The organism is Corynebacterium sp. ACRQJ (genome assembly GCF_022346045.1).
Classification (GTDB): Bacteria; Actinomycetota; Actinomycetes; order Mycobacteriales; family Mycobacteriaceae; genus Corynebacterium; species Corynebacterium evansiae.
On record NZ_JAKRMT010000012.1, the window covers coordinates 1 to 56,593 of the forward strand.

General features: G+C 62.9%; 57 protein-coding genes (1 of these 57 cut by a window edge). 40 read left to right on the forward strand and 17 right to left on the reverse strand.

The window, feature by feature from the left end; all coding sequences use genetic code 11:
* On the forward strand, window positions 1-86 hold an 86-nt coding region (locus MHX52_RS07300), incomplete at its 5' end, for an IS3 family transposase (RefSeq protein WP_239317516.1).
* 72 nt (window positions 87-158) lie between these two features.
* Here the strand turns inward: MHX52_RS07300 and MHX52_RS07305 are convergent.
* From MHX52_RS07305 to MHX52_RS07330, 6 genes are all read right to left on the reverse strand, one after another.
* A complete protein-coding gene (locus MHX52_RS07305; protein ID WP_239317427.1) occupies window positions 159-1,295 on the reverse strand; it encodes a glutathione S-transferase family protein in 1,137 nt (378 codons plus the stop codon).
* Between the two features lie 33 nt (window positions 1,296-1,328).
* Window positions 1,329-2,225 carry a succinate--CoA ligase subunit alpha gene (gene sucD / locus MHX52_RS07310; RefSeq protein WP_049050360.1) on the reverse strand — a complete coding sequence of 299 codons (897 nt, stop codon included), beginning with the start codon at window positions 2,223-2,225 and terminating at the stop codon, window positions 1,329-1,331.
* Window positions 2,226-2,261: 36 nt separating this feature from the next.
* Window positions 2,262-3,449: an ADP-forming succinate--CoA ligase subunit beta gene (sucC, locus tag MHX52_RS07315; protein ID WP_049050361.1), complete on the reverse strand. Its 1,188-nt coding sequence runs from the start codon at window positions 3,447-3,449 to the stop codon at window positions 2,262-2,264.
* Window positions 3,450-3,591: 142 nt separating this feature from the next.
* A complete protein-coding gene (locus MHX52_RS07320; RefSeq protein ID WP_049050362.1) occupies window positions 3,592-4,038 on the reverse strand; it encodes a DUF1990 family protein in 447 nt (148 codons plus the stop codon).
* Between the two features lie 13 nt (window positions 4,039-4,051).
* Window positions 4,052-5,173 carry a M48 family metalloprotease gene (locus MHX52_RS07325; protein WP_239317429.1) on the reverse strand — a complete coding sequence of 374 codons (1,122 nt, stop codon included), beginning with the start codon at window positions 5,171-5,173 and terminating at the stop codon, window positions 4,052-4,054.
* Between the two features lie 109 nt (window positions 5,174-5,282).
* The gene (locus tag MHX52_RS07330) at window positions 5,283-5,843 is read right to left on the reverse strand and encodes a LemA family protein (RefSeq protein WP_239317431.1); all 561 of its coding nucleotides are present in this window, start codon (window positions 5,841-5,843) and stop codon (window positions 5,283-5,285) included.
* A gap of 181 nt (window positions 5,844-6,024) precedes the next feature.
* Here MHX52_RS07330 and MHX52_RS07335 point away from each other — a divergent pair, with 181 nt between their 5' ends.
* From MHX52_RS07335 to MHX52_RS07345, 3 genes are all read left to right on the forward strand, one after another.
* On the forward strand, window positions 6,025-6,780 hold the full coding sequence (locus MHX52_RS07335) for an NADPH-dependent oxidoreductase (RefSeq protein ID WP_239317433.1): 756 nt from the start codon (window positions 6,025-6,027) through the stop codon (window positions 6,778-6,780).
* Between the two features lie 192 nt (window positions 6,781-6,972).
* Window positions 6,973-8,232, forward strand: a complete 1,260-nt coding sequence (locus MHX52_RS07340) for a phosphatase PAP2 family protein (RefSeq protein WP_239317435.1) — start codon at window positions 6,973-6,975, stop codon at window positions 8,230-8,232.
* 135 nt (window positions 8,233-8,367) lie between these two features.
* A complete protein-coding gene (locus MHX52_RS07345; RefSeq protein ID WP_239317437.1) occupies window positions 8,368-9,225 on the forward strand; it encodes a S1 family peptidase in 858 nt (285 codons plus the stop codon).
* Between the two features lie 28 nt (window positions 9,226-9,253).
* Here the strand turns inward: MHX52_RS07345 and MHX52_RS07350 are convergent, their stop codons facing one another.
* The gene (locus MHX52_RS07350) at window positions 9,254-9,580 is read right to left on the reverse strand and encodes a chorismate mutase (protein ID WP_034988095.1); all 327 of its coding nucleotides are present in this window, start codon (window positions 9,578-9,580) and stop codon (window positions 9,254-9,256) included.
* Between the two features lie 104 nt (window positions 9,581-9,684).
* Between MHX52_RS07350 and MHX52_RS07355 the strand changes: the two genes are divergently transcribed.
* From MHX52_RS07355 to MHX52_RS07365, 3 genes are all read left to right on the forward strand, one after another.
* Complete coding sequence (locus MHX52_RS07355) at window positions 9,685-12,381, forward strand: ATP-dependent helicase (RefSeq protein WP_239317439.1); 2,697 nt, start codon at window positions 9,685-9,687, stop codon at window positions 12,379-12,381.
* A 160-nt stretch (window positions 12,382-12,541) separates the two neighbouring features.
* Window positions 12,542-14,224, forward strand: coding sequence for an acyl-CoA synthetase (locus MHX52_RS07360; RefSeq protein WP_239317442.1), 1,683 nt, complete (start codon window positions 12,542-12,544; stop codon window positions 14,222-14,224).
* Window positions 14,225-14,284: 60 nt separating this feature from the next.
* A complete protein-coding gene (locus MHX52_RS07365; protein ID WP_239317444.1) occupies window positions 14,285-15,085 on the forward strand; it encodes an SGNH/GDSL hydrolase family protein in 801 nt (266 codons plus the stop codon).
* Window positions 15,086-15,220: 135 nt separating this feature from the next.
* On the opposite strand, the gene MHX52_RS07370 is transcribed toward MHX52_RS07365, so the two are convergent.
* Entirely contained in the window at window positions 15,221-15,979 is a 759-nt protein-coding gene (locus tag MHX52_RS07370; protein ID WP_070487971.1) for a M23 family metallopeptidase, read from the reverse strand.
* Between the two features lie 511 nt (window positions 15,980-16,490).
* Between MHX52_RS07370 and MHX52_RS07375 the strand changes: the two genes are divergently transcribed.
* From MHX52_RS07375 to MHX52_RS10430, 17 genes are all read left to right on the forward strand, one after another.
* The gene (locus MHX52_RS07375) at window positions 16,491-18,221 is read left to right on the forward strand and encodes a DUF6350 family protein (RefSeq protein WP_239317446.1); all 1,731 of its coding nucleotides are present in this window, start codon (window positions 16,491-16,493) and stop codon (window positions 18,219-18,221) included.
* Window positions 18,166-18,732, forward strand: coding sequence for a phosphoribosylglycinamide formyltransferase (gene purN / locus MHX52_RS07380; protein WP_035004515.1), 567 nt, complete (start codon window positions 18,166-18,168; stop codon window positions 18,730-18,732). Before MHX52_RS07375 ends, purN begins: the two co-directional genes overlap by 56 nt.
* 25 nt (window positions 18,733-18,757) lie before the next feature.
* Window positions 18,758-20,380, forward strand: a complete 1,623-nt coding sequence (gene purH / locus MHX52_RS07385) for a bifunctional phosphoribosylaminoimidazolecarboxamide formyltransferase/IMP cyclohydrolase (protein WP_035004514.1) — start codon at window positions 18,758-18,760, stop codon at window positions 20,378-20,380.
* A 117-nt stretch (window positions 20,381-20,497) separates the two neighbouring features.
* On the forward strand, window positions 20,498-21,370 hold the full coding sequence (locus tag MHX52_RS07390) for a hypothetical protein (protein ID WP_239317448.1): 873 nt from the start codon (window positions 20,498-20,500) through the stop codon (window positions 21,368-21,370).
* Window positions 21,348-22,250 carry a hypothetical protein gene (locus MHX52_RS07395; protein ID WP_239317450.1) on the forward strand — a complete coding sequence of 301 codons (903 nt, stop codon included), beginning with the start codon at window positions 21,348-21,350 and terminating at the stop codon, window positions 22,248-22,250. Before MHX52_RS07390 ends, MHX52_RS07395 begins: the two co-directional genes overlap by 23 nt.
* Before the next feature lie 50 nt (window positions 22,251-22,300).
* Complete coding sequence (locus MHX52_RS07400) at window positions 22,301-22,915, forward strand: TetR/AcrR family transcriptional regulator (RefSeq protein ID WP_239317451.1); 615 nt, start codon at window positions 22,301-22,303, stop codon at window positions 22,913-22,915.
* Window positions 22,916-23,110: 195 nt separating this feature from the next.
* Entirely contained in the window at window positions 23,111-24,724 is a 1,614-nt protein-coding gene (locus MHX52_RS07405; RefSeq protein ID WP_370642231.1) for an acyl-CoA carboxylase subunit beta, read from the forward strand.
* 48 nt (window positions 24,725-24,772) lie between these two features.
* On the forward strand, window positions 24,773-26,881 hold the full coding sequence (locus MHX52_RS07410) for an acetyl/propionyl/methylcrotonyl-CoA carboxylase subunit alpha (RefSeq protein WP_239317452.1): 2,109 nt from the start codon (window positions 24,773-24,775) through the stop codon (window positions 26,879-26,881).
* A 75-nt stretch (window positions 26,882-26,956) separates the two neighbouring features.
* Complete coding sequence (locus MHX52_RS07415; protein WP_005293707.1) at window positions 26,957-28,126, forward strand: acyl-CoA dehydrogenase family protein; 1,170 nt, start codon at window positions 26,957-26,959, stop codon at window positions 28,124-28,126.
* An 83-nt stretch (window positions 28,127-28,209) separates the two neighbouring features.
* The gene (locus tag MHX52_RS07420) at window positions 28,210-28,710 is read left to right on the forward strand and encodes a MaoC family dehydratase (protein ID WP_035004506.1); all 501 of its coding nucleotides are present in this window, start codon (window positions 28,210-28,212) and stop codon (window positions 28,708-28,710) included.
* Window positions 28,703-29,599 (forward strand): CoA ester lyase, encoded by an 897-nt coding sequence (locus MHX52_RS07425; protein ID WP_239317454.1) that lies wholly within the window; start codon window positions 28,703-28,705, stop codon window positions 29,597-29,599. Before MHX52_RS07420 ends, MHX52_RS07425 begins: the two co-directional genes overlap by 8 nt.
* Before the next feature lie 100 nt (window positions 29,600-29,699).
* The gene (locus MHX52_RS07430) at window positions 29,700-31,394 is read left to right on the forward strand and encodes an AMP-binding protein (RefSeq protein ID WP_070487959.1); all 1,695 of its coding nucleotides are present in this window, start codon (window positions 29,700-29,702) and stop codon (window positions 31,392-31,394) included.
* Window positions 31,395-31,423: 29 nt separating this feature from the next.
* Window positions 31,424-32,200, forward strand: a complete 777-nt coding sequence (locus MHX52_RS07435) for a CoA transferase subunit A (protein WP_239317455.1) — start codon at window positions 31,424-31,426, stop codon at window positions 32,198-32,200.
* A complete protein-coding gene (locus MHX52_RS07440) occupies window positions 32,197-32,838 on the forward strand; it encodes a CoA transferase subunit B (protein ID WP_034988126.1) in 642 nt (213 codons plus the stop codon). The genes MHX52_RS07435 and MHX52_RS07440 overlap by 4 nt, the downstream gene beginning before the upstream one ends.
* 106 nt (window positions 32,839-32,944) lie before the next feature.
* The gene (locus tag MHX52_RS07445) at window positions 32,945-34,138 is read left to right on the forward strand and encodes an acetyl-CoA C-acetyltransferase (protein WP_239317457.1); all 1,194 of its coding nucleotides are present in this window, start codon (window positions 32,945-32,947) and stop codon (window positions 34,136-34,138) included.
* Window positions 34,129-34,575 carry a DUF2752 domain-containing protein gene (locus tag MHX52_RS07450; protein WP_239317459.1) on the forward strand — a complete coding sequence of 149 codons (447 nt, stop codon included), beginning with the start codon at window positions 34,129-34,131 and terminating at the stop codon, window positions 34,573-34,575. The genes MHX52_RS07445 and MHX52_RS07450 overlap by 10 nt, the downstream gene beginning before the upstream one ends.
* A gap of 94 nt (window positions 34,576-34,669) precedes the next feature.
* Window positions 34,670-35,143: a CD225/dispanin family protein gene (locus tag MHX52_RS10430; protein ID WP_035004498.1), complete on the forward strand. Its 474-nt coding sequence runs from the start codon at window positions 34,670-34,672 to the stop codon at window positions 35,141-35,143.
* On the opposite strand, the gene MHX52_RS07460 is transcribed toward MHX52_RS10430, so the two are convergent.
* From MHX52_RS07460 to rpmB, 6 genes are all read right to left on the reverse strand, one after another.
* Entirely contained in the window at window positions 35,132-36,076 is a 945-nt protein-coding gene (locus MHX52_RS07460; protein WP_035004496.1) for an AEC family transporter, read from the reverse strand. The genes MHX52_RS10430 and MHX52_RS07460 overlap by 12 nt on opposite strands.
* A gap of 53 nt (window positions 36,077-36,129) precedes the next feature.
* Window positions 36,130-36,900: an RDD family protein gene (locus MHX52_RS07465; RefSeq protein ID WP_239317461.1), complete on the reverse strand. Its 771-nt coding sequence runs from the start codon at window positions 36,898-36,900 to the stop codon at window positions 36,130-36,132.
* A 266-nt stretch (window positions 36,901-37,166) separates the two neighbouring features.
* Window positions 37,167-37,415 (reverse strand): 30S ribosomal protein S18, encoded by a 249-nt coding sequence (rpsR, locus tag MHX52_RS07470; RefSeq protein WP_005293672.1) that lies wholly within the window; start codon window positions 37,413-37,415, stop codon window positions 37,167-37,169.
* Between the two features lie 15 nt (window positions 37,416-37,430).
* Complete coding sequence (gene rpsN, locus MHX52_RS07475; RefSeq protein WP_005293669.1) at window positions 37,431-37,736, reverse strand: 30S ribosomal protein S14; 306 nt, start codon at window positions 37,734-37,736, stop codon at window positions 37,431-37,433.
* A 3-nt stretch (window positions 37,737-37,739) separates the two neighbouring features.
* A complete protein-coding gene (gene rpmG / locus MHX52_RS07480; protein WP_005279910.1) occupies window positions 37,740-37,904 on the reverse strand; it encodes a 50S ribosomal protein L33 in 165 nt (54 codons plus the stop codon).
* Between the two features lie 2 nt (window positions 37,905-37,906).
* Window positions 37,907-38,143 (reverse strand): 50S ribosomal protein L28, encoded by a 237-nt coding sequence (rpmB, locus tag MHX52_RS07485; RefSeq protein WP_005293665.1) that lies wholly within the window; start codon window positions 38,141-38,143, stop codon window positions 37,907-37,909.
* Window positions 38,144-38,605: 462 nt separating this feature from the next.
* Between rpmB and MHX52_RS07490 the strand changes: the two genes are divergently transcribed.
* From MHX52_RS07490 to MHX52_RS07520, 7 genes are all read left to right on the forward strand, one after another.
* Window positions 38,606-38,869 carry a type B 50S ribosomal protein L31 gene (locus tag MHX52_RS07490; RefSeq protein WP_005293662.1) on the forward strand — a complete coding sequence of 88 codons (264 nt, stop codon included), beginning with the start codon at window positions 38,606-38,608 and terminating at the stop codon, window positions 38,867-38,869.
* Between the two features lie 75 nt (window positions 38,870-38,944).
* Window positions 38,945-39,112, forward strand: coding sequence for a 50S ribosomal protein L32 (gene rpmF / locus MHX52_RS07495; RefSeq protein ID WP_011273951.1), 168 nt, complete (start codon window positions 38,945-38,947; stop codon window positions 39,110-39,112).
* A gap of 145 nt (window positions 39,113-39,257) precedes the next feature.
* Entirely contained in the window at window positions 39,258-39,953 is a 696-nt protein-coding gene (locus MHX52_RS07500; RefSeq protein ID WP_034988140.1) for a response regulator transcription factor, read from the forward strand.
* A complete protein-coding gene (locus MHX52_RS07505) occupies window positions 39,950-41,503 on the forward strand; it encodes a HAMP domain-containing sensor histidine kinase (protein ID WP_035004494.1) in 1,554 nt (517 codons plus the stop codon). The genes MHX52_RS07500 and MHX52_RS07505 overlap by 4 nt, the downstream gene beginning before the upstream one ends.
* A gap of 113 nt (window positions 41,504-41,616) precedes the next feature.
* The gene (locus MHX52_RS07510) at window positions 41,617-43,134 is read left to right on the forward strand and encodes a S1C family serine protease (protein WP_239317464.1); all 1,518 of its coding nucleotides are present in this window, start codon (window positions 41,617-41,619) and stop codon (window positions 43,132-43,134) included.
* Between the two features lie 85 nt (window positions 43,135-43,219).
* Window positions 43,220-43,873 (forward strand): molybdenum cofactor biosynthesis protein B, encoded by a 654-nt coding sequence (locus tag MHX52_RS07515; protein WP_083293821.1) that lies wholly within the window; start codon window positions 43,220-43,222, stop codon window positions 43,871-43,873.
* Between the two features lies 1 nt (window position 43,874).
* The gene (locus tag MHX52_RS07520) at window positions 43,875-44,111 is read left to right on the forward strand and encodes a hypothetical protein (protein WP_035004488.1); all 237 of its coding nucleotides are present in this window, start codon (window positions 43,875-43,877) and stop codon (window positions 44,109-44,111) included.
* Between the two features lie 13 nt (window positions 44,112-44,124).
* On the opposite strand, the gene mscL is transcribed toward MHX52_RS07520, so the two are convergent.
* Together mscL and MHX52_RS07530 are read right to left on the reverse strand one after the other, a co-directional pair.
* Window positions 44,125-44,559, reverse strand: a complete 435-nt coding sequence (gene mscL, locus MHX52_RS07525) for a large conductance mechanosensitive channel protein MscL (protein WP_035004486.1) — start codon at window positions 44,557-44,559, stop codon at window positions 44,125-44,127.
* A 42-nt stretch (window positions 44,560-44,601) separates the two neighbouring features.
* Entirely contained in the window at window positions 44,602-45,225 is a 624-nt protein-coding gene (locus tag MHX52_RS07530; RefSeq protein ID WP_239317467.1) for a 5-formyltetrahydrofolate cyclo-ligase, read from the reverse strand.
* Between the two features lie 86 nt (window positions 45,226-45,311).
* Here MHX52_RS07530 and MHX52_RS07535 point away from each other — a divergent pair, with 86 nt between their 5' ends.
* From MHX52_RS07535 to MHX52_RS07560, 6 genes are all read left to right on the forward strand, one after another.
* A complete protein-coding gene (locus MHX52_RS07535; protein ID WP_193393334.1) occupies window positions 45,312-46,229 on the forward strand; it encodes a UTP--glucose-1-phosphate uridylyltransferase in 918 nt (305 codons plus the stop codon).
* 11 nt (window positions 46,230-46,240) lie between these two features.
* A complete protein-coding gene (glp, locus tag MHX52_RS07540; RefSeq protein WP_239317469.1) occupies window positions 46,241-47,542 on the forward strand; it encodes a gephyrin-like molybdotransferase Glp in 1,302 nt (433 codons plus the stop codon).
* 7 nt (window positions 47,543-47,549) lie between these two features.
* Window positions 47,550-48,263, forward strand: a complete 714-nt coding sequence (locus MHX52_RS07545) for a GNAT family N-acetyltransferase (RefSeq protein WP_239317471.1) — start codon at window positions 47,550-47,552, stop codon at window positions 48,261-48,263.
* A gap of 109 nt (window positions 48,264-48,372) precedes the next feature.
* Window positions 48,373-49,767, forward strand: a complete 1,395-nt coding sequence (gene glpR / locus MHX52_RS07550) for a gephyrin-like molybdotransferase receptor GlpR (protein ID WP_239317473.1) — start codon at window positions 48,373-48,375, stop codon at window positions 49,765-49,767.
* A gap of 15 nt (window positions 49,768-49,782) precedes the next feature.
* Window positions 49,783-50,205 (forward strand): DoxX family protein, encoded by a 423-nt coding sequence (locus MHX52_RS07555; RefSeq protein ID WP_080722694.1) that lies wholly within the window; start codon window positions 49,783-49,785, stop codon window positions 50,203-50,205.
* Between the two features lie 36 nt (window positions 50,206-50,241).
* Window positions 50,242-51,024: a zf-HC2 domain-containing protein gene (locus tag MHX52_RS07560; protein ID WP_035004479.1), complete on the forward strand. Its 783-nt coding sequence runs from the start codon at window positions 50,242-50,244 to the stop codon at window positions 51,022-51,024.
* Here MHX52_RS07560 and MHX52_RS07565 read toward each other — a convergent pair.
* Window positions 51,021-52,691: a dolichyl-phosphate-mannose--protein mannosyltransferase gene (locus tag MHX52_RS07565; RefSeq protein ID WP_239317474.1), complete on the reverse strand. Its 1,671-nt coding sequence runs from the start codon at window positions 52,689-52,691 to the stop codon at window positions 51,021-51,023. The two genes, MHX52_RS07560 and MHX52_RS07565, sit on opposite strands and share 4 nt — an antisense overlap.
* A 10-nt stretch (window positions 52,692-52,701) precedes the next feature.
* On the opposite strand from MHX52_RS07565, the gene rsmI reads away from it, so the two are divergent.
* The 3 genes from rsmI to metG all read left to right on the forward strand — a co-directional run.
* Entirely contained in the window at window positions 52,702-53,625 is a 924-nt protein-coding gene (gene rsmI / locus MHX52_RS07570; RefSeq protein WP_239317475.1) for a 16S rRNA (cytidine(1402)-2'-O)-methyltransferase, read from the forward strand.
* 172 nt (window positions 53,626-53,797) lie between these two features.
* Window positions 53,798-55,483, forward strand: coding sequence for a BCCT family transporter (locus tag MHX52_RS07575; RefSeq protein WP_239317477.1), 1,686 nt, complete (start codon window positions 53,798-53,800; stop codon window positions 55,481-55,483).
* A gap of 48 nt (window positions 55,484-55,531) precedes the next feature.
* On the forward strand, window positions 55,532-56,593 hold the 5' portion of the coding sequence (gene metG, locus MHX52_RS07580; protein ID WP_239317479.1) for a methionine--tRNA ligase. Its footprint extends 777 nt past the window's final position; the window shows 1,062 of its 1,839 coding nt (coding positions 1-1,062); it begins with the start codon at window positions 55,532-55,534; its stop codon lies beyond the right edge, outside the window.

The following is a 56,593-nucleotide window of genomic DNA, read 5'->3' on the forward strand; positions in this document are numbered from 1 at the left end:
ACAACACCGAACGCATCCAACAACGACTAAAGGGCCTGACCCCGATGCAATATCGGAATCAGACCCTTGAACCCCTCACCGCCTAGAATTAAACCAGTCCAACTTTCGGGGGCTAGTTCAATACCGGCGAGGGGATTTTCTCATTGCTCAGCGAAGTTCTAGTCCAGGCCAAATAGCTCCCGCTGGAATTGCGTGGGGTTCTTCAGCCGCTCGGCGTCCGGCAACTTACCTGGCAGGGTGGTGCCCTCCGCAAACGGCGCACCCGGCAGGTGGTCGCGGCCATGGGGCTGCGCCAAGCCCGAGAGATCCGGTCCGGCCGGGACGATCTGCGTGGGATTTACCTCGCGGTGCACGATGTAATAGTGCTGCTTGATCTCCTTGAAATCGGTGGTATCGCCGAACCCAGGGATCTGGAACAACTCGCGCAGGTAGCCGTAGACGTTCGGCATCTCGCTGATCTTGTTCCGGTTCGTCTTGAAGTGCCCGTGGTAGACAGCATCGAAGCGGATCAGGGTGGCGTATGCCCGGATGTCGGTCTCCGTGATGTGCTCGCCCAAGATGAACCGCTGGTTTGCCAGGCGCTCCTCCAGCCAATCGAGGACCTCGAATACATCCTCATAGGCTTGCTCATAGGCATCTTGTGACGCCGAAAACCCAGCCCGGTACACGCCGTTATTGAACTTTCGGAAGATGAAGTCGTTGATCTCCTCCATCTCTTCCCGCTGCTCTGCCGGTGGAAGCAGGTTGGGAGCGCCAGCTCGCTGGTACTCGGTCCACTCTGTTTGGAAGTCGCGGACGATCGAATTGAAATCGTTGGTCACGACCTTGCCGCTTTCTTCCTCCACCAGCGCCGGCACGGTGATGCCCCGCGGGTAGTCCGGGAAGCGCTTAAAGTACGCATCCTGCAGGCGGGGGATCTGCAGTACGGGGTCGACGCCACCCGGATCCAGATCGAAAGTCCAGGAGCGCTTGTCGTGGGTAGGGCCCGCCAGCCCCAGGGAGATCACATCCTCCAGCCCCAGCAGGCGCCGCACGATGACCGCTCGGTGTGCCCACGGGCAGGCGCGTGCGGCGATGAGGCGGTAGCGGTTCGGCTGCACGGTCCAGTGCAGCGCGTCACCAGTGCTTCCACTGTTGCCATCCCCGCCGGCAGGCTGCGGTTCCTCGCCGGTCACGGAAGCAACGATGCGGTCGCCGATGTAATTGGTATCCCGCTTGAATTCGCCGTCCGTCGAGGCATTTTGGGCATCGCCGGCCCAGTCCTTCTGTGATTCTTTCTGAGCTTCCGTGGCCATGCCCTTCCTCCCTGTTGTTCGCCCTATCTAGCGTTAGGCTTCGCCGATCTCTGCGAGAACTTCCCGCATCAGCTCCGCCGCCTGGGTGGGTGTTTTACCCACTCGCACACCAGCTTCCTCCAGCGCGACCTTCTTTGCCTCGGCCGTGCCCGAGGAACCGCTGACGATGGCTCCGGCATGCCCCATGGTCTTGCCCTCCGGGGCAGTGAAACCTGCGACGTAGCCCACCACGGGCTTGGTGACATTCTTCGCGATGTACTCGGCGGCGCGTTCTTCAGCATCGCCACCAATTTCGCCGATCATGATGATCGCCTTGGTCTCCGGGTCATTTTGGAAGGCCTCGATCGCATCGATGTGGGTCGTGCCGATAATCGGATCGCCGCCGATGCCAATGCAGCTGGTGAATCCCACATCGGAGAGCTCGTGCATCACCTGGTACGTCAGCGTGCCGGACTTGGATACCAGACCGATCTTGCCAGCCTCACCGGCGGAATCAGAGGGGATAATGCCCGCATTGGACTGCCCGGGAGAAATGATGCCAGGGCAGTTCGGCCCGATGATGCGGGTCTTGGAGTTCTTCGCCAGGGCAAAGAAGCTCGCTGTGTCGTTGACCGGCACGCCTTCGGTAATGAGCACAACCAGCGGCATCTCTGCCTTGATTGCCTCTTCTGCCGCAGCCTTGGTGAACTTCGCCGGAACGAAGATCACCGAGACATTCGCGCCGGTCTCCTCCATTGCCTCAGCAACGGAGGCGAAAACGGGAACCTGCTTGCCGCCTTCGAAGGTGACCGTCTGTCCGCCCTTGGAGGGGTTCACTCCGCCGACAATGTTGGAGCCAGAGTCCAGCATGCGCTGGGAATGCTTCATGCCCTCCGAGCCAGTCATTCCCTGGACGATGATCTTGGAATCGCGATCTAGAAAAATAGCCATAATTTTCAGTCCTCTACCTGTTGGAATCCGTGATGCTTATTTGTTCTGATCAGCCTGGGAAGCCAGCTCCGCGGCCTTGCGCGCGGCGCCGTCCATCGTGTCTTCCCGCTGCAGATTCGGCAGGTTGGCATCGTCCAAGATCTTCCGGCCCTCTTCTGCATTGTTGCCGTCCAGTCGGACAACGAGGGGCTTCGGCTCGATTCCTTGGGTGTGCAGGATCTTGTAAGCCTGAATGATTCCGTTGGCAACCTCATCGCATGCGGTGATTCCGCCAAAAACGTTGACCAAGATCGACTGGACTTGCTCATCCGCCAGGATGACCTCCAAGCCATTGGCCATGATCTCGGCATCGGCACCGCCACCGATATCCAGGAAGTTGGCGGGCTTCGGCGAACCGGGGAATTCCTCGCCGGCGTAGGCGACCACATCCAGGGTGGACATCACCAGACCGGCACCGTTGCCGATCACACCGACCGAACCGTCCAGCTTCACGTAGTTCAAGCCCATCATCTGAGCCTTAAGCTCCAGCGGATCGGTGGTGTTGTGATCCACCAGCTCGGAATGCTCCGGGTGGCGGAAGTCTGCGTTGTCGTCCAAGGTCATCTTGCCGTCGATCGCCAGCAGCTCCCCGGAATTGGTCTTGACCAGCGGGTTGACCTCAACCAGCGTGGCATCTTCGCCAACGTAGGTCTCGTAGAGCTTCTGCAGAACGGGTACCAGCTTCTCCACATCGTCTGCGGGGAAGCCGGCATCTTCTGCAATTTCGCGGGCAATGGAGTCCGTCAGCCCCTCCAGCGGGGAGAAATTGCGGCGGACGAGCGCCTCCGGCCGCTCCTTGGCCAGCTTTTCGATGTCCATGCCACCCTCGCGCGACAACATGGCAAGGTACTGGCGCTGCGTGCGGTCCAGCATGATGGAGAAGTAGTACTCCTCGGCAATGTCCGCCCCCTCGGCAACCATGACCTTGCGCACGGTGTGCCCCTTAATATCCAGCCCCAGAATGTCCTTCGCCGCCGCGGCTGCTTCGGCCGGCGAGTGGGCCAGTTTTACACCCCCGGCCTTGCCGCGGCCGCCAACCTTCACCTGGGCCTTTACGATTACGGTGCCGCCTAGCTTCTCAGCAGCCCGTTCGGCTTCCGCAGATGATGTAGCAACGATGCCCTGCAGGACAGGTACGTCGTAGTTTTCGAAAAGATCTCGAGCTTGGTACTCGTATAGATCCACTTGAATTCTCCATACAGTCTGTAGGTGGGAAAGGTCAGAATATGCGACGAGCCCACTTATGACCTACCTCACTTTGGAGGCAACTTTGTGAGCTCTCAGAAACCATCGTAATGAAAAAATGCATACTCGACAGAAAGCGCTGCTAGCTATCGTCCAGGGCGCGCAGGTAGAAGCGGCGGATAAGAGCACGCCGCGGCAGGTCGAGGACTGGGCGCAGCACGGGGAAACGGGCTGGCTGAGACTTGGCGTCAATAAGAAAAAGAACCCTTCCATCCTGCAACCGCTCGAGGGTGAAGGTCTCCTCGCCCCGCTCGGCGTGGCCGGGGAGGGTGCCATAAGTAAAGCCGCAGCGGCCGGGCGTGGAGAAAGTATCGACAACCCTGCAGTGGAACGTCCACGGCCCGAAGCCCAGTGCGACCTCGGCGCCAGTCTCCACGACCTCGTGGGTGGGGTGCACGCGGAACAGGCCGCTGCGCTGCACACTCCAGCGGAAAAGCCTGGCCGCGGCGGCATCAAAGTCCGCATTGATGACCCGCGACATGTGTAGCTCGGGAAAGCCGTCGGTCGAGGTATAGGAGAGGGGAGTCATAGAAAGCCCCAGGCTACTGGATGTGCCCGGCGATCTGCGCGTGCTCCGGCACGTAGGGAACGAAACCCTGCACATAGGCACCCATGGCGATCAGGGCGTTGACTCTTTCCCAGATCGGCGGGTGGGTAGCGGAAAAGTTTCGTTTCTTCGTCATGGCGCGCTTGAAGACGGACCCCTTCTTGCCTGCGTCGGAGTTGTGGAAGCCCTGGATGATGTCCTGCTCCGGCGCGTACAAAGCCAGGGAGCCGGGTGTGCCGTACATGGAGTTCTGCACGGTTGAAGGGTTCGCCTGGTGGAACGCGCGGATAGTGATCAGGGCTTGCGCCAGTGCGGTGGGGTTACGGCACAGGGAGACACCATGGCTATCGGCCTGTTGCTCGCGGTGGCGAGACATGTAGGCCCGGGCGATATTTGCAAGCGCTGGGGCTGCGAGGATAACGCAGAAGGAGATCAGCAAGATCACGATGGCAGCTACGGCATTTCCGCCACCGTTCGAATTGGAGCTGGAGCGGCTCCGGTTGTTGTTGCTGAAACTGCCGTAGATAAACACCGACTGCAAGATGGAAATAACAGATGCGATGGCCACCAGCTGCGTCATCACGCGATTATCATCGGCGGTCAGGTGGCTCATCTCGTGGGCGATGACGGCCTGCATCTGCTCGCGGTTCAGCAGGTACCCAAGCTCTTCGGTAACGACGATGGTGCCGGTGTGGGGCTTGTTGCGCTTGCCTCCCAGGGCGTAGGCGTTGGGCACGCCGGTGCCGATGAGCACATAAACCTTCGGCGGGGAGGGCAGGCCTGCGGCGATCGACATCTCTTCCACGATGTTGTAGACCATGCCCTTTTCCACCTTGCGCTTCTCGCCGCCGATGGCGGAGATCACGGTCTTGGTGGAAAAGAAGTACGAATACAGCAGGATCAGCGCGGCAACTGGGATGGCGACCCCGGCGGAGATCAGGATGACCTTGCCCAGGGTGTTGTAGTCCAGGTCTCCGCCCTGGATGCCGACGTAGGCTGCGCAGGCGCAGGCCACGATGGAAAGCTGCAGCACCAGCACGTTCGCAATCCACGCGACGGCGACGCCTTTGCGTAGCTGCGAAAGCGATTCGTCAAAGGTTCTTGGCTGGTTGGACATTGTCCGTTATCCGTCCTTTCAGCACTTTCAGTGCTCACGAGTCCTGCCCGCTAGGTGCGACGCTTAAGAAGCGGAAGTGGCATTGAGGGGGCGGGGCAGGGCAAGAAAGCTAGAAAGAAACGTCCGGAGCCTGGCGCTTGGACTCTTCCACCTGGAAGAACCCGAAGGGCTGGAAGCCGTGCACGGAAGCGACGATGTTGGTCGGCACGGACTGGATTGCGGTGTTGTAGGCGTTCGTGGAGGAGTTGTAGTACTGGCGGGCGAAGCCCACCTTGTTCTCGGTGGAGGCGAGCTCCTCCTGCAGTTGCTGGAAGTTGCGGGAAGCCTGCAGCTCCGGGTACGCCTCGGCGGTAGCGCGCAGCGTGGCCATGGTGCGGCCGAATACAGCGTCGGCCTGGGAGGCATCCTGCACGCTGCCGGTCGCTTGGGCGCGTTCGGTGGCGGTGCGTAGCTCGGCGATGTCGTGGAACACCTTGGCTTCGTGGCTGGCGTAACCCTTGACGGTGGCCACCAGGTTGGGGATCAGGTCGCCGCGGCGCTGCAGCTGGGTATCGATTTGGGCGTAAGCCTCGTTAACCGTGTTCCGCTTCTTGACGAGGCTGTTGTACATGGCGAACCAGATGATGGCGAGGACTACGAGGATGGCGAGGATGACAACTGCGATGATCATGTAAGCAATACTTCCTTGGGAAACTCTTGAACGTACCTATCTAGAAAAGCTCAGCGCGTGGCGGTTAGGTAGCGAACCGCACAGGCTAACAGTATTGGAATGTATTATCGCCAACGTTTGTTCCCGGCGCAGGCGGGGAAGTCGAAAAATTTTTCTTGCTAAGGCTGGCTAGGGTGGGGGCATGCCTACAAACTCAAACCCGATGGTCGAACGTCAGCTTTCCCACCGCACGATCAGGGAGTTCACGGATCAGCCGGTGGACGACCAGACTCTGGAAACCATCTATGACGTAGCCATGCGCACGGCATCTTCCCGCGGGATGCAGCAGGCCAGCATCATTCGCGTGACGGATACGCAGCTGCGGGAACGCCTGGCGGAGATCGGTAACCAGGAGTACGTCCGCCGCGCGCCGGTGTACCTGTTGTTCCTGGCGGATACGGCGCGGAATGCGCAGATCTTGCGGGAAAACGGGGGCGACCCGCGGGCCGCCGGACGCACGAAGGCTTTCGTGGAGGCCTTCACCGACGCCTGCCTGATGGCGCAGAATGTGGTGAACGCCGCCGAGTCCTTTGGCCTGGGCGCCAATTATCTGGGCAATATTCACAACGACACTGCCGGGGTGATTGAGCTGCTTCAGTTGCCGCGCTACACCTTCCCGGTGGTGGGGCTTACCCTGGGCTGGCCGAACCAGGATCCGCAGCTGAAGCCCCGCATGCCGCGCGATTTCCGCGTGATGGAAAACGGCTACCAGACCAGCGAGAACCTGACCGCCGACCTGGCGGATTACGATGCAGAGATGCGGACCTACTATGACCTACGCAACGCCAACCAGCGCGTGGATAGCTTCACCAACCAGGTCTTGAAGAACTTCCCCTTCACCCGTGACAGCAACGATGACTCGCTGCAAGCCGCGCGCTGGCAAGGCTTTATTGTTTAGTGCTTTTTCTTCCTGTTTTCTTTTTTGACGCCCACAGCGTCACCCGCGCCTAACCTCAAATTAACCTGACGTTCAGAAACCTGGGTTAGTATCCGCAGGAGTTTATAAAACTATCGCAATAGTCGCCGGGCGGGCCTGGAAGCTTGGCGTCAAAAAGAATTGCAGGACGAGACTTCAAGGGTGAGAGAAAAAGTGACCAAGAACAAGAGCCTCAAGATCACGATGGCCACTGTGATGGCTACGACCATGTCCCTTTCCGCAGTGAATGTGGCGCCGGCGGTTGCAGTGCCGACCGTGCCGACGATCGCGGGTTCCGAGGGAGTACCGGGTTACCCGCACCCGGTGCAGCACCCGGGCGCCCCAACTCCGCAGCCTTTCGGCCCGGAGTACCTGGGCGGCTACATCTCTGACATCAGCTCCCACGGCTACGGCGTGTACCTGGACGTCGTCGACGGCTTCAACGATGTGCGCGCCAACCACCCGGCAATCATGCAGCAGAACCTGGACAAGGTTGTGAAGATCAACAACGCTGCGCAGAGCAACCCGTCTGCCATCCAGCGTGCGCAGAAGGACGCCCGCGCGGACAAGGCGGGCGTGATGGATGCGTTCTCCGACTCGCTGGGTGCCGAGCTCGGCCGCCACTTCCGCGACGCGCTGCGTGAGAACCGCCTGCCGAAGACCCAGTACCTGTTGGGCAACGGCTACCTGGCACGCGCAGGCGGAGTTGCATCCTCCACCTTCGTGGAGAAGATGGTTTTCGGTTACGACCGCCCGTTTGTGGTCGCTCCGGAGCGCATCAAGAAGTACGAGGACGGCCAGAACAAGTACTACGGCACCTCCAAGTCCTACCCGTCCGGCCACACCAACCAGGCCGTGTGGTCCACCACTCTGCTGGCTCTGACCCTGCCGGAGCTGGCCCCGCAGATCCTGGCTCGCGGTTCCGAGGCTGGCAACAACCGCGTTGTCATGGGCGTGCACTACCCGCTGGACGTCATGGGTGGCCGCATGTCCGGCACCGCCGCTGCCGCTGACCGCTGGAACGATCCGAAGATGCGCGACGCAATCCAGCAGGCGGGCAAGGAGCTGCGCGCGGAGCTGGAGTGGCGCGCGGGTCGCCCGATCGCGGAGGTCATCAAGAAGGACAAGCCATACCGCTCCACCGATCAGGCTGTGCGCGAGTACACCGACCGCATGACCTACGGCTTCCCGAAGATCTACCGCAAGGATGCGCCGATGATCGTGCCGCAGGCCGCACCGGATCTGCTGCTGCCGAAGTTCCCGAAGCTGAGCTACAACCAGCGCGCCTCCATCCTGCGCCAGACCGCCATCCCGTCCGGTTCCCCGCTGGACGATCAGGGCCCGCGCGGCTCCTGGCAGCGCCTGAACATGGCTGCCGCATTTGCCGCAAAGGTCAAGGTCAACGGCGACGGCAGCGTCACCGTCCTGCGCTAGTTGGCAGATAGCTGGCGGCTAATCGTCAGCTAGTCGGTGCCGCGCAGCGCGAGGCGGGGGAGCAGGGGTAACCTTGTCCAAATTGTTACCACTGTGACGCATGTGAATCCCCGCTTCTGCGCTAGGGTTAGGTTCATGTCAGCCGCATCTGTATCCACTCAAAACCCAGCTGGGCGCTCCTTCCGCAGCGCCATTCGTCGCCGCCTCGGAGCCCTTGTGGCGGGCGTGGCGCTGGCCGCCTCCGCCGTTTTCGGCTCGGCCTTCACCGCGCCAGAGGCCACCGCCGCGCCCGCGGGTTCCGCAGATGCATTCCTACAGGCCACCGGCCAGCCCGAACCGCACCGCGTTCCGGGCCACTACTTCACTTCTCCGGGCATTCCGCAGGCTCAGCGTGCCGCGGCGCCCAGTGTTCTGGCCGGGCCTTCCATGCCGATCTACGTTGGCAACAACATCTGCACTCTGGGTGTGGTTGGCTACGACAAGGCCGGAAACAAGGTGGGCATCACCGCAGGCCACTGTGGTGGCCCCGGCACCCCGGTTATTTCTATGGACGCCGAGGGGGCTGGCCAGATCGGCACCGTCGTCCGCAACGGCTACCCGGATTACGCCGTGATTAAGTTCAACAACAAGGTGCGCCTGACCCGCGGCTACAACAACGTTCACCTGAACGCCCTTGGCGGCCCCACCCCGGCCAGCCTGCAGCAGATGTGCAAGACCGGTGTGGCTACCGGAGTTTCCTGCGGCCCCATGCTGGCCATCTCCGGGCCGTTCCTGGTTTCCCACCTGTGTGGCTCTATGGGGGATTCGGGCGGCCCGATCTACGTCGGCAACCGTCTGGTCGGCATCGTCAACGGAGGCGTGGCCAACCTGCCTTCCTGCACCACCCCGCTGCAGGGGCCGCTGCACGCGCCGACGGCCGGTGCGGCGTGGAACGTGATCGCCGCGGACCTCAACGCGGCCGGCGGTGTGGGAGCCGGATTCCGCCTGGCCTAGTCCAGTTCCGGCGGGCCCCAGCTGACCCTTAGCCCAAGCGCCCTCTGCCTAGCTGCAGCAGGGCCTTTGCTATTTCTACGCCCTCTGGGCCGAACTCCGCGCGGAACTGGTTAATGATGGCGACCTCGCGGGTATAGACCAGCTTCGTGCCACCGGAACCCAGGCGCGTCTTACCGATTGCTTTCGATACCTCGCTGCGACGGTGGATCGCGTCGATGATGACGCGGTCGAGGCGGTTGATCTCCTCGCGGTAGGATTGAATTTCTGAATCCGACAAGGGATCGTCCGTGCCCGAGGGCATGCGGACGGTGAACTCGTTGGGCTTCGACGAAGCCGCAGAATCGTTGTCGCTCATGCGTTGTATTCTACCGCTAGTCCGGAAGCCGAGATCCGCAAGAGCCCCCCGGAGAGAGGCGCCAGCGGGTTTCGGGAGATTTTTGAGGGAGCACAAAGGGAAACATGAACAACCAGCACGATCCGTTCGCCGACCTGCCGCTGCCTGAAGAACCGACGCTCTTCGACGATGAGGTTCCGCCACCGGAGGACGAGCTGCCGCCGGAGGGGTACGAAAGCGTGCTGGCGAACATGCACTCTGATAGTCCGCAGCCTGTCCCGCAGCCAACACAGCCGCACCACACACCGGCGCAACCGCGCAGGGATGCTGGGGCGGTCGCGGGGGAGAAGGGGCGTCACAAAGAAAAGCTCCTCGAAGGGCTCAACCCGCAGCAGCGGCAGGCCGTCGAGCACATGGGCAGCCCGCTGCTGATCGTGGCGGGCGCGGGCTCCGGCAAGACGAGTGTGCTGACGCGCCGTATCGCGTACCTACTGGCAAACGGGGTGGCGCCGTGGCAGATTCTGGCGATCACCTTCACTAATAAGGCGGCGGCGGAGATGCGCGAGCGCGTTGTGGACATGGTCGGGCCGCAGGCGGAGCGCATGTGGGTCTCCACGTTCCACTCCTTTTGTGTGCGCGTGCTGCGCGCCAATGCGCACCTCGCGCCGGGGCTGAACACGAACTTCAGCATCTACGACTCGGATGATTCCAAGCGCCTGATGACGATGATCATCAAGGATGCCTCGCTGGATCTGAAGGAGTTCTCGCCCCGTGGGGTGCTGAATGTGATCTCCAATTGGAAGAACGAGCTGGTCGGTCCGGCCGGGGCGCTAGAGGAAGCGCAGCGCGACTCCAACCCCCACACCGCCCAGATCGCCACGCTGTACAAGACGTATCAGAACCGCCTGCGGGCGGCGAACGCGGTGGACTTCGACGATCTGATCGGTGAGGTTGTGGCGATCCTGAACAACAACCCGGACGTGCGCGAGCACTACCGGCGCCGCTTCCGCCACATCATGGTCGACGAGTACCAGGACACCAACCACGCGCAATACGAGCTGGTGGCAGCGCTCGCGGGTAAGGGGAAGGCCGAGTGCGAGTTGTGCGTGGTGGGCGATGCCGACCAGTCGATCTACGCCTTCCGCGGCGCGACGATCCGCAACATCGAGGAGTTCGAGCGCGACTACCCGGATGCGCACACCATCCTGCTTGAGCAGAATTACCGCTCCACCCAGAAGATCCTTTCCGCTGCGAACGCGGTGATCGACCGGAACCAGGGCCGCCGCCCGAAGAAGCTGTGGACGGATTTGGGTGATGGCGAGCTGATCGGCGGCTACGTTGCGGACAACGAGCACGACGAGGCGAACTTCATCGTCGAGCAGATCGACGACCTGGTGGATAACGAGGGCTACTCCTACGGCGACATCTCGATCATGTACCGCACCAATAACGCCTCTCGTGCGATCGAGGACGTGCTGGTGCGCTCCGGCATGCCGTACAAGGTCGTCGGTGGTACGCGCTTCTACGAGCGCCGCGAGATCCGCGACATCGTGGCTTATCTCAAGGTATTGGATAACGCGGACGACACGGTGGCGCTGCGGCGCATCATCAACACCCCGCGGCGCGGTATCGGGGATAAGGCCATTGCACAGGTCACTGTTCACGCGGAAGGCCAGGGAATCGGTTTTTCGGCTGCTCTTGGTGACGCCGCCGCGGGGAAGGTGGCTGGCCTTTCCGCACGCGGCCGCAATTCCATTGGCAAGTTCCTGGAGATGATGGACGCGCTGCGGGCGGAGACAGAGTCTATGGTGATGACGGCCTCAGACGGGTCCGGCCTGGGACTGCCCGACCTGGGGCGGGTGATCTCCGCGGTGCTGGATGTGACCGGCTACAAGGAGCTGCTGGAGAAGTCCAACGACCCGCAGGACGGTGCGCGCCTGGACAACTTGAACGAGCTGGTGAGCGTGGGGCATGAGTTCTCGCAGGAGTCGGCGAACCTGAAGGCGTACGAGGAGATGCCGGGGGGCAGCGGTGGGAGCGACGGTGCCGACGACAGCGCCGAGAACAGTGCCGACCCTGCCGACGCCATGCTCGCCGAAGGTGAGGCGCCGCTGGGCAGCTTGCAGGCTTTCCTGGAGCGCGTGAGCTTGGTGGCGGACGCGGACCAGATTCCCGCGGACGAGCAGGACATGGTGACTCTCATGACGTTGCACACCGCCAAGGGGCTGGAGTTCCCCGTGGTGTTCCTGACCGGCTGGGAGGACGGACAGTTCCCGCACATGCGCGCCCTGGGCGACCCGATGGAGCTGGCCGAGGAGCGCCGCTTGGCCTATGTGGGCATTACCCGCGCGAAGCAGCGGCTGTTCCTTACCCGCGCGATTACGCGCAGCGGTTGGGGCGCGCCAGTGAACAACCCGCCGTCGCGCTTCTTGTCCGAGGTGCCGGAGGATTTGATGGAGTGGATCCGCGAGGAGCCCGCCCGCTTCGGCAGTGGTGTGGATTCCGCCTGGGGTGGCGGTGGCTATGCCGATGGCACCAGCTTCGGCGGCTCAGGCGGCTGGGGTGCGGGATCCAGCGGCTGGGGCGGCCAGTCCTACCGGAAGCCGGCGAAGAAGTCGAAGCCTGTCTTCGGGGCCGGAGCGAAGAAGAACCAGGATCTGGACTTGGCGGTGGGGGACAAGGTCAACCACGACAAGTACGGCCTGGGCACGGTGAAGAGCGTGGACGGTAGCGGATCGCACACGACCTGCATGATCGACTTCGGCAGCCAGGGCACGGTGCGTCTGATGCTGTTCGGCGGCGTGCCGATGGAGAAGCTCTAGACCCCTGGGGGCTGTGGCGGCACGCCCGAGCAGGCGTGTTGCTGGAGTGACGAATGTGGCTAATGTTGCGCAGAAAATATTTTCTTAATGTAACGTAACAGCATCCTCTTTCGATGGGTTAGGCGTAACTAGAAGGGTATTAATGCAGAACAATCAACAAGTGACTTCCAAATTGCAAGACCTTAAGCACCTGGGCGAGGCCGCCTGGGCGGAGACCCACGCTATTGCCACTGGCCTGGGAACTGCGCTGAAATCGGGCGTAGTCGTCAGGGGTGGCGGGGTTAAGGGGAAAGCCAAGCTGGTCGAGAGCATCGCCCGCTACGGCTTCACCGCTGGACGTCAAGCGTGGTACGCCGCAGAAGTGGCGCCGAACCGTACGGCCATCATCGATGACATCGGCGAGCGTACGTATGCGGAGGTTCGTAGCGATTCGCTGGCCTTCGCCCGCGCACTGCAGCGTATGGGTCTGGGACCGGGAAAGAATATTGCGGTCATGGCCCGCAATTCCCGCGTGGTCGTCTACGCGCTGGTCGCCAAGGGATTCATCGGGGCGGACATTAGCCTGCTCAACCCGGCTTCCAGTCCAGTCCAGCTGCAGAAGAGTATGGATGAGCTGGATGTTCACACCATCATCATTGATGAGGAGTTCGCGGACAGGCTGCCCGCGGACTATTCGCGCGCCAAGGTGATCATCGGTTATGCGGAGGATCTGGAGAACCCGCAGGCTCCGAACCCGGAATGGAAAACCTTCCAGCAGGTCATTGACCGCGCCCCCTCCGAGGCGGAGGAGAAACTGCCCACGATCCCGAAGCGTGGCTTCATCACCATCTTGAGCTCCGGCACCTCTGGCACCCCGAAGGCCGTAGTGCACCGAGAGCCGCCGATCCCGACTCCGCTGGCGGATCTTGTCACCTGGATCCCGTGGCGGGCGGAGATGATGATTCAGCAGACCGCCTCCATGTTCCACTCGTGGGGCTGGGCGAACCTGAACCTGATTTTTGCCCACCGTGCGACAGTGGTATTCCGCCGTGACTTCGACCCTGTTCAGGCAATGGAAGATGTAGAGCGCTACAAGGTCAACGGCATCATCACCTCGCCCATCTTCATTAAGGAACAGCTCAAGGTCGCGCAGAACGGCGACTACGACGCTTCGTCGATTGAGTTCATCGTGTCCTCTGGTAACGCCATGCACGAAGATCTGCTCCGCGGCCTGCACAAGCAGTTCGGGCCCGTGGTCTGCAACTTCTACGGCTCCACCGAAAACAGTGTGGTCGCCATTGCGAAGCGAGAGGAACTGGTCGAGAACCCGGCTCTCGCCGGACGGCCGGTTCGCGGCGTGCGCGTCAAGATTCTGGACGACGACGGCAACGTGCTGCCGCCGAACACCCCGGGCCGCATTTATGCCCGGGGCACCATGACCATGCGCCGCTACGCGCACACGCGCGATCAGATGAAGATCAAGCACGGCCTGCTGGAGATCGGCGACCGTGGGTACCTCGACGAGGAAGGTCGCCTGTTTGTGCTCGGCCGGGCGGACGACATGATCATCGTCGGTGGAGAGAACGTGTATCCGCGCAGTGTGGAAGAGGTGCTGGCGCCAATGCCTGGCATTCGAGACCTCTACGCGAAGGGCGTAGACGACGAAGAGAGCTTCAAGCGCATGGCGGTCTGGATCGTGCGTGAAGACAACCCGGAGGGCGAGGCGCTGACCAAGGAGTCTGTTCAGGAATGGGTCAGGGACAACCTGGCGGAACACTCCGTTCCACGCGAAGTCACGTTCCTGGATGAGCTTCCGCGCAACCCAACTGGTAAGGTCATGCCGGCAAAGCTTCCGAACAGCTAACATTTTCGATTCTAGATCGATAGCCTTAGTACGGCATAAAAACACATACGGGAGAAACTGATGAAGAAAATTGCACGCATTCTGACTGCGGCTGTCGCCGTAGCGGGATCTGTCATGGGTCTGGCGCCTGCTGCCCAGGCTGCCCCGGGAAACACCGTGCTGCTCGGTGATTCCTACTTTGCTAACACGACGCTCAACCAGATTATTGACGCCAAGCGCGGTGGCGCGCGTGGTTGCATCAAGGGCAAGTTCCGCGTGGCCACTGAGCTGCAGCGCCTGACGGGCGCGCACGTGGATGACTACTCCTGCAACGGCAAGGAGCTGTACCTGGGCCGCGAGCCGCTGGAGGCTCGCCTTGATCAGGCTATCCGCGACGGCAAGCTGAACCGCTACACGCGCAACGTGCCGATCATGGTTGGTGCAAACGACACCTACCGCACCCTGGATCCGATCAACAATCACGCAGCGGCTCGTTCCTACGACCGCCTCGCTAAGAAGATCAAGCGTGCTGCTCCGAACGCTCGCATCCAGTTCGTAAGCTACCCGCACCTCACGAACGATCGTGCAGGCCTGTGCCTGATCCGTCTGAACGGTCTGCCGCCGATTCAGGCTCCGTTCCCGATCGTGAAGGAAGCCGAGCGTCAGCTGTGGCGCCAGGCTAACGATGCCGCCAAGCGCAACGGTGGCGTTTTCGTTGACCTGCACCGCTCCACCCGCGGGCACGATACCTGCCAGCCGGGCGGTAAGGCTTGGGTTGCCGGAGTCATCGATACCCAGACTCCGCACTACAACCTGACTCTGCACATGTCCCACGACGGTGTGACCAATGCGGCTAAGCAGATCGGCGCTGCTCTGAAGTAAAACTTCGGAAAGCCTCGGCTTCCGGGGTGGGGGATCCCCACCTCGAAAGCCAAAGTCGCAGGAGGCAGGCGAAAAACCTCCCGACCGCCTTTACAGAGGCAGTCGGGAGGTTTCCTTTGTGGTTCTAGCTAAGCCTTAAAGCTGGATGCCTCGCTCGGCGAGCCAAGGCTTCGGGTCGATAGCCTCGCCACCGTTCGGGCGAACCTCGAAGTGCAGGTGGGAGCCAGTGGAGAAGCCCAGGGAGCCCATTCCAGCGATCTTCTGGCCGCTGGTTACACGGTCGCCAACCTTAACGTCCAGGGTGGCCATGTGGCCGTAGACGGTGACGGTGCCGTCGTCGTGCTTGATGCGGATCCAGTTGCCGAAGCCGGAAGCAGGGCCGGAGTCGATGACGGTGCCGTCGTGGACTGCACGGATGGCGGTGCCCACGGCGTTGGCTATGTCGACGCCGTAGTGGAAGGTGCCCCAACGCGGGCCGAAGCCGGAGGTGAAGGTGCCCTCGGCGGGCTTGACGAACTCGGGCATACGGGCAGCCAGGTCAGCCTCGGTGCGCTCCTTGGCGAAGCGCAGGGCGGAGTCGAGCTGCTGAGACAGATCGGAAACCGGCTTAGCCTGCGGAACCTCGAGGATCTGCGGAGCCTCGTTGGCGGTCGCCTGAGCGTCCGCCGGAGCTGCAGAGCCCTGAGCACCCTCGCCCTGGGCGAGGATGGTGGTGTTCTCGGAAGCCAGGGCGATGTCGTCCTTGGAGTTCTGGGATGCACCGGCGGTAGCGCCGGCAGCGCCAGCAGTAGTCACAGCGGTGGTGGCGACGGCCACGAGCGCGAAGCGGCGCTTCGCGGTGTGCTCCTGCTTGCGGTGGATGCCGGTACGGCTCGCTTCAGTAGTGTTTCGCACTGTCCTAGTAACCCTTTGACCTAATCGATGTTTCTTAACAACTGTCACATGTGATTTCGCACTATCGCTGTCGCTCCTCCTCGAGCCTCACGGTTGGGGCTTGAGTCTGTTGCGAAAGCAATTTGTAACCACTTTGTTATCAACGGAACGTAACACTATCGGTTTGGCAACATTGCGGCAACTAAATCGGTCAAAAATAACGCTTTGGTTACATTGCGGGGGTAGTGGAGTCAGTCTTATCTGGCTATAAGGATGCATTCCCCCTGTTCCAGGCGATTTTTTACTGGTTATATGGCGATCAAACCCCGCTAGTGATCTTGGTTACGTTACCCTCAAACCCTCAAGTATTACCTTAAGTGCGTCGGCGCTAAAGGGGGTAGAGAGGGTACGGCGTGGGTGTAACGGGGGTGCAGTCCGGACGCAGGGTGAATGCTAAACGGGCGTAGAAGGGGGGGCCTAGAAGGTGGGTCAGTCCGCCAGGTAGCTGCCACTGTTAGGCACAATAGGACGGGTGAGTAAAGATTCTGCTGCCCAACGACCCGGATCCCGACGATCTGCGTCTTCCCGACGCCCCGGCTCCAGCCGCACCAGGCGGACGTCGGCTGCCAGCAGTGCAGACAGAATTAAAGGCACTGGCAATAAAGGTACCGGCGCCCACATCTCCGAAGGCTCGGGGCACGAACGCTTTGTAGCGGCGAAGCCGACCGGCGCCACGAACGCTAAGGCCACTCCGAAGGCCAAGTCCAAGGCCGCCGCAGATGCGTCGGCTGGCGGTGTGAAGGCTGCGGTCGCGGACTGGTGGTCGAAGTGGAAGCCCCACGTCAAACGCTTCGGCCCCCAGCTAATGATTAATCACGCTGTAACTCTGGGCGTCATCGTCATCATCGCCGTACTCATCGGCATCGGCGCAGGGTTTAATAAGGTGCCCGCCAGCATCGCCTCGATGTGGATGGTGTTCAACCTGGCTCCCATCGAGATGGCGGGGGCGAAGCTGGGCTTCGTGCCGCTGCTGCCCGCGCTGGTGTTGGTGTGGGGGCATGCGAAGCGTGCGACCACGGTGCTGGGCAATTCGATAAGCGTGCGCGGCCTGCGGGTATTCACCACATTAAGCCTGCTGATTCCCATGCTGCTGACGTGCATTGCGTGGGTGATGCTGTGGGATGCCTCCAGGGTCTACGACATCACCCCGCCGAACCTGCTGGTGGCGCTGATCTCCACGGCGCTGGTGAACGGCGCTGCGATTGTTATCGGCATGCGGGCCCGCGTGTGGCGAGCACTGTTGCTGCGCCGTGGTTGGTCCACGTGGCCGGTGGAGTCGATGCTGCTAGCCGGACGCTTCCTCAAGTGGATGGCCGCAGCCGGTGCCCTCGCCGCTGCCGTATATCTATTGACGAACATGGAGGCAGTCGGCAAGGCCTACGAAATCACCTCCTCCACTATGGGTGTTCTGGGGCTGACCTTCGTCGCGTTGCTGTATGTGCCAAATGTGGTGGTCGCGGCGATGGCGGTGCTGCTGGGCGGCGAGTTCCACGTCGGTAACGGCGCGGTCAGCCTCTTTACCGCCAACAACGTGAACCTGCCGCCGTTGCCGGTCTTGGCGGCGGTCCCCAACGATCAGATTCCTTTCGGCGCTGTGCTGCTGGCCGTCCCCGCTTGTGTGGCGGTCGCGTGCGTTTACACGTTCCTGCGTGGCCGCACTTATGTGGAGGCGCCGCTGCTGCAGGGCGTGGGGGCTGGTGCCTGCGCCGGGCTGATCGGCTTCTGCACCTCCTGGCTGGCTGGTGGTGAGCTGGGCGTGTACGGGCGCGCGGGTGCGGTCGAGTGGCTGTTTGCTGTAGAGCTCGCTGCCTGGCTGTTGGTGCCCGCCGCCGTCATGATGTTCTTCACGGCCCGCCGTGGCGAGTCTGTGACTGAGGACATCCCGGAGGCCGAGGTTGTGGAGCCTGGCGCATCCCAGCAGGCTCAGACTGAGACTGAGCATGATGCCGAGGCAGGCGCTGACGATGCTGACGATGTAGCGGACGGTGCGGAAAGCACGGATACTGACTCTTCTGAAGATGACGCCCCTACGGAGGAACCGGAGGACGGGGAAGATGGGGGCGTCACTAAGAAAGAACGAGAAGATCTAGCAGACACAGCAGACACAGAAGACAAAGAAGACACAGAAACAGAGGAAGAAACAGACGATGAGGATAGTGATTCTGGCGAGCGGGACGGGGACTCTGCTCCAGAGCGTGATTGATAACGTCGACCGCTCGCGGGTGGAGATCCTCGCCGTGGGTAGCGACCGACCATGCGAGGCGCTGGAGCGCGCTGAGCGCGCGGGCATCGAGAACTTCCTGGTCGAATACGTGCCAAAGCAGACCGATCGGGAGAAGTGGAACGAAGAGCTGGCGGACAAGCTCGCCAGCTACGAGCCCGACCTGGTGGTGAGCGCCGGCTTCATGCGCATCATCGGCCCGAAGGTGGTCGAGCGTTTTGAGGGGAAGATCATCAACACCCACCCGGCGCTGCTGCCCGCATTCCCCGGGGCGCACGCCGTCGAAGACGCACTAAATTACGGTGTTCGCGTAACCGGGTCTACAGTTCATGTTGTAGATAGTGGCGTGGACACGGGGCCGATCATCGCCCAAAAGGCGGTGGAGGTCGCGCGGGACGACACGGTCGACAGCTTGCATGAGAGAATCAAGAAGGTGGAGCGCACACTCTTGGTAGAGGTGCTGCACGATTTTCAAGAACAGGGAACCTTCTAGGAACGAAAGGCCAGGATCCAAAACCATGAGTGATGGCACCACAGCAACCAACGGCGCAGACAAGAAGGAAATCCGTCGTGCGCTGATCAGCGTGTACGACAAGACCGGCCTGGAGGAGCTAGCCAAGGGGCTGCACTCCGCGGGCGTGGACATCGTCTCCACCGGCTCCACCGCCAAGAAGATCGCGGACGCCGGAGTGCCCGTGACCGAGGTGGAAGCGCTGACCGGATTCCCGGAGGTGCTGGAAGGCCGCGTGAAGACGCTGCACCCGCGCGTGCACGCGGGCATCCTGGCCGACACCCGCAAGGAAGACCACCTGAAGCAGCTGGAGGACCTGGATGTTGAGGCCTTCCAGCTGGTTGTTGTGAACCTGTACCCGTTCACCGAGACGGTGGCTTCCGGCGCTGATTTCGATGCCTGCGTGGAGCAGATCGACATCGGTGGCCCGTCCATGGTGCGCGCCGCCGCAAAGAACCACCCGTCCGTGGCCGTTGTGGTGGATCCCAACCGCTACGAGGACGTCGTGGCCGCCGCCAATGCCGGGGGCTTCACCCGCGCCGAGCGCACCGACCTGGCTGTGGATGCGTTCCGTCACACCGCCGCTTACGACGTGGCCGTGGCAACCTGGATGGGCGAGCAGACCGCCGCGCAAGCCGGGGCAGACGCGGAGTCGGATGCAGGCGTGCAGTTCCCCGAGTGGATTGGCGCCTCCTATGAGCGGGCCAACGTGCTGCGCTACGGCGAGAACCCGCACCAGGCTGCGGCGCTGTACTCCGACGGCACCGGCCTGGCCGGCGCCAAGCAGTTCCACGGCAAGGAGATGAGCTACAACAACTACACCGACGCGGATGCTGCTTGGCGCGCCGCGTGGGATCACAAGCGCCCGACCGTGGCCATCATCAAGCACGCCAACCCGTGCGGCATTGCGGTCTCCGACGAGTCCATCGCCGATGCTCACAAGAAGGCACACGCCTGCGACCCGATGTCCGCATTCGGCGGCGTGATCGCAGTGAACCGTGAGGTCAGCGTGGAAATGGCCAACCAGGTAGCCGAGGTATTCACCGAGGTCATCATCGCGCCGGGCTACGAGGAGGGCGCAGTAGAGGTCCTGTCCCAGAAGAAGAACATCCGCATCCTGCAGGCGGATGCTCCGAGTGAGGAGCCGGAGCTGCAGGGCCGCGAGATCTCCGGCGGCCTGCTGGTGCAGCAGGTGGACGCCATCGACGCCAAGGGCGACGACCCGAGCAACTGGACCCTGGCCGCTGGCGAGGCTGCCGACGAGGCCACCCTGCGTGAGCTGGAGTTCGCATGGCGCACCGTGCGCGCGGTGAAGTCGAACGCCATCTTGCTGGCCAAGGATGACGCCACCGTAGGCGTGGGCATGGGCCAGGTAAACCGCGTGGACGCTGCCAAGCTGGCCGTGGAGCGTGCAAACTCCCTGGCAGGCGACGAGAAGCGCGCCGAGGGTGCAGTTGCGGCCTCGGATGCCTTCTTCCCCTTCGCCGACGGCTTTGAGGTGCTGGCTAATGCTGGCGTCCGCGCAGTTGTGCAGCCGGGCGGCTCGGTCCGCGACGCGGAGGTCATCGAGGCGGCGGAGAAGGCGGGCGTCACCATGTACCTCACCGGTGAGCGCCACTTCGCGCACTAGAGTGCGCACTCGGGGTGAGCGGGCTTAATGGTTCGCTACCCGCGAGGCCGGGAGAGCGCCTAAAGTTGGATTAGTTTAAATACTGACAAGACGTTTCAACGCAGGAGTTCCCCGGTTATGTCTAACGAGCACCCCACTGATCCCGGCGTCGGAAAGAACAACCCAGACCAGCCGGAACCGCCGCAGTACCGCCACAACGAGCAGGGTGCGGGGAGGAATCAGTGGCAGGTGCCGTCGAAACAGAGCGGCGGCTCGGGTGCACAGGGGACGCAGGGGGATCAGAGCCAACAGCGCTGGCAGCAGTGGGAGGCTTCGCAGCCGCCCCAGAACCAGCAGCAGAACTGGCAGGGGCAGCAGTACCAGCAGCCCCCGCAACCCCAGTACCAGCCCGACCAGCAAGCCCAGCAGTACGCCTACGCGCAGGAGCCGGAGAAGGAAAGCAAGTTCCTGCCGATCCTAGGCGTCGTGCTGGCTGTGCTTCTTGCCCTTGCCCTGGTCGCGGGCGCGGCATATTACATGGGCTGGATTGGCGACAAGGACGGCACGGAAGGCAGCGACGGCAAGGCTGCGAGCAGCTCCTCCCAGTCGCAGGGCGAAGAAGGCGAAGGCGCTGACGACGAGGATGCGGCCGCGGAAAACGAAGACGCCGCAACCGACGACGAGGAAGAAGCCACGGACGACGAGGAGGAGTCCCGCCCGGCTCATCCGAAACTGCCCTCCGGCGCGGCGCCGGCCAACAGCGCAGCTGAGGAAGGCAAGCCTGCGGGCGACTTCAACAACGTTTACACCGGCAGCGACCTTACTTCTAAGCCTTTCGCAGTGGCCGTACGCGATGCTTTTGTGACCCACTACCTGGATACCGACAGGACAAACGGCACGGTTTCCGCGTATTCGTCCGTCACGGGGCAGACCTACTCCATGAAGTGCAGGGATAACGGCGAGTACGTGACCTGCACCGGAGGCAACAATGCCATCGTTTACATCTCCTAGCCCCAGCCCGCTTCGCCGCGGTCTGGTCGCCGCCGTGCTCTGCGCTGCGAGCGCTGCCGTTGCGGGTTGCACGATTGGGGATGTAGAAAGGGATGACGCCACCGTCTCCGATCCGTCCACTCCAGCCAAACAGGACGGGAAGCCGAAGTCACGTGGTCCGCAGCCGACCACTGGGGCGTCCACACCGGAAAAACCGCAGGAAGAGCAGCACGGAGAGCTCGGCTACGACGGTACTGCAACCATTGCGGTGGCCGGGCTGGGTGGCGCGGGGGAAACGACCGTAGCTCCGTGGTCGACCGCGAAGGTGCCGATCGCGATCGCCGTGCTGCGGAAGGATCCGAGCCTGCAGGGCGCGATGACACAGGCGATCCAGAACTCCGACAATGCGGCGGCGGAAACGCTATGGGGCTCGCTGGGATCCCCGGAGCAGGCTGCGGAAGCGACTAGCGCGGTGATCCGCGAGGGCGGCAGTAGTGCGCGGGTGGAGTCCCAGGTGGTGCGCCCGGGGTTTAGTTCCTTCGGGCAGAGCGATTGGTCGCTGAGCGCGCAGGCCGATTTCGCCTCTCACCTGCGGTGTATTCGGGGTTCGGAGCCGGTGGTTTCCGCCATGGGCAACATCGGCAACGGCGGGGGCTATGGGTTGGGGACGATCCCGGGAGCGATCTTCAAGGGTGGCTGGGGGCCGAACGCCGCGGGCGCGTATGGGCTGCGGCAGTTTGGGCTGATCCCGAAGTCTGATGGCGCGGGCTCGGGCTATGTGGCCGTTGCCATCGCCGTGGAAAGCCCGGATGGCAGTTACGAGGCCGGGCAGGCGGAGCTGACGGCAGCGGCGGAGTTCCTGCGGTCGAAGGTGGACAGCCTACCGGAGGCAGCCTGCTAATCGCCCAGAAGGTATTCAGTTAGCGACGCTTAACCAGTAGGGTGTTGGTTATGCGTTCTCATTATCTGGCCGAGCCCGCCACAGAAGGACTGTCCGCGCGTGCCGCGGCGAAAGAACAGCGACGGGTGGAGCTGCTGCGCGCAGCTGCTGAGATCATGTCCGATAAGGGGTTCCACGGAACCCGCCTGGAAGAGGTCGGGCACGCCGTGGGGGTCTCCGGGCCGGCGGTGTACCGGCATTTTTCCGGCAAAGAAGAAATCCTGACGGAGCTGATGACGGGCATTTCGGAGCACCTGCTTTCCGAGGCGCGAAGAATCGTCGACGGCCTGGTGGATCCGCGCGAGCGCCTGGCGGTGCTGATTGACTTCCAGGTGGACTTCGCGCTGTCCCAGCCAGAGCTAATTCGCCTGCATAACCGCGAGCTTTTCCGCATGGGGGAGGAGGGTCGTGGCCGTGTGCGTTCCGCGCAGGGAAGCTATTTGAAGATGTTTGCGGAGGCGCTGGGGGAGATGGATCCGCGCTACAAGGGAGAGGCGGGCCGCATCACTGCGCAGCTGGTGATGGGAATGATTAACTCCTCGGAGTTGACTCGCGGCTGGGCTTCTGCCGCGTTGGTGCGGCGGCAGACGGTGGCTGCGGCGCGCGCTGCTGTGGGGTTGGCCTAAGGCGGGGTACTGCTTTCGGGGGTAGTTAAAGAGGGGAAACTTTTTAGATTCACTAGCAAAAGTGGTCTAGGTCACTTAAGGTGACGGCAACAAGTTAGTTAATCGCTTGTAACTGAATCTCAAGCGCGGGGCGCTCGACGGCGCTCTGGCACTCGGATTCCGCCACCTTCCGTCACCTTCCTAGGAGCTGCATACGTGGATACTGCAACCACCCAAGCGACAGATCCGGCCAACCCCCGCGGCGCCGCTCGCGAAATCCCGAGCCACCGCGAGCTCGTCGAAGAGCTTCGCCAGCGTCTCGCCCGTGCTCAGGCCGGAGGAGGGGAGAAGGCCCGCAAGCGCCACACCGACCGTGGCAAGCTGCTGCCACGCGACCGCATCCGCCTGCTGCTGGACCCCGGCAGCCCGTTCCTGGAGATCGCGCCGCTGGCAGCCGAGGACATGTACGACGGCAAGGCGCCGGCGGCGGGAATCGTCGCCGGAGTCGGGCTCGTGAGTGGTCGCCTCTGCTTGATCGCCGCTAATGACGCCACCGTCTCCGGCGGCACCTACTACCCGATGACCGTGAAGAAGCACCTCCGTGCCCAGGAGATCGCCGAGCAGAACCACCTACCGTGCATCTACCTCGTGGATTCCGGCGGCGCAATGCTGCTGCAGCAGGATGACGTGTTCCCGGACCGCAACCACTTCGGTCGCATCTTTTTCAACCAGGCCAACCTGTCGGCCAAGGGTATCCCGCAGCTGTCCGCCGTCATGGGCTCCTGCACCGCCGGTGGTGCCTACGTTCCCGCCATGAGCGATGAGACCATCATCGTGGAGAACCAGGGCACCATCTTCCTGGCTGGCCCACCGCTAGTGAAGGCCGCCACCGGCGAGGACGTCACCCCCGAGGAGCTCGGCGGCGGCGCGATGCACTCCCGCATATCCGGCGTGACGGACCACCTGGCAGCCGACGACGAGGACGCGCTGCGGATCATGCGCAACATCGTCGAGACCCTGCCGGAATCCAAGCCGACCCCCTGGAAGCGCAGCACCCCCGTGCCTGCCCCGCGCCCGCAAGAGGATCTTTACGACATCGTGCCCACGGACCCGAAGATTCCGTACGATGCGCACGAGGTCATCGAAACCCTGTGTGACGAGGGCAGCCTGTCGGAGTTCAAGAGCGAATACGGCAACAGCATCATCACGACCTTCGCCCGGCTGGAAGGCCACCAGGTCGGAGTGATCGCCAACAACGGCATCATCTTCTCCGAAGCCGCGATGAAGGGCGCACACTTCATCGAGCTCTGCGAGCAGCGGAACATCCCCATCATCTTCCTGCAGAACACCACCGGCTTCATGGTGGGGCGTCAATACGAAGAGGGCGGCATCGCGAAGCACGGGGCGAAGATGGTGAACGCCGTGGCCACCGCATCGGTGCCCAAGCTCACCGTCGTCACCGGCGCTGCCTTCGGCGCGGGCAACTACTCGATGTGCGGGCGGGCCTACTCGCCGCGCTTCCTGTGGATGTGGCCGAACGCGCGCATCGCGGTGATGGGCGGCCCCCAGGCGGCCATGACCCTCTCCACCGTCCGCCGCGCGCAGATCGAGCGCCGGGGCGAGGAGTGGTCGGCCGAGGAGCAAGAGGCCTTCGAGGCTCCCATCCGCGAAATGTTCGACGAAAAATCCACCTGCTGGTACTCCACCGCGCGCCTCTGGGACGACGGGGTCATCGACCCCGCGGACACCCGCCGCACCCTCGCCATGGCCCTCGATATCTGCGCCCAGGCCCCGCGCGAGGAAACCGGCTTCGGCGTATTCCGCATGTAACTCCTGCTCAAGCTACCGACGTACCCACCACAAGAAAGAGATACTGACGTGAGTGACACACATGCTCTCACCGGCCCGTTCGATACGGTGCTGGTCGCCAACCGCGGCGAGATCGCCCTGCGCGTGATCCGCACCGTGCACCGCATGGGGCTGAAGGCCGTGGCCGTTTACTCCGAGGCGGATTCCGCCGCCCCGCACGTGCACGCCGCCGACAAGGCCGTGTGTTTGGGCCCTGCCGCCGCTGCGGAGTCTTACCTAAACATCGATAAGGTTATTGACGCCGCCAAGGCGACCGGCGCCGGCGCCATCCACCCCGGCTACGGCTTCCTCTCGGAGAACGCGACCTTCGCCAAGCGTTGCGAGGACGAGGGAATCATCTTCATCGGCCCGCCCGCCGGGGCTATCGACAAGATGGGCGACAAGATCACCGCCCGCGCCACCGTGGAATCCCGCGACGTGCCGACCGTGCCCGGTATATCCCGGCCGAACCTGACGGACCAGGAGATCATCGACGCTGCAGACTCGGTGGGCTTCCCGGTGCTGATCAAGCCATCCGCCGGCGGCGGCGGCAAGGGAATGCACCTGGTGGAGGAGCCAGAGAAGCTGGCCAGCGCACTAGTTTCCGCTCGCCGCGAGGCCGCCAGCTCCTTCGGCGACGACACGCTGTTCCTGGAGCACTTCGTGGACACGCCCCGGCACATCGAGGTGCAGATCGTTGCCGACTCCCACGGCAACGTCATCCACCTGGGCGAGCGCGAGTGTTCGCTGCAGCGCCGCCACCAGAAGGTCATCGAAGAGGCACCGTCGGCCCTGCTGGATGAGAAGACCCGGCAGGAGATCGGCGAGGCCGCCTGCGACGCGGCTCGCGCCTGCGGCTACTGCGGCGCGGGCACCGTGGAGTTCATTGTTTCCGCCAAGCAGCCCGAGCGCTTCTTCTTCATGGAGATGAACACCCGCCTGCAGGTCGAGCACCCAGTCACCGAGATGGTTACAGGCCGCGACCTGGTGGAATGGCAGATCCGCGTGGCCCGCGGCGAGGCCTTGCCAATCACGCAGGATGACGTGCAGCTCAACGGGCATTCGGTGGAGGCTCGCGTCTACGCCGAGGATGCCGCCGCCGGATTCCTGCCCACCGGCGGACTAATCACGGGTCTTTCCTGGCCGCGCGGGGAAGGGATTCGTGTGGACGCCGGCGTGGTGGAGGGCCAAGAGGTCAGCTCCGACTACGACCCAATGCTGGCGAAGATCATCACCCACGCCGACACGCGTGAGGCAGCCCTCGAGCGCCTGGACCAGGCGCTTTCCCACACCCGCATCGAGGGACTGACCACCAACATCGACTTCAACCGCTTCCTGGTCACCCGCCCGGAGGTCGTGGCGGGAGACCTGCACACCGGGCTGCTCGACTCCATTGTCGAAGAGTTCCAGCCCCGGGAGGTCCCCGCGGATACCTTCGCCGTCGCGCTGCTGCACCTGGCTGGGACGTTGGCTGGCGGAGCCGAAGGGGCGTCCGAAACAACGACCTCCGCATCCCCGCTGGGCAGTGCTTGGACCGCCCGCGACGGCTGGCGCGGCGCTGGGCATCGCGCCCCGCTGCGGCTGGTGCTGGCGGATCCGAGTGGCGTCACGGCGCCGGTGGAAGCCCGCGCGGAGTACAGCAACGGCAGCTGGGAGGTGCAGCTCACTCCGCTGACCAGCGGTGACGACGAGGATGCGCCAGTGCAGCCCGGGACCAGGCGCATCCAGGTGGTCGCCAATCCGCAGAGTAGCGCCACTGAATGGCGGCTCTCCTTCGACGGCGGCCCGGCAGAAAGGTGGAGCACCACTGCCAACGGCAGCATCACCGGCCCGCACGGCACGCACGTGGTGGAGGTGTTCTCCGGCACTGCGAACGACGCGGAAGCCAGCTCGGAGGAGTCGCCGGACATTCTGAGCCCCATGCCCGGCACGGTCATCGCCGTGGAAGTTGCCGACGGCGACGAGGTCACCGAGGGCCAGCCCGTGATCGTTATCGAGGCCATGAAGATGGAGCACACCCTCGAGGCCACCTGCGACGGGCGGGTCAAGATCCACGCTGCCGTCGGGCAGAAGGTCGGCACCGGAGAAGTTCTGGCGGAGGTCATCGCCGCCGACAGCGCCGATAGTGCCGACAGCTAGAAACCTCACTTCACACGTATCTCCCTAACCCACACACCCAACCCAGACACCCAACCCAGAAAGAGGACCCAAACCATGAGCCAGAGCACCAAGAACCGCAACCCCTACCTCTCCGACGAGCTGCACGAGCTGCGTGACGCAGTCGAGGACTTCGCCAACCGCGTGGTCGACCCCGTCGCCGCTCAGCACGACCGCGACCACACCTTCCCCTACGACGTCGTCCGCCAGATGGGAGAAATGGGGCTGTTCGGCCTGCCGATCTCCGAGGAGTACGGCGGCATGGGCGGCGACTACATGGCCCTCGGCGTGGCACTGGAAGAGCTCGCCCGCGTGGACCAGTCCGTCGCCATCACCCTCGAAGCCGGAGTCTCCCTGGGAATCATGCCGATCTACCGCTTCGGCAGCGACGAGCAGAAGCAGACCTACCTGCCCAACCTGGTGGCGGGCAAGAACCTGGCGGGCTTCGGCCTGACCGAGCCCGAAGCCGGATCGGATGCCGGTGGCACCAAGACCACCGCCAAGCTCGACGGTGGCGAGTGGGTCATCAACGGCTCCAAGCAGTTCATCACCAACTCCGGCACGGACATCACCTCCCTGGTCACCGCCACCGCCGTCACCGGCCAGCGGGAGAACGGGAAGAAGGAAATCTCCGCCATCATCGTGCCCAGTGGCACTCCTGGCTTCACCGCCGAGCCTTCCTACAACAAGGTGGGCTGGAACGCCTCCGACACCCACCCGCTGACCTTCGACAACGTCCGCGTGCCGGAGGAGAACCTCGTCGGCGAGCGCGGCCGCGGCTTCGCCTACTTCCTGTCCATTCTCGAGGAAGGCCGCATCGCCATCGCCGCGCTGGCCACGGGTGCCGCCCAGGGCTGTGTGGACGAGTGCGTGCGCTACGCCAAGGAGCGCACCAGCTTCGGCAAGCCGATCTCCGAGTACCAGGCCATCAGTTTCAAGATCGCCCGCATGGAAGCCCGCGCTTGGACCGCCCGCCAGGCCTGGTACGCAGCCGCGGCGAAAATGGCCGCGGGGGAGAACTTCAGCAAGGAAGCATCCATCGCCAAGATGGTCGCCTCCGAGGCCGCGATGGATAACGCCCGCGATGCCACGCAGATCCACGGCGGCTATGGATTCATGAACGAATACCGCGTTGCCCGCCACTACCGCGACTCCAAGATCCTCGAGATCGGCGAAGGCACCACCGAGGTGCAGCAAATGCTCATCGCCCGAGCCCTGGGCGTGTAGGGCCCTCTACGCAGCGCGGGGACGAGAAGGCGTCAATAAAAGAGCACCAGAAAGCAAGCGAAAAGTTTAGGAGACCAGCGACAATGAGCGCAGAAAAAGAAGTTGTGCAGCGCGGCCTGTGGTTCGAGGAGTTCACCGAGGGCGTGGTCTACCGGCACCAACCTGGGCGCACCGTCACCGAGGCGGATAACACCCTGTTCACCACCATGACCATGAACACCCAGCCGCTGCACATCGACGCGGCATGGGCCGCCACGCAGGATGGCTTCCGCGGCGAGCGGCTGGTGAACTCCATGTTCACCCTGTCCACGGTGGTGGGCCTGTCCGTCAGCCAGCTTTCCCTGGGCACCATCGTGGCCAACCTGGGGTTCAGCGAGATTTCCTTCCCCGCGCCCATGTTCCACGGCGATACCCTGTACGCCGAAACGCGCTGCGTGGGTAAGCGACTGTCGAAGTCGCGCCCTGGACAGGGCATCGTGGAGCTGGAGCACATTGGACGCAACCAGGACGGCACCATCGTGTGCAAGGCCACGCGCAAGACGCTGATGCAGTGCGCGCCGGAAGGTTCGGGTGAAGATGTCTAACACCGAAGTGTCCAACACCGCATGGCTACCACAGGGCCCCGCGCTGCTGTTCGCGCCGGCTGACCGCCCTGAACGCTTCGCTAAGGCCGCCGACCGTTCCGACATGGTCATTCTCGACCTCGAGGATGGCTGCCGCGCCGAAAACCGCGCCGAGGCCAGGAAGAACGTAATCCACGCGGACCTGGACCCGGAGCGCACCATCGTGCGCATTAACCCCATCGATTCGCCCGATTTCGCCGCGGATCTCGCCGCCGTCACGGACTCGCCGTTTAGGACCGTGATGGTACCGAAGGTGGAAAGCGCTCTTGTTCTTGGTGACGCCGGCTCCAACCGCCGGGCGCTTCCCGAAGACTTTCGCGCGATCGCCCTGATTGAAACCCCCAGGGGCGTGGTGAACCTCGCGGAGATCGCCGCAGACCCGCAGGTGGTGGCTCTGTTCTGGGGTGCCGAGGACCTCACTGCGGCACTCGGTGGGACGAGCTCCCGCTACGGCGCCGGAGAGGTTCCCACCCCCGGCGGCGGGCCGTCCGGCCACCCGGGAGGCTACCGGGAGGTCCCACGCTTGACCCGAGCAATGGTGCTGCTGCACGCAGCCTCAGCGGGCATCGTGGCGCTGGATTCCATCCACGCGGACACGAAGGACACGGAAGGCGCCAGCGCCGAGGCCATCGACGCAGCCGCCAGTGGTTTCGCGGCCACCGTTTCGATCCACCCCGGCCTGGTGCCCGTCATCCGCGAGGCCTACGCGCCCACCGAGGAGCAAGCCACCTGGGCGCGCCGGGTCATCGAAGGGGCGGCCGAGAACTCCGGAGCGTTCGCGCTGGACGGCCAGATGATCGATGCGCCTCTGCTGCGCCAGGCCGAAGTGATCGCCGCCAGGATTCGCTAGTTCCCCTTTCGCTGACCAGCTTCTTCACCCCGCCCATTCCACCCGCCCACCCGACTTTGCTTCAACGCAAGATTCCTTTCCCACGAAAAGGTTGATAACCATGACTACCCCGACTCGCAACGACCGCCCGATTGTTATTTCCGACCCGGCGGATCTGGACCCCACCCTGTCGCACCAGGTTGGACGTACCGACGTGGACCTGCTGGACGAGACCATCGGCCAGTGCCTCGCCCGCATCGTGGCCGAGTACCCGGATCACGACGCGATCATCGACTTCTACGGTGACGTACACCTGACGTACACGGAGTTCTACCGCAAGGTGCAGCGCCTGGCTTCCGGCCTGCACGCCGCCGGCTACCGCAAGGGCGACCGCATCGGCATCTGGGCGCCCAACCGCTGGGAGTGGACTCTGGTGCAGTTCGCCACCGCCGAGATCGGTGCGATTCTGGTCTGCATCAACCCGTCCTACCGCCACAAGGAGCTGGTCTACGCCATGGGCCAATCCGGCGTGAAGGGCTTGTTCTCCGCGGGCCGCTTCAAGGACTCGAACTACCGCGCGATGATCGACGCTGCGGAAAGCCAGTTCAGCCGCCACAACTACAAGGAGACGATCTTCTTCGGCTCCGAGCGCTGGGACGAGCTGGCCAACCACGCGATCCTGGATCTGAACCCGGTGCGCGAGCAGCTGCACCCGGACGATCCCATCAACATCCAGTACACCTCCGGCACCACCGGCATGGCCAAGGGCGCCACCCTGACCCACCGCAACATCCTGAACAACGGCTACTTGGTGGGGGAGACCCTGCAGTACACCGACCAGGATAAGGTTGTCATCCCCGTTCCCTTCTTCCACTGCTTCGGCATGGTGATGGGAAACCTGGGTGCCATCACCCACGGCGCAACGACGATCATCGCTGGCCCGGTCTTCAACCCACAGTCGGTGCTAGAGGCCGTTGAGCACGGCAAGGCCACCAGCCTGTTCGGCGTGCCGACGATGTTCATGGCAGAGCTCGACGAGATCGAACACGCTAAGGCCAAGGGCAAGACCTATGACCTTTCCAGCCTGCGCACCGGCATCATGTCCGGCACCGCCTGCCCCACCCGCACGATGCGGCAGGTGATGGACATCATGAACATCAACGAAATCACCATTGCTTACGGCATGACGGAAACCTCGCCGGTGAACCACCAGACGCTGGTGGACGATCCGATCGAGAAGCGCGTGGGTACCGTCGGCCGCCCCAACCCGCACATCGAAGTGAAGATCGTGGACCCCGAGACCGGCGAGACCGTGAAGCGTGGCGAGCAGGGCGAAATCCTGATCCGCGGCTTCCTGGTGATGCAGGGCTACTGGGACATGCCCGGCAAGACGGCGGACGCCATCGACGAGGACGGCTGGATGCACTCCGGCGACCTGGGAACGATGGACGAAGAAGGCTACGCACGCATCACCGGACGAGCGAAGGACATGGTGATCCGCGGCGGCGAAAACCTCTACCCGCGGGAAATCGAAGAGTTCCTCATGACTCACCCGGACATCTCCGACGTGCAGGTCGTGGGCGTGCCGGACGAGAAGTACGGCGAGGAGCTGATGGCGTTCATCATCATGCGCGAGGACGCCGAGCCGTTGGACCAGGCAGCAGTTCGTGAGTTCTGCGCTGGCGACCTGACCCGCCACAAGATCCCGAAGTACGTCGAATGCGTGGACTCCTTCCCGATGACGCTTTCGGGCAAGGTCCGCAAGGTCGAGCTGCGCGAGCACGCGGTGGAGCTGCTCGGGATCTATCAGAAGTAGGCAACAGCCCAAACAGAAAGGAAGCAACCGTGAGCACAACAGCGCCACATCATTCAAAACTGCGCACTGCCGCGGAGGCAATCGCTGACATTCAAGACGGCGCCACCCTGGCCGTCGGTGGATTCGGGGTGTGCGGCATCCCGCAGGTCCTGCTCGAGGAGCTCAGTCACACGCAGGTCAAAGACCTCGAAGCGGTTAGCAACAACGCCGGCCTGGACGGCCGCGGCCTGGGGCTGCTGCTGGCGAACCACCAGCTGCGCCGCATCGTGGCCAGCTACGTCGGCGAGAACAAGGAGTTCGCCCGCCAATACCTAGACGGCGAGCTCGAGGTAGAGCTCACCCCACAGGGCACCCTGGCGGAGAGGCTGCGCGCCGGCGGTTCCGGCATCGGCGCATTCTTCACCCGCACCGGCGTGGGCACGCTCGTCGCCGAAGGCGGCATGCCGTGGAAGTACGACCAGGCGGACAAGACCAAGGTGGAGGTGGCTTCCCCTGCCAAGGAAACCCGCACCATCGACGGCGAGGACTACGTGCTGGAAACCGCCATCCGCGCCGACTTTGGCCTGGTCCGCGCCGCCGTCGCCGACAAGGACGGCAACCTGCGCTTCGCCAAGACCGCCCGCAACTTCAACCCCCTGGCTGCCATGAGCGGCAAGATCTGCATCGTGGAGGCCGAAAAGGTCGTGGAGGTCGGCGAGCTCGACCCGGACGACATTCACCTGCCCGGCGTGTTCGTCCACCGAATCGTGGAGCTTTCCCCGGAACAGGCAGCCGACAAGATGATTGAAAAGGAGACCGTGCGATGACCGGCTGGACTAGGCAAGAAATGGCCGCCCGTGCCGCCCAGGAGCTCGAGGACGGCCAGTACGTAAACCTCGGCATCGGCATGCCCACTCTGGTGCCGAACTATGTGCCGGAAGGCGTGACCGTTTCCCTGCAATCGGAAAACGGCATGCTGGGCATCGGCCCCTACCCGGAAGCGGGCCACGCAGACCCGGACCTCATCAATGCAGGCAAGGAGACAGTGACGGCACTGCCCGGCACCAGCTACTTCGATTCCGCCCTAAGCTTCGGCATGATCCGCGCCGGCAAGATCGACGTCGCCATCCTCGGCGCCATGGAGGTCAACGCCCGCGGGGACATCGCCAACTGGATGGTGCCCGGCAAGATGGTCAAGGGCATGGGCGGCGCCATGGATCTGGTCGTCGGCGCGCGCCGGGTGATCGTCCTCATGGATCACACCACCAAGACCGGGGAGCCGAAGCTCATCGAGGAGCTCACGCTGCCGACTACCGGCCTCGGCGTGGTCGATCGGATCATCACTGACCTTGCGGTTTTCGACCGCGACGAAGGTGGGCTGACCTTGGTGGAGCTGGCACCTGGCGTCACCACAGAAGAGGTAGAAGAAAAGACCGCAGTGCCGTTTAGGACGGCGCTGGGGTAGACCCCCAATCGGCCTCGCTGGGCCATCGTTCGTGCCATACTTGAGGGCACGACGCAGGCTTTTTTAAGCGATGACGCCACTAGTTTCGAAAGTTAGGATTTATCAGATGACCTTGCAGGAAGACCCGAAGGACATTGTCGTTGTAGGCGCAGCACGCACTCCGCAGGGGCGCATGCTCGGCGCGCTGGCGAAGAAGAGCGCGGTCGATCTGGGCGCAGAGACCATCAAGGCCGTGCTGGAGCGCTCCGGTGTGTCGGCGGATGCCGTGGATTACGTGCTGATGGGCCAGGTTGTGCAGGCGGGCTCCGGGCAGAACCCCGCGAAGCAGTCCGCTGTGGCCGCAGGTATCCCGATGAACGTCCCCGCAATGACCGTGAACAAGGTGTGCCTGTCCGGCCTGGATGCCGTGATTAACGCCTCCCGCCTGATCCGTCTGGGCGACGCCAGCATCGTTGTCGCCGGTGGTCAGGAGTCCATGACGAACGCCCCGCACGTCGCCGCGGGCGTGCGCGCGGGCAAGGGCTACGGCTCTCTGGCGCTGCAGGATTCCCTGGAGCGCGACGGCCTGTCCGACCCGAACGAGGGCACCGCCATGGGGCTGGAGACGGACGAGGGCAACGCCGAGCGCGGCATCACCCGCGAGGAGCAGGACGAGATTGCAGCCCGCTCCCACCAGCTGGCCGAGGCCGCTACCAACGATGGTGTCTTCAACGACGAGATCGTCTCCATCGAGGTCAAGGGCCGCAAGGAGACCGTGACCGTCTCCGCCGACGAGGGCATCCGCCCCGGCACCACCGCCGAGGGGCTGGCGAAGCTGCGCCCGGCTTTCGTGAAGGACGGCACCATCACCGCCGCTTCTGCCTCCCAGATCTCCGACGGTGCGGCAGCCGTGGTGCTGACCACTCGCGAGAACGCTGAGGCCAAGGGGCTGGAGATCCTGGCCACCCTGGGCGAGTACGGCCAGACCGCCGGCCCGGACACCAAGCTGCACTCCCAGCCGTCGCAGGCTACCGCCGCGGCGCTGAAGAAGGCCGGCTGGGAGGCCAGCGACCTGGACTTTCTGGAGATCAACGAGGCCTTCGCTTCCGTTGTCGCCCAGTCCATCAAGGACCTGGACTACCCGCTGGAGAAGACCAACATCCACGGCGGCGGCATCTCCCTGGGCCACCCGATCGGCGCCTCCGGTGCCCGCCTGGTCGTTCACGCGGCGCACGAGCTGAAGCGCCGCGGCTCCGGCAAGGCTGCCGTCTCCCTGTGTGGCGGCGGCGGTCAGGGCGACGCGCTGCTGCTGTGGCGCTAGGAACGCGGTCAGGCGCCGGTGGCGATATTCGAACCGGTGCTTTCAAAAAGCTGCTGCCGCTGGCAGTCGGCGCGGCAGCGGTGTGTGCGTGCTGCGCCATAGCCGCAGCCGATCCGCAGACCCCGGGCGGGATGATCCCAGAATGCCCCACGAAGGCACTATTCGGATTCAACTGCCCCGGCTGCGGATCGATGCGCATGATCCAGGCGTTGGTTCAGGGGGATTTCAGCGCCGCGCTGCACTACAACGCGGTTGGGATCCTCGCCGTCATCCTGTTGATTTGGAGCTGGCTGGCCTGGACCGCACGATCATGGGGGAAGCGGATTCCCAACTGGGAGCATTTCCGACATGCCCCCATGGCAGTAGGGGTAGTGATCGGGCTATGGTTCATCGCACGCATTTTGCCGTTCTCGCCGTTTGTAGAATTGCGCGTATAGTTTCTTTCGGTTCGGGAACATTCTGCGCTGCTTTGGTATTTTAATGACGTATTTCAGTTACCAACCAACTCCAAGAAGTTAGCCGAGGAAGTCAGTGACCAACCCTTACGACCAGAACCCTTCCAACGAGGACCCTTTCGGCCAGCAGGGAAACCAGGGGTACCCCTACAACAGCGGGTACAACCAGAACCCGAGCCAGAACCAGCCGCCGAGTTACGGCAGCTATCAGAACAACAGTTACCCGAATCAGTCCGCCGGCTACGGCGCGCAGCTGGGGCAGAATTACCAGCCGGGCGTGGGCAGCACCCCGCCGGATAACTGGATGTGGGCGACTATTCTAGCCACCCTCCTGTGCTGCCTGCCCCTCGGTGCAGTAGGCATCTACTACTCCTCACAGGTAGAAAGCCGCTGGTACCGCGGCGATTATCCAGGTGCACAGGATGCATCGGACAAGGCAAAGAACCTAGCCATTGCATCTGTGGTGGTATCCGCTGCCTTTATCCTCCTGTACTTCGTCTTTTTCGTCGGAATCCTGGGCCTAAGCTTGAGTGAACTATCAGACATGTAGAAGCACCATAATCAGCGCCATCACCGGTAGCGCGAGACCCGTGGAAACCACCGCGGTGTCTCGCGCTAAAACTTTATTCACGCCAAAACGTTGGGCGTAGGTGAAGACGTTCTGCCCGGTCGGGAGGGCCGCCAGGAGAACCATGGCCAAAAGCAGCTGGGACGTGGCGTCGAAAAGAAAGACACCGTAGAACGCGGCGATGGCGGGATGCACGACAGTCTTGACCAACGACGCCGCCCACACGGAGCGACGGGGCGACAGGCCGGGCTGGAGCACACGTACCTCCGCCATGGACATGCCGAAGGCGATCAGAGCGCAGCCGACGGTGGCGTCCGCGATGATCCCCAGCGGATCCGCGACGATCGTCGGCAGGGTAAAGCCCGTGTTGTGCTGCAGAAGAGAGATGACGATGCCGATGGTGGCGCCGATGATCAGAGGGTTCTTCAGGATCGTCAGCAGCGTAGAGCACACGAAGTTCGTGGTCTGCTTGCCGGTGCGCATGTCCAGGGCCAGAACGCTCAGCGGGCCGTAGAAGCCGACCTGGAAGAGGATCACCGGGAGGGTGAGCGTGGGGTCGTCCATCAAATGGGCGGCTAGTGGGATGCCCAGGTTGGAGCCGTTGCAGTAGGTGCAGGCCAGCATCGCGATGATGGAATCCTCGGTGGACCGTCGCGTAATCCAGCGATAGCCAAGGAAAGCCAAGAAGCCCGTGGTGAGGGTGGACAGTGCTACGACCAGAAGGTTCGGGCCGAATAGCTGGGCAATGTCCGTCTTCGACATGAACGTGATCAGCGTGCAGGGCAGCGCGATCCAGAATACGAACATGTTCAGGGTGTAGACCGCATTGGGGCCTAAAAGTCGAAGACGCCCTACTCCGAAGCCGATCGCTATGACGAAGATGACGACGGCGAAGCCGGAGAGGACGTTCAACATGAGGCTATGTAAGTGTGTTAAGTGTTTGCGCCTTAAGCGCAGTAGTCGCGACCTTAGTTAACCCCGTAGTACGCGGACTTGTCCACCACGTAGGCGTTGGCGAACTTATCGGTGAAGGACTGCTTCTCCGGGTTCTGGCCGATGGTCACGCCCACTGCAATGTAGACGACAAGCTGCAGAAAAGCACCGACGTTCGGGATCATGCCCAGGACAACGCCGATGATGTACCAGCTGTTGCGCTTCAGCGACTCTACCGGATCGATGTTCTGGCCGTCGGCGGTGACCACACGGGCGCCGATAGCCATCTTGCCGAGGGTGGCTCCCTTCTTGGACTCCATGAGAACACGGTAGGTCAACCAAACGACCAGCATGATGACGCTGGAGATCATCACCTTGGTGGTCGGGTAGGGCACGTCCACGGCATCGGGGGACTCGGCGTTGACGGTGGCCTGGAACCAGTCCATCAGGTCCTGACCAGCGATAGCGAACATCACAACGCTGCCGATAACCACCTGAACCAAGAGGCTGTCGATGATGAGAGCCAGCAGGCGCTTCCAAGCGCCCGGGCGGTCGTTGCCGAACATGGCACCGTTATTGGCCGCAGCATTCGGGAATGCAGGGGCGCCGTAGGCATTGGGTGCGCCGGCGCCGTAGTTGCCGTCGCCGTAGCCACCCTGCTCAGCACTGTAACCGGCCTGCTCGGCGCCGTAACCGGCCTGCTCGTAGGGGTTGGAGCCGTCGGAGTTTCCGCCGGTGTAGCTGTTGTAATCCGGCAGATCATTGGAACCAAAGTCGCCGTTGGGATGGTTGTTGTTATTGCTCAACTGCAGGCTTCCTAACTGTTGTTTGGCTTGCGCCCGATGGGGGCCAGCGCCCCTTCTCAACCCGGCAGGCAAAGGGGAGCGCTTAAGAGTTTTACTGTGCAAGCTTAGCGAAGAAAGCAGACAACCCGCCGAACGGGTAGTAAAAAGGCACGAAAAAGACCCGCCGCCTAGCTCGCGCTTTCGCACGGGGCGGTGGGTCTTGATCGTGTCTGTTAAACGTCTCCGGGCTGCAGCCTTATGCTGCCAGCCCGAAAGGGCACAGCGGCTTAGCGGCTGTGGAAGGGCAGCAGGGCCATCTCGCGCGCGTTCTTCACGGCGGTGGCAACCTGACGCTGCTGCTGCGGGGTCAGGCCCGTCACGCGGCGAGAGCGAATCTTGCCACGCTCGGAGATGAACTTACGCAGCAGGTCGTAGTTCTTGTAGTCAACCGTCTCAATGCCCTCGGCCTTGAGCGGGTTCTTCTTCGGGCGGCGGGACTGTTCCATCCGCGCCTTCTTCATGTTGGTGCGCTTCATTGTGAAAGCTCCCCCTTACCAGCTGGACTTGCGTACGCCCGGCAGCTCACCGCGGTGAGCCATGTTGCGGACACGTACACGGGACAGGCCGAACTTACGCAGGTAGCCGCGCGGGCGGCCATCAGCTGCATCGCGGTTACGGACGCGAACTGGGGAAGCGTCGCGGGGCTGACGGTTCAGCTCCCACTGTGCATCCAGGCGCTCCTCGTCGGTGCTGTTCGGGTTCTTGATGATCTTCTTGAGCTCAGCGCGACGCTCCGCGTAGCGGGCGACGATTTCCTTGCGCTGCTCGTTCTTCGCGATCATGGACTTCTTAGCCATAAACTATCGCTCCTCGCGGAATTCGACGTGCTTGCGGGCAATCGGATCGAACTTCTTCAGGGTGATGCGATCCGGGTTGTTGCGCTTGTTCTTACGGGTGACGTAGGTGTAACCGGTGCCAGCCGTAGACTTCAGCTTGATGATTGGGCGGATATCGTTACGTGCCATAGTTAGATCTTCTCCCCACGGGCGCGGATCTTGGCAACGACAGACTCGATGCCGTCACGGTCAATGGTCTTCAGGCCCTTGGTGGACACGTTCAGCGTGATGGAACGGCCCTCAGAGGGCAAGTAGAACGTACGGCGCTGGATGTTCGGGTTCCAGCGACGGTTCGTGCGGCGGTGCGAGTGGGACACAGACTTGCCGAAGCTCGGCTTGCGTCCCGTGACCTGGCAATATGCCGACATGGGTTTTCTCCTTCCGCCGGAGATCTCAGGTGCCTGCGCCGCGCACTTCCAAAACCCATGGTTAGACGGGCCAAGAGTCTTAGGTGGTGGGGCGCTGCATCTAGCGTATCTAGCCTAAAATCTGTCCGGCGATGACGTTTACATAGACAACAGCGGGAGCTAACTTTACAGCACCGTCGCGCCATAACCTAATCGCTGTTTCTGACGCCCCTACGCCCCAGTTCGCCCCATCCCAGCTAGGAAAACGCGATTTTCTTTATGGCCTTATCCTTCGCTATGATAAACCCTCGTTGTGCGACCGACTTTGTCGCGCCCAAAATCCACCCGCTTAGCGGAGTGGCCTAAAGGGCGTCAGGTAAAAGAAGGCGCGCTGCTTTTTATGACCCGACTCAGGCACGACCCGTGCAGGTAACGCACGGGACCGACCTGATGTACACGTACCTAAGGGAATAAGAGGAAACCATGAAGAAGGATATCCACCCCGACTACCACCCCGTAGTCTTCAAGGATGCGAGCACTGGCCACCAGTTCATCACTCGCTCCACCGCTACCTCCGACCGCACCGTTGAATGGGAAGACGGCAACGAGTACCCGCTCATCGTCGTTGACGTGACCAGCGAGTCCCACCCCTTCTGGACCGGCGCTCAGCGCGTCATGGATACCGCCGGCCGCGTGGAGAAGTTCCAGCGTCGCTACGGCAACATGACCCGCCGCAAGAAGAAGTAAGACCTCTTCACACCACGAAGATCACAAGAAACCTATTTCACACTTTCAATACCTTTAATTAGGAGGTAGTAGACAATGGCAGTTCCAAAGCGCCGTATGTCCCGTGCAAACACGCACTCCCGCCGTTCCCAGTGGAAGGCCGACAACGTTGCTCTGCAGCACGTTAAGGTTCAGGGCCAGGATGTTCAGATTCCTCGCCGTCTGGTGAAGGCAGCTCAGCTGGGTCTCATCGACCTGGATTAATACGAGCCCAGTAGCGTTACCCCGTCACACATGCACGTGTGGCGGGGTTTTGCATTGGCGAAACAGGCCTAAGAAATACTGAGCTTTCCTTAAAAATGTGGGTCTGCACGGGCGTTGTGACAATTTCATAGGCACAATGGAGCACATGAAGATTCTTGTTGTAGATGATGATCAGGCCGTGCGCGAATCCCTGCGCCGTTCCCTGATCTTCAACGGCTACACCGTCGTCCTGGCAACGGATGGCGAGGAGGCCCTTAAGCTCATCGCTGACGAACGACCGGACCTGGCCATCCTCGATGTGATGATGCCCAAGAAGGACGGCCTGGACGTATGCCGCGAGCTGCGCAGCCACGGCGACGACCTGCCGATCCTGCTGCTGACCGCCCGCGATTCCGTCGAGGAGCGGGTGGCCGGCCTGGACGCCGGTGCAGATGACTACCTGCCCAAGCCCTTCGCCCTGGAAGAGTTGCTTGCCCGCACTCGTTCGCTGTTCCGCCGCGCGGCACGTCCCGCGATCCAGGAAGGGGAGGCGCACGAGCCACTGCGCTTCGAGGATCTGACCCTGAACCCGGAGACCCGCGATGTTTTCCGCGGAGATCGACAGATCAGCCTGACCCGCACGGAGTTCGCCCTGCTGGAGTTGCTGATGAACAACCCGCGCAAGGTGCTTTCCCGCAACACCATCCTGGAAGAGGTCTGGGGTTACGACTTCCCGACCTCCGGAAATGCACTGGAAGTTTACATCGGCTACCTGCGCCGTAAGACGGAGGCCAATAACGAGACTCGTTTGATTCACACTGTTCGTGGGGTGGGTTACGCGCTGCGTGAGACCGCACCGTGATCCTGCGTAGGCTCCCGGAGGATTACCTCGCGGTAGAGCCCGAGTACGCCTCTGCAGAGAACGGGGGCGCGGACACTCGAGGGGGTAGCAGGAGGGACCGGCTGATCCAGTCCCTCCGTTTTTCCGTGCGCGGACTATCTCTGCGCACGCGACTGGCTGCCCTCACCGCCATGGTGGTGATGCTGTGTATCGCCATCATCACCATCTCCTCCTACGCCACCGTGAAGCAGGTGCTGTCGCAGGAGATGGATAAGACGCTGCAGACGCAGGCCCAGGCCTACATCGACTCGGGCTTTGAGTTTCCGGTCAGCGAGACAGGGGAGGGCGATGACTACCGCCCCCGCTTCTTCGACTCCGATAACAACATGAGTGTCCTCGTCGTGCCCGCTGACCAGACGGGACGGCAGGCAGACGTGCACAAGTTCGAGGGCATCCTCAGCCCCAACGAGATCTCCGTCCTCGTCGGCGACGACCCATACACTTTTGAATCGGAAGCCGACAAGCGCAGCTTCGCCATCGGCGCCCTTGATGGTCGCGTGATCGTGCTGCGTCTGGACATCGCATTTACGAACCAGACGCTGGAATCCCTCTGGTTGGTTCTGATTCTGATTGCGGTAACCGGCTTCATCGCCTCCATCATCGCGGGCATCGCGGTCGCGAACTCCGGCATTCAACCGATCACCCGCCTGCGCCGAGCGGCCGACGAGGTTTCTCGCACCGGCGAACTGCGCCAGATCCCCGTCTATTCGCATGACGAGCTCGGATCCCTCACGGACTCTTTCAATAACATGATGAACGCCCTCCAGGAGGCGCAGACGAAGCAGAAGAACCTCGTCGCGGATGCTTCGCACGAGCTAAAGACACCATTGACTTCACTGCGCACAAACGTGGAGCTGCTGATGTTGGCGTCACAAAGAAAAGACGGCGAAGGCCCCGGCATCAGCGAGGAAGACCTCAAGGACCTAGAGCGCGACGTGATCGCACAGATCGACGAGATGAGCGGGCTGATCGGCGACCTGGTCGACCTTGCTCGCGAGGACTCGAACCCGGTGGTTCTGAGCACCGTCGAGATCTCCGAACTCATCACGCTGGGTATTGAACGTGTGCAGCGGCGCCGGCCGGACGTGACCTTCGATACGCACCTGATTGACTGGCACCTGCGGGGAGATGCCTTCGCCCTGTCGCGCGCGCTGCTGAATCTGCTGGATAACGCGGCGAAGTGGTCACCGGAGGGTGGCGTGGTGCGCGTGTGGATGCAGCCGATTGTTGTGGAGGAAGGTGACGCCGCAGGCTCCGATGCCGACGCTCCAGCACACCAGGAAGTGGAGATCCGAGTGGCGGACTCTGGCCCCGGAATTCCAAAGGAGGACCGGGAGAATGTCTTCGACCGCTTCTACCGTTCGATCCAGGCGCGTTCTATGCCTGGCTCCGGCCTGGGGCTGGCGATCGTCAAGCAGGTCATCGAGAGGCACCACGGGGTGATCGTGGCCGACGAGTCGGACGACGGTGGTGCCCTGATGCGTGCAGTGCTGCCGGGGGAGCCGAGTTAACTGGATCCAGACGGGGGTTCGGGAACTTTTCTCTAAGAGTTTTCCTTAAACTGGCAGAAAAACTACAGCATTCCTAGTGCTGAACTACATACATAACGGACATACTGGTCGCTATGGACGAAAGGGAACACAATATGGGCGAGAACAACTCGGGGGACGGGCAGCGGATGCCCGGCGAACCGGACTTTTCTAACCGTGGCCAGAAGCCGGTGCGAGGGGGCGGCGGGCCGCAGGGTGGAGTTCACCGGGATCACATGCGCTGGGAGGCACAGCAGAGGCCGATGCAGGAGCCTGCCACGCAGGTAGGGCCGGCGGTGCAGCCTACGCAGCCTGCACAACCGGCACAGCCGGCGCAACCGAGCTTGCAGCCCTTCCCACAGCAGCAGAGCCCGCAGCAGTCGCCGCAGCCGACATCAGTGCAGGCTCCGCCGCAGCCACCGCAGGGGCCTACTACACCGGCGGGGCCGGGGCAGGAACCTTTCGCAGATCCGTACCAGCCCCAGCTGAGCAACCAGCCGCAGGAAAAAAAGCGCTGGTCCACCCCGGCCGTTGCAGCACTGCTGCTAGCAGGTGCTGTAGTTGCTTCCGCCGTCACATACGTGGGCATGGATTCGATCAACGGCAACCAGGCCAGCAACAACGCCACATCTTCCTTCGATAACTCCAACAGCGGTAGCAAGTCTTCACAGGATAAGAAGGCCTCCAACCCGGTGAAGCCGGGCAGCACCACCGACATTGCCAACAAGGTTTTGCCCTCTGTGGTTTCCATCCGAGTTATGACGTCCCGGGGCGGAGAAGAAGGTTCCGGCTCGATCATTTCCTCCGACGGCTTGATCCTTACGAACAACCACGTAGTCGCGGGTGCCCAGGACGGGCGCGCGAAGATGGAGGTTACCCTCAACGACGGCCGCACCCTCGAGGCAGAGGTGGTGGCCACCGATCCGCCCACGGATATTGCGGTTATCAAGGCAAAGGACGTCACGGACCTGCAGCCCATCGAGTTCGGCGACTCGGACATGGTGAATGTCGGCGAGGACGTGATGGCGATCGGCTCCCCACTGGGACTGTCAGCCACGGTAACCACCGGCATCGTTTCGGCGAAGAATCGCCCCGTCCAGGCCTCGGGTGAGGACGGCGGCGAGGCTTCCCTTATCGACGCGATCCAGACCGATGCCTCCATCAACCCCGGTAACTCCGGTGGTGTCCTGGTGGACATGGAGGGCAAACTCGTCGGCATTCCCTCCGTCATTGCTTCGACCGGTGGCGGGGAAGTGGCCGGTTCCATCGGCCTGGGCTTTGCCATCCCGATCAACCAGGCAGAGCGCATCTCCAAGCAGCTGATCGATAACGGCAAGGCCGAGCACCCGATCATCGGTGCGAAGGTCGACACCCGCTCTAGCGAGAACGGTGCCGTCATCGCGGATGTGAACAAGGACAGTCCTGCGGATAAGGCGGGCTTGAAGAAGGGCGATCTGGTTACTCACGTGGATGATCGGCGCGTGGATTCGGGCGTGGGGCTGATCGCAGCTATCCGTTCGCACGCCGTGGGCGACAAGGTCAAGCTGAAGGTCAAGGATGGCCCTGATGGCGAGGAACGGGAGGTCGAGCTGACGCTCACCGCCGCCGAGTAAACCCCCATTCCCGTTCGCCTGTACAGCCGAGGGCGAACGGGATACTTTATTAGTTACATCCGTTTATCGATTCAGGAGGATCACCGTGCCAGCTCGGAAGGCTAAAGAAGGGTCTGCGGACATTAACGCGGACATCAACGAGGTCATGGCCATGAGTTCCGTCGATCACGCACAGGTGGACCGTCTGGCAGAGGAGATCCCGGAGCCGGACGACGCACTGTTCCACACCCTGGATGCCCAGGAGCGCACCCGCGAACAGCTCAGCAACGAGCCGCCCCTGCGCGCCATGGTCGTGCTGGTCACCGACTTCCCGGAGGAAAAGGCCAAGAACGGCGAGCTGGTTGCAGAGCTGCTGGCAGAGGAAGGCTTCCTCGTCGATGCCGTGCTGAACGTCGAGTCCCGCAAGTCCGCAATCCGCAAGGTAATCCAGACCGCTGTGGTCGGCGGTGCCGATCTCGTCGTCACAATCGGTGGCACTGGCACCGGCCCGCGCGATAAGACTCCGGAGGCCACCCGCGCCGAGCTGGACCGCAAGGTTCCGGGCATCGCTGAAGCCCTGCGCGCCTCCGGTTTGGCGGCTAACTCCCTGGACGCGGGGCTGTCCCGCGGAGTCGCCGGTATTTCCGGTTCGACCGTGGTGGTCAACATCGCCGGATCCCGCGGCGCGATCCGCGATGGCATGGCCACTCTTGGCCCGCTGGTTCGCCACGTTGTCGGCGACATGAATAACCGGGCCTAGCATGAGCACTGGCCGCTCGGGCAAGAGCCAGCCGGGTCGCCGCCGTCGCAGGTTCTACGGCAAGGTGGGCAAGGCCGGCCAGGTTGGGGGCTCGGGTTCTTCTTTTATTGACGCCATCGCCTCCGGCAAAGCAAAACCCCACTCAAGCCCTTCACGGGATGAGTGGGGTGACGATCGCCCTTCCGCAGAGCAGGAGCGCCGATTCCTAGAGGAACAGCGCCCGCCGCACTGGGGCTAACGGGGGCTGGGGGTTAGCTCTCTGCGTGCTTGCCGGTCGGCTCTGCCTCGCCGCCACGCTGCTCCACCAGCAGGTCGCGGATCTCGGCCAGCAGCTCGGTCTCAGTAGCAGCAGCCTCCTCCGGCTCGATGCCCTTGCGGCGAGCGTTCATCTCAGCCAGCTTGTTCATCGGCATGATCATCACGAAGTAGATGACGGCAGCGATGATCAGGAAGTTGACGGCGGCGGTCAGGACAGCGCCGATGTTGACGAACGTTGCATCGTTGCCCTCGCGGAGGTGGAAGCCCATTCCGAACTCGGGGGAGCCGCCGACTGCAGCCAGGAGCGGCTCGACGATGCCGTTGGTGAAAGCGGTGACGATGGCGGTGAAGGCACCGCCGATGATGACGGCTACGGCAAGTTCCATGACGTTGCCGCGCATGATGAACTTCTTAAAACCTTCAAGCATTGCGCAAAAGACCTTTCTTGTCCGCGACCTAGCGCAGACTTTTTAAAGCAAATAAAAGATGGGGAAGTATCCGAGGTCGTGGATCACAGCATCTACGACCAGATCGTGGTCTTGGCAGGGAACGTCGCGGGTGAATTCTTCGTGGTCTACCACTGCCCATACCTTCACATGCGATGGGCGATTGGCAAGAGTTCGATCATAGAAGCCACCGCCCTGTCCGAGCCGTGTCCCATGATAATCAATCGATAGAGCAGGTGTAACTATTACATCTGTGCATGTTGGGAAAGTGTGAATTGCATTACTCTCCGAGTCGCTTACGGGCTCGCCCACCGGCTCGAGTATTCCCCACGTGCCTTCGACGAGGTTTGGGTTGTCCGGCTGATATTCGATCCATTCGAGACTGGGGGCGTCACCACGAACAACGCGAGGAAGCAACACTCGCGCTCCAGTGCGCGCCAGGACATCGGGAAGATCCGCGCCGCCCGGCTCGCCCGGGAGGGGGACATATCCGCAGATGGTGGAAGGTGTGCAGGGGAGGTCCGCGAGAGCGTCCAAGAGGTGAGTCTGAATGCTTCGGTCGCGAAAGGGGCGCTCGTCGACGCGGTCGGCGCGGGCAGCGCGCACTCGGGCGCGGGCGCGGTTCTTCAACTCAGAGGGGGTGGTCATCGCCTCAAAGCCTACTGCAAAAGAAAACTCTCCTTAAGTGGTGTGTAGAGCACGAAACCCGGAGCTTAAAGCGCTACTATTCCGGCATGACTTCTAGCCCTACGATCTCCACGTCCGAGCAAGCCGCACTGCGTACCGTCGTGGTCCCGGCTGCTGGGCTTGGAACCCGCTTTTTGCCCGCCACCAAAACCGTTCCCAAGGAACTGCTGCCCGTCGTGGACACTCCCGGGATCGAACTGATTGCAAAGGAAGCCGCCGATGCAGGTGCAGACCGCTTGGCGATTGTGACGGCTCCGAAGAAGGGCGGGGTGCTCGGCCACTTTGATACCGACGAAGAGCTGGAGCGCACGCTAGAGCAGCGCGGCAAGACCGACCAGCTGAACAAGGTGCGCGCTACCGACGGGCTGATCGACGTGGTGGCTGTCGAACAGGAGAAGCCGCTCGGCCTGGGGCACGCCATCGGGTTGGCCGAAGAGGTGCTGGATGACGACGAGGATTGCTTCGCCGTCATGCTGCCGGACGACCTGGTTCTGCCGATGGGCGTGATGGAGAAGATGCTTGCCGTGCGCAAGCAGTACGGCGGATCCGTGCTGTGTGCCTTCGAGGTGCCGCGCGAGGAGACGAGCAATTACGGAGTCTTCGAGATCGACGAGGCGGACCACGCCGACGTGAAGATCGTGAAGGGCATGGTGGAAAAGCCGGCCGTCGAAGATGCTCCGTCCAGCTTCGTAGCCACCGGGCGCTACCTGCTGGATCGACAGGTATTTGATGCTCTGCGCCGCACGAAGCCGGGCAAGGGTGGGGAAATCCAGATCACCGACGCCATCGAGCTGATGATTACCGAAGGCCACCCTGTGCACATCATCGTTCACCACGGCCTACGCCATGACCTAGGCAACCCGGGTGGGTACATTCGAGCTTGTGTCGATTTCGCGCTTCAGAATGAGACATATGGCCCCAGCCTGAAGACCTGGCTGCGGGAGCGCCTGAACCAGGAAAACTAGGGGCAACAAACATGCGATCGGTCGAAGAACAACTGGCAATCATCACCTCTGCGGCGGTGACCCCTGAGCCAGTGCGCATCGCCATCACCGAGACTCTGGGGCTGCGCTGCGCCGAAAGGGTCGAGGGCGCCGAGCCGCTGCCCGGATTCGACCAGGCCGCCATCGACGGCTATGCCGTACGCAGCGTGGATATCCGCCAAGCGCTGGCAGTTGCCCGGGGCGGCGACGCCGACCGAGACCCGGAGGATGCCGCGGCCGCGGAGAACACCAGCGGTGTGAAGGAAACCCTGCCGATCGTCGGCGACGTAACCGCCGGCTCCCTGCGTCCGATCCGTTTGCAGCCGCGCCAGGCGGTGCGGGTGGAGATGGGCGCGCCACTGCCGACCCTGGCGGATTCGGTGCTCCCACTGGACTGGGTGGAAAAGGAAGGCCGCAAGATCCGCCCGTTGGAGGCCATCGCCTCTGGCGAGTTCGTGCACCGGAAGGGCTCCGACGTGCAGCCCGGCGACGTTGTCGTGGAGGAAGGCGCCGTCATCGGTGCCGCCCAGGTGGGCTTGCTGGCCGCTGTGGGGCGATCCAAGGTGCTGGTTTACCCGCGCCCGCGCCTGTCCGTCCTCTCCTTCGGCCGTGAGCTGCTGGACATCGACCGCGACCCGGCTGTGGGCCAGGTTTACGACGTGAACTCCTATGCCCTGGCCGCCGCCGCCCGCGAAGCCGGCGCGGACGTGCACCGCGTGGGCATCCTCAGTGGCGAGCCGCGCAAGATGCGCGAGGTGCTGGAAAGCCAGCTGCTGCGCTCCGAGGTCGTGGTGATCTCCGGCGCAGTGGGAGGTGCGGCCAGCGACGAGCTGCGGGAAATCCTCTCCGAGATGGGGGAGATGGACATTCAGCGCATCGCCATGCACCCGGGTTCAGTCATGGGCTTCGGCACGTTGGGGCAGGACAAGGTGCCGACCTTCCTGCTGCCGGCCAACCCCTCCGCCGCCCTCGTTTCCTTTGAGGTCATGGTGCGCCCGCTGGTGCAGCTGATCCGTGGCCGCCGTCAGGCCACCCGCCGCGTGGTTCCCGCCCGCACGATCGCCGGCATCGCCTCGGCTCCCGGTCGCCGTGGCTTTATCCGCGGCCAGTTGATGCGCGACCGGGAGACCCGCGAGTTCCTGGTGGATCCCCTCGGAGCGGTGAACGGCGGCGAGCCGACCCACCTGCTGGGCAGCCACGGGCAGGCTAACTGCCTGATTGTGGTGCCTTCCGATGTGACGGACGTGGCACCGGGGCAGGAAGTGGACGTGCTGTTCCTCAGCAACAAGGATTAGCCCACCCGTGCTTCATCGACTGCGCGCCGCCTTCGCCCCCACCGCGGTGCCCGAACAGCGCTCGCGAACCGTTTTGAGTCGTGGGCACATGTATGGAGATCTTGATGACGCCCCCACGGCCGCATTTCCGGTGACTCTGCGTCCCGTGCGCGCCACCGACGGGGCGCAGTGGAGCGCCGCGCGGATCGAAGATCAGAAACTACTGCAACCTTTTGAGCCGACCGTGCAAGGGGACTGGGAAGCAGCACACAGCCCGCAGGCCTGGCGGCAGACTTTCCACAACCTGCAGGTCCTGTCCGCCGACCGCCTGCTGGTGCCGATGGTCATCGACATTGATGGGGAGTTCGCGGGACAGCTGACGATCGGCAACATCCAATACGGAACCGTATCCAGCGCGTGGATTGGCTACTGGGTGCACTCGCGGTTCCAGGGCCACGGCGTGGCCACCGCGGCGGTAGCGCTGGGCGTGGACTTGGGGATGCAGGTAGTGGGGCTGCACAGGATAGAGGCTACGGTCATGCCGGAGAACGTGGCGTCCAGAAAAGTTCTAGAGAAAACCGGCTTCCGTATCGAAGGGCAGCTACAGCGAAACCTGCACATCAACGGCGAATGGCGGGACCACCTGCTGGTGGCGCAGACGCAGGAGGAAACGGCGCCGGACGGGGTGGTGCGCAGGCTGGTGAACCGCGGAATCTTGGGGCTGGCTGTGAACCGAAACTAGCCTCGGCGTGGCGAGCGCGGATATAGGGGTTACGCGGGTAGCGTGGCAAGCACTTGACCATTCACGCTGCCCGCATAAGCTTCACAAACTTCGAGGAGAACTGATACACGTGTCCGGCTCCCTTTTGCTCATTGCCGCCGTTTGGTTGGTGCTGCTGGCGCCGCTTCTGCTGCGCAACCAGAAACCCGTGCGACGGACTGCCCAGGCACTGAGCGAGACCCGCGTGCTGCACCGAGGTGGCAGCACCCTGAAGGCGAAGCGCAAGCTCAAGCCGGCCGAGGGCCTGTACATGTCCTCTGATGACGACGAACTGGAGCTGGTCGACGCAGAGCCGGAGTATGTCCTGCTGGAAGACGAAGATTCCGCAGCCGGCGCGAAGTCGGGCAAGCCGCGTGGGCTGCGGGCGCTGATGAACACGAAGGGCAGTGAGCGCAGCGAGGATAGCGTGGACGCTGAAGTCGTTGACGGCGAAGTGGTAGACGCTGAGATGGTCGATGCTGAGGTAGTGGACGCCGAAGCAGCAGATGCCGAAGCAGCAGATGCCAAGGCGAAGACCGCGGAGGCGACCGAGCAGACGGGCGCGAACGCCGATGACTCTGGCACGGCAGATAAGGGCTCCGGCAGGGGCGCCGAGAAGGGCTCCGAAAAGGTCGTGGCAGCGGCATCTGCGGGCAGCGCAGTGCGTTACACCGCCCAGGATGAAATGGACACCGGCGAGTTCTCCCCGGTGAAGAAGGCGGAGATGAGCGCTGAGTCTGCTGAGTCTTCTAGGTCTTCTGAGTCCAGCGACTCCAGCGATTCCACGGAGCACGCCGAGCAGTCCGAAGAGCAGAGCGCCCGCCAGGCCGCATACGCCGCAGTCCCGACTGAGTACGTGCGCGGTGGGGACGTGAAGGCGTCACCAGATTTGGTAGACCACGTCGATGAAGCACCGACGGGCAAGAACCTGGACATCCTCGAGGACTCCGACGAGCTGAGCGAGGCCGACCTGCAGTACCTGGCGTCCCGCCGTGGTCGCGGTGTGTACGACCCGGTAGCCTCCGCGCGCCTGGCCCGTGAGCGACAGAACCGCCGCAAGAAGGTGCTGCTGGTGCTGCTGGCGCTGTGCGTCCTGACCTTTGGCGCCAGCCTGGCCCTGGGCAGTGGCGTGTGGCTGACCTTCGTGGCCATGGTTGCCTTCACCGCCTTCTACCTGGTGATGCTCCGCCGCCAGGCCATCGAGGAGCGCGAGCTGCGCCACCGCCGCCTGGTGCGTATGCGCCGCGCCCGCCTGGGTGTGCGCAACACGGAGGACGACGAGCTGGGCGTGCCGGATCGCCTGATCCGCCCGGGCGCCGTGATCCTGGAAACCGACGAAGACGACCCGGCCTTCAGCAACCTGGAGTACGCCGACGGCAGCGACTTCTTCGACGTACCGGGCGGGGGCTCCGACGCGGGCGCACCATCCGCTTCCGCCGCAGATGAGGAATACCTCGACCCGCGCTCCGGCATCCGCGCGGTCTAGGAGTAAACCTCCCGCATGCTGAACCACCCCGCAGCGCGTGACGCGGCCCTGCTGCTCCTGCGCCTTGTCACCGGCGTGATCTTCATTGCCCACGGCTGGAAGAAAGTCTTCATCGACGGCATGGGCGGAGTAACCGGCACCGTCGCCACCTTCGACCGCCTGCACATTCCGCAACCAAAGGTCAGTGCCTGGGCGGCGGCCAGTTTCGAGATGCTCGGTGGCGCGATGCTCATCGTTGGTCTGCTTACCACGGCAGTCGCAGGACTCTTCGCCATCTACAGCGCACTGGTGCTGTACTTCGTGCACTGGTCCAACGGTTTCTTCGTCGCCGATGGGGGCATGGAGTTTGTGCTGCTCCTGGTCGTCTCGCTTATGATGATTGTTGTTTTCGGCGCGGGGCGCGCGAGCCTGGACAAGGCTCTCTCGCGCTTCGGCTGAAGTTGAGTCAAGCACGCAAGAGGCGGGATTAAGCGCATGGACTGTCAAGCGGTCAGGACCTCAATGTCCGCCCGGCTCGACGGCGAGACCGCCGAGCTGTCCGACGACCTCGTCGACGCGCACCTTGCCGCCTGTGAAGACTGCCAACGTTGGTATGCCACCGTCACCGCGTTGGGCCGCCGGATGAACGTCTCCGCCACCCCAACGGATGATGGCCCCACGACGGAGCCGGGCGACGAGCAGAAAGCGGCGCTCCTCGCACAGGTGCTCGAGCAGGCCGATCACAACCCTCAGATCAGCGGAGGCCTGCGCCGCCGTCAGCTGCCTCTCTACTTTGGTCGCTTCGCCCTTGTTGCCGTGGCGCTGGTTTATGTTGTGTGGGGCCTGTCGCTGTTGTTCGGCTCGCCTATTGGGGATGACGCCGACTCGTCTCAGCTTCGACTAGTCTCCGACGCGGCGACGATGCGCTTTGCACTGGCCGGTGGCCTCCTGTGGGCAGCTTGGCGCCCGAAAGCGGCTGCCGCAGTGTTGCCGATCTACCTGGGGCTATGGGCTTTCGGTCTAGGGTTCGCAACGCGGGAGATCGTGCTGAGCATGGTCGGGGAAGGTGGCAGCCTGACCACACTCTGGCTGCTGCTGGTGCACTTGGCGGCGGTCGTGGCCCTGGTCGTGGTGTGGGCTGGCAGGCAGAACGTGTTCATGCCGCTGCAGCAGTCGCTGCGCGCGCTGATGGCTCAGCCGGTGAACTTCAGCCCGAGCGACGCCCGACGCAACTCCACCTTCGAGCTCGGCGAGCCGCGACCGCGGGGCTGGGATTAGCGCCAGGAAGGCAGCCACATCCGCATGTCGAAGGCGAAATCGGACAGCGGAGTCGCCGTGTAGATCGGCAAGAAATAAAGAAAGTTCCAAACCACCAGCATCAAGTAGATCACTACCAGCAGCTGGCCAGGGCGAGCTTTCACAAAGGCTTTGGGGGAGGAGTGCGGCTGGGCGGCAACGTCCAGCCGCTGCCAGCGCAGCAGTTGCCCCAGAGCCATGGCCAGCGCAATCGCCAGGAACGGAGCCAAATTAGCCGCGTAGAATAGATACATCTGGCGATCCAGGTTTACTAGCCAAGGCAGGAAGCCAGCAGCAAAGCCGATGACGGGCACCACCCAGCGGCGATCCTTGTGCACGATCAGGCACCATAGCCCCCACAGCATGACGGGGACGCAGAACCACCAGATAGCGGGCGTACCGACCAGCAGGATCACCTTGTGAATGCCCTCGTCGCTGGACGGGTTGTAGTACATCAGCGAACGGCTGGAGACCAGCCAGGACCACGGCTTGGACTCCCAGTTGTGGTGGTGGCCGTTAGAGTTCGTCAGCTCCGTGTGAAAGCGCATGACGGACACGTGATAGTAGATGAAGTTCTGCAGGGCATCGGGCAGGAAAGACCAGAACCAATCCCCGGTGGTGTTGGTGTACTGCTCGGACTCCACGGCGTGGCGGAACACGCCCGTTTCGGAGGCGAACCAGGCCCGCCAGCTGACCACGTACAGAATCGCGGGGACGATCACGATGGAAAAGAAGGAGGGCAGAGCGTCGAAGAAAGCGGTCCCGAGAAGGGGACGGCGCACGCCGAAACGGCGGCGTCGAAAGTAATCAACCGCAACAATCGTCACCCCGAAGAAGGCCATGTAGTACAGACCATTCCACTTCACCGAAAGTGACAAGCCCAGCGCCACGCCCGCGGTGAAGCGCCACCAGCGATAGCCCATGCGCGGGCCGAGGGCGAAATCGTGGATCCGGTCAGCGGCCCAGACGTGCTGGAAGCGGGCCTCCATCTGCTCGGCATCCCGCACCGCGAAGTAAGTCGCCAGGCACACCAGGAACACCTGGAAGTGGTCCAGCATGGCCGAGCGCCCCGTGACGAAGAGGATCCCGTCGCACAGGGCAATAATGCCGGCGAATAAACCGATGAGGTCGGACTTCGACACTCGGCGCGCAATCGTGGCAATCAGCAGGATCGTCATCACAGCCAGCAGGGCGGACATGATTCGCCAACCCCATGGCGTATAGCCGAACACCGCCATGCCCAGCGCCTCGAACTGCTTGCCCAGGGGCGGGTGGACGACCAGGCCGTAGCCGGGATTGTCTTCGATGCCGCCGATCAGCGGGTTAGACCAGCTCTGCAGAATCTGCCAGGCCTGCGGCACATAGTGCTTCTCGTCGAACACCGGGGTGCCCGCATCCGTGGGGCGCTGCAGCATCAGTAGGCGGCTGAGCGCACCGAACAGGCCGAGGACAACCAGGATGCCCGTCCACCGGGTGAAAGTGAACGTGTGGCGCCCGGACGCAGCGGTAGACACGCGACTGTCCACGTCGGTTGTGGCGCGCTGGTCGGCGGACACTGCAGGAGCGTCGGCAAGCGGGGGAGTCGGTGTGGTCGGCACGAAAGCCAACTGTAGTAGAAGCCCCGGACAATCGGGCGCACTGGCGGGCATACTGGCGGGTATGAGTGAACCCGTAGATGCCAAGACTCTTTCCGCCGACGCAGCTACTGCGCTGCTTACCCGCGCCGCCGAGAATAGGCCTCTGCCGCAGGGAGGAATCATCTTGGCGGCCACGCCGCTGGGCAATCCGCTGGATGCCTCGGTGCGGCTGATCGACGCGCTGGCCAGCGCCGACATCGTAGCCGCGGAAGACACCCGCCGCACCCGGGCGCTCGCGGACACGCTAGGCGTTGAGATTTCCGGTCGGATCTACTCCAACTTCGACCACAACGAGGCCGAACGGGCGGAGTTCTTCGTCGAGCAGGCCGAGCAGGGCCGGCGCGTGCTGGTGGTGACAGACGCCGGAATGCCCTCCGTCTCCGACCCCGGTTTCCCGCTGGTCGTCGCTGCCCGTCGCGCGGGAGTGCCGGTGACGTGCCTGCCGGGACCCTCCGCGGTGCCGACCGCTCTGGCGCTATCCGGCCTGGGGGTGGGCCACTTCGCGTTCCTGGGCTTCGCCCCACGCAAGGACGGCGCCCGGCGTTCGTTCTTTGGTTCTTTTAGTGACGCCCCCTACGCCGTCTGTTTCTTCGAATCCCCGCACAGGCTGGCCAAGACTTTGCAGGTGGCAGCCGAAGAGCTGGGGGATCACCGGCAGGCCGCGGTGTGCCGCGAGCTGACGAAAACCTTCGAAGAGGTGAAGGTCGGCGGACTACGGGAGCTGGCCGAGTGGGCGGAAAGCGGTGTGAAGGGGGAGATCTGCGTGGTGGTGGATGCCGCGGACGAGCAGGCGGAGCCGGACGTGGAATCGCTGGTCTCGCTGGTGGAACAAAAAGTGGCGAACGGGGAACGGCTGAAGGCAGCGGCTGGGGACGTGGCCAAGGCAAAGGGAGTGAGCAAACGTGATCTGTATGAAGCTGTGCTGCGTGGACGCGAGAAAAGTTAGATTTTTTTAAAAGTTTTTAACCAGGCAGCGCGGTGGGTGGCTTCTGTGCGGGATAAAACCAGGTGAACTGGGCTTTATGAGGGAGTGAGGCAGGGGTTAAGAGCGCCATCCGGGCGCGGTTCGGGTACCGGTGCAGTTGAAAAGCCCCCACACTACCCCCCAATATTGAGGAATGACTGTATCAAGAGAAGAAGTAGCACCGACTGAGGCTGATCAGGAACAGTCCATCGACTGGGTAGTCACGGGCTGTGCGGCAGCCCTCATCCTGGCTGTCGTGCTGTGGGGCGTATTTGGTGGCGATAGCTTCGCCGCCTTCGCCTCGACGGCGTTGAGTTATGTCGTAGGTGACTGGGGCTGGCTGTACGTCCTCGCCGGCACGGTGTTTGTAGGGTTCATTCTGTTCATTGCGTTCAGTAAGTTCGGGCACATTCGCCTGGGCAAGGATAACGAGCCGCCGGAGTTCAATAGCATTTCCTGGGTGGCCATGATGTTTGCCGCGGGTATGGGCATCGGCCTGATGTTCTACGGTGTGACCGAGCCGCTGACTTACTACCGCGACGGCGTGCCGGGGGAGCAGAAGAACGATGTGGCTAGCTCCTTCTCCTCCACGCTGTTCCACTGGGGGCTGCACCCGTGGTCGCTGTACGCCATCGTGGCGCTGGCCATCGCATATGGCACTTTCCGTATGGGGCGTAAGCAGCTGCTGTCTGCGGCGTTTATTCCGTTGATCGGGGAGAAGCGCGCGGAGGGCGCGCTGGGCAAGATCATTGACATCGCCGCCATTTTCGCGACTGTCTTCGGTACCGCGGCTTCCCTGGGCTTGGGTGCAGTGCAGATCCAGTCCGGCCTGGGTGCCACGGGGCTGATTTCTAATCCTGGCACGTGGGTGATCGTCGGCACCATCGTGATCCTGGGTCTGTGTTTCTTGGCTTCCGCTGCTTCTGGCGTAGGCAAGGGCATTCAGTACCTGTCCAACACCAACATGGTTCTGGCTGGTCTCATTGCGCTGTTTGTCTTGATCCTCGGGCCGACCGTGGTGATTCTGAACCTGATCCCGACCTCCCTGGGTAACTACCTGTCCCAGTTCTTCCAGATGGCCGCCCGCACCGCTAACTCCGGCGATGGTGCGGATGAGTGGCTGGGTACCTGGACCATCTTCTACTGGGCATGGTGGGTCTCCTGGTCTCCGTTCGTCGGCATGTTCCTCGCCCGCATTTCCCGCGGCCGTACGATCCGCGAGTTCGTGTGTGTCGTCCTGATGGTTCCAACCATGGTGACCATCATCTGGTTCTCCATCTTTGGCGGCGCCGCCGTTAATGCGGAGGAAACCGGCAATTCCATCTGGGGCGATGGCGAGGCCACCAGCCAGCTGTTTAACCTGCTGCAGACTCTGCCGATGGGACAGGTAGCAAGCATCATTGCGATGATTCTGCTGGCGACCTTCTTCATTACTTCCGCAGACTCCGCCTCCACCGTCATGGGTTCCATGTCGCAGCGTGGACAGCTGGTCGCCAACCGTGGCGTCACTGTGCTGTGGGGTGCCCTGACCGCGGTCATTGCCCTGATGTTGCTGCTCACGGGCGGCGATGAGGCGCTGACCAACCTGCAGAACGTGACGATCATCGCCGCCAGCCCGTTCTTGCTGGTGATTATCGCCCTGATGTTCTCCATCTACAAGGCTCTGTCCAACGACCAGCTGTACCTGGACGAAAAGGCACAGCGGGAATACGCCCTGCGTATGGCTCGCGAGCGTCGTATCAACCAGCAGAGCGAAGCTAAGGCCGCTAAGCGCAGCCGTCGTTACGGCGGGAGCGATGTTCCGCAGGCCGTCGCAGACGGCAACGCAGAGCATTCCTAAGCCGGGCTGCTTTCGCGTCGTGGTAGGGGATCACCTAATCTAAGGGTTATGTCGAAACGAGTTCTCACCTCAGTTGCATGGCCCTATGCCAACGGCCCCCGCCACATCGGCCACGTCGCCGGATTCGGCGTGCCTTCGGATGTATTCGCGCGTTATCAGCGAATGGCTGGCAACGAGGTGCTCATGGTTTCGGGCACCGACGAGCACGGCACCCCGTTGCTGGTGCAGGCGGAGAAGGAAGGCACGACCGTCCAGGAACTGGCGGATCGCTACAACCGCATCATTGTCGAGGACCTCGCGGGCCTCGGCCTTTCTTATGACCTGTTCACCCGCACCACCACCCGCAACCACTACGCGGTCGTGCAGGAGCTCTTCACCGGCCTGTACAACAACGGCTACATGGTCACTCAGACCACCCGCGGTGCCATCAGCTCTTCCACCGGTCGTACCCTCCCGGATCGCTACATCGAGGGCACTTGCCCGATCTGTGGCGCTAATGACGCCCGCGGCGATCAGTGTGACAACTGCGGAAACCAGCTGGATCCCGAGGACCTGATCGACCCGCGTTCCAAAATCAACGGCGAAACACCGGAGTTCATCGACACCGAGCACTTCATGCTCGACCTGCCGGCACTGGCAGAAGCTCTCACCACGTGGCTGAAGGGGCGCACCGACTGGCGCCCGAACGTGTTGAAGTTCTCCCTGAACCTGCTGGAGGACATCCGCCCGCGCGCCATGTCCCGAGACATCGACTGGGGCGTGCCGATCCCCGTCGAGGGCTGGCAGGACAACAACGCCAAGAAGCTCTATGTGTGGTTTGACGCCGTCGTGGGGTACCTCTCTGCGTCCATCGAATGGGCCTGGCGCATCGGCGACCCGGAGGCCTGGCGGAAGTGGTGGAACGACCCGGAGGCTCTGTCCTACTACTTCATGGGTAAGGACAACATCACTTTCCACTCCCAGATCTGGCCGGCAGAGCTGCTGGGCTACGGCGGTCAGGGTTCCAAGGGCGGCGAGGCCGGCGAGCTCGCCGACCCGGCGCTGAACCTGCCAACGGAGGTCGTATCCTCCGAGTTCCTGACGATGTCGGGCTCCAAGTTCTCCTCCTCC

Coding starts and splice junctions, on each gene's coding strand:
- MHX52_RS07305 (WP_239317427.1), bottom strand. CDS start 1,295: ATGGCCACGGAAGCTCAGAAAGAATCACAGAAGGACTGGGCCGGCGAT.
- sucD (WP_049050360.1), bottom strand. CDS start 2,225: ATGGCTATTTTTCTAGATCGCGATTCCAAGATCATCGTCCAGGGAATG.
- MHX52_RS07320 (WP_049050362.1), bottom strand. CDS start 4,038: ATGACTCCCCTCTCCTATACCTCGACCGACGGCTTTCCCGAGCTACAC.
- MHX52_RS07325 (WP_239317429.1), bottom strand. CDS start 5,173: ATGTCCAACCAGCCAAGAACCTTTGACGAATCGCTTTCGCAGCTACGC.
- MHX52_RS07330 (WP_239317431.1), bottom strand. CDS start 5,843: ATGATCATCGCAGTTGTCATCCTCGCCATCCTCGTAGTCCTCGCCATC.
- MHX52_RS07335 (WP_239317433.1), top strand. CDS start 6,025: ATGCCTACAAACTCAAACCCGATGGTCGAACGTCAGCTTTCCCACCGC.
- MHX52_RS07345 (WP_239317437.1), top strand. CDS start 8,368: ATGTCAGCCGCATCTGTATCCACTCAAAACCCAGCTGGGCGCTCCTTC.
- MHX52_RS07350 (WP_034988095.1), bottom strand. CDS start 9,580: ATGAGCGACAACGATTCTGCGGCTTCGTCGAAGCCCAACGAGTTCACC.
- MHX52_RS07355 (WP_239317439.1), top strand. CDS start 9,685: ATGAACAACCAGCACGATCCGTTCGCCGACCTGCCGCTGCCTGAAGAA.
- MHX52_RS07365 (WP_239317444.1), top strand. CDS start 14,285: ATGAAGAAAATTGCACGCATTCTGACTGCGGCTGTCGCCGTAGCGGGA.
- purN (WP_035004515.1), top strand. CDS start 18,166: ATGAGGATAGTGATTCTGGCGAGCGGGACGGGGACTCTGCTCCAGAGC.
- purH (WP_035004514.1), top strand. CDS start 18,758: ATGAGTGATGGCACCACAGCAACCAACGGCGCAGACAAGAAGGAAATC.
- MHX52_RS07390 (WP_239317448.1), top strand. CDS start 20,498: ATGTCTAACGAGCACCCCACTGATCCCGGCGTCGGAAAGAACAACCCA.
- MHX52_RS07395 (WP_239317450.1), top strand. CDS start 21,348: ATGCCATCGTTTACATCTCCTAGCCCCAGCCCGCTTCGCCGCGGTCTG.
- MHX52_RS07400 (WP_239317451.1), top strand. CDS start 22,301: ATGCGTTCTCATTATCTGGCCGAGCCCGCCACAGAAGGACTGTCCGCG.
- MHX52_RS07415 (WP_005293707.1), top strand. CDS start 26,957: ATGAGCCAGAGCACCAAGAACCGCAACCCCTACCTCTCCGACGAGCTG.
- MHX52_RS07420 (WP_035004506.1), top strand. CDS start 28,210: ATGAGCGCAGAAAAAGAAGTTGTGCAGCGCGGCCTGTGGTTCGAGGAG.
- MHX52_RS07425 (WP_239317454.1), top strand. CDS start 28,703: ATGTCTAACACCGAAGTGTCCAACACCGCATGGCTACCACAGGGCCCC.
- MHX52_RS07430 (WP_070487959.1), top strand. CDS start 29,700: ATGACTACCCCGACTCGCAACGACCGCCCGATTGTTATTTCCGACCCG.
- MHX52_RS07440 (WP_034988126.1), top strand. CDS start 32,197: ATGACCGGCTGGACTAGGCAAGAAATGGCCGCCCGTGCCGCCCAGGAG.
- MHX52_RS07445 (WP_239317457.1), top strand. CDS start 32,945: ATGACCTTGCAGGAAGACCCGAAGGACATTGTCGTTGTAGGCGCAGCA.
- MHX52_RS07460 (WP_035004496.1), bottom strand. CDS start 36,076: ATGTTGAACGTCCTCTCCGGCTTCGCCGTCGTCATCTTCGTCATAGCG.
- rpsR (WP_005293672.1), bottom strand. CDS start 37,415: ATGAAGCGCACCAACATGAAGAAGGCGCGGATGGAACAGTCCCGCCGC.
- rpsN (WP_005293669.1), bottom strand. CDS start 37,736: ATGGCTAAGAAGTCCATGATCGCGAAGAACGAGCAGCGCAAGGAAATC.
- rpmG (WP_005279910.1), bottom strand. CDS start 37,904: ATGGCACGTAACGATATCCGCCCAATCATCAAGCTGAAGTCTACGGCT.
- rpmB (WP_005293665.1), bottom strand. CDS start 38,143: ATGTCGGCATATTGCCAGGTCACGGGACGCAAGCCGAGCTTCGGCAAG.
- MHX52_RS07490 (WP_005293662.1), top strand. CDS start 38,606: ATGAAGAAGGATATCCACCCCGACTACCACCCCGTAGTCTTCAAGGAT.
- rpmF (WP_011273951.1), top strand. CDS start 38,945: ATGGCAGTTCCAAAGCGCCGTATGTCCCGTGCAAACACGCACTCCCGC.
- MHX52_RS07500 (WP_034988140.1), top strand. CDS start 39,258: ATGAAGATTCTTGTTGTAGATGATGATCAGGCCGTGCGCGAATCCCTG.
- MHX52_RS07510 (WP_239317464.1), top strand. CDS start 41,617: ATGGACGAAAGGGAACACAATATGGGCGAGAACAACTCGGGGGACGGG.
- MHX52_RS07520 (WP_035004488.1), top strand. CDS start 43,875: ATGAGCACTGGCCGCTCGGGCAAGAGCCAGCCGGGTCGCCGCCGTCGC.
- mscL (WP_035004486.1), bottom strand. CDS start 44,559: ATGCTTGAAGGTTTTAAGAAGTTCATCATGCGCGGCAACGTCATGGAA.
- MHX52_RS07530 (WP_239317467.1), bottom strand. CDS start 45,225: ATGACCACCCCCTCTGAGTTGAAGAACCGCGCCCGCGCCCGAGTGCGC.
- MHX52_RS07535 (WP_193393334.1), top strand. CDS start 45,312: ATGACTTCTAGCCCTACGATCTCCACGTCCGAGCAAGCCGCACTGCGT.
- glp (WP_239317469.1), top strand. CDS start 46,241: ATGCGATCGGTCGAAGAACAACTGGCAATCATCACCTCTGCGGCGGTG.
- MHX52_RS07555 (WP_080722694.1), top strand. CDS start 49,783: ATGCTGAACCACCCCGCAGCGCGTGACGCGGCCCTGCTGCTCCTGCGC.
- MHX52_RS07560 (WP_035004479.1), top strand. CDS start 50,242: ATGGACTGTCAAGCGGTCAGGACCTCAATGTCCGCCCGGCTCGACGGC.
- MHX52_RS07565 (WP_239317474.1), bottom strand. CDS start 52,691: ATGCCCGCCAGTGCGCCCGATTGTCCGGGGCTTCTACTACAGTTGGCT.
- rsmI (WP_239317475.1), top strand. CDS start 52,702: ATGAGTGAACCCGTAGATGCCAAGACTCTTTCCGCCGACGCAGCTACT.
- MHX52_RS07575 (WP_239317477.1), top strand. CDS start 53,798: ATGACTGTATCAAGAGAAGAAGTAGCACCGACTGAGGCTGATCAGGAA.